General features: G+C 51.8%; 49 protein-coding genes (1 of these 49 only partly in view). 32 read left to right on the forward strand and 17 right to left on the reverse strand.

Annotated elements, in window-relative coordinates; genetic code table 11:
* The first annotated feature begins 131 nt into the window (after window positions 1-131).
* A complete protein-coding gene (locus tag JJD41_RS05120) occupies window positions 132-872 on the forward strand; it encodes a TerC family protein (protein WP_200665001.1) in 741 nt (246 codons plus the stop codon).
* 35 nt (window positions 873-907) lie between these two features.
* Here the strand turns inward: JJD41_RS05120 and ndk are convergent, their stop codons facing one another.
* A complete protein-coding gene (ndk, locus tag JJD41_RS05125) occupies window positions 908-1,357 on the reverse strand; it encodes a nucleoside-diphosphate kinase (RefSeq protein ID WP_200665002.1) in 450 nt (149 codons plus the stop codon).
* 164 nt (window positions 1,358-1,521) lie between these two features.
* On the opposite strand from ndk, the gene speA reads away from it, so the two are divergent.
* A complete protein-coding gene (gene speA, locus JJD41_RS05130) occupies window positions 1,522-3,519 on the forward strand; it encodes a biosynthetic arginine decarboxylase (RefSeq protein WP_200667087.1) in 1,998 nt (665 codons plus the stop codon).
* Between the two features lie 125 nt (window positions 3,520-3,644).
* Here the strand turns inward: speA and JJD41_RS05135 are convergent, their stop codons facing one another.
* Window positions 3,645-5,726: a prolyl oligopeptidase family serine peptidase gene (locus tag JJD41_RS05135; protein WP_200665003.1), complete on the reverse strand. Its 2,082-nt coding sequence runs from the start codon at window positions 5,724-5,726 to the stop codon at window positions 3,645-3,647.
* A gap of 325 nt (window positions 5,727-6,051) precedes the next feature.
* On the opposite strand from JJD41_RS05135, the gene ccsB reads away from it, so the two are divergent.
* From ccsB to tilS, 3 genes are all read left to right on the forward strand, one after another.
* Window positions 6,052-7,140 carry a c-type cytochrome biogenesis protein CcsB gene (gene ccsB / locus JJD41_RS05140; RefSeq protein ID WP_200665004.1) on the forward strand — a complete coding sequence of 363 codons (1,089 nt, stop codon included), beginning with the start codon at window positions 6,052-6,054 and terminating at the stop codon, window positions 7,138-7,140.
* 119 nt (window positions 7,141-7,259) lie between these two features.
* Window positions 7,260-7,550, forward strand: a complete 291-nt coding sequence (locus tag JJD41_RS05145) for a KGK domain-containing protein (RefSeq protein ID WP_168569080.1) — start codon at window positions 7,260-7,262, stop codon at window positions 7,548-7,550.
* Window positions 7,551-7,694: 144 nt separating this feature from the next.
* Window positions 7,695-8,702, forward strand: a complete 1,008-nt coding sequence (gene tilS / locus JJD41_RS05150; protein ID WP_200665005.1) for a tRNA lysidine(34) synthetase TilS — start codon at window positions 7,695-7,697, stop codon at window positions 8,700-8,702.
* On the opposite strand, the gene hmpF is transcribed toward tilS, so the two are convergent.
* Window positions 8,699-10,459 (reverse strand): pilus motility taxis protein HmpF, encoded by a 1,761-nt coding sequence (gene hmpF, locus JJD41_RS05155; protein WP_200665006.1) that lies wholly within the window; start codon window positions 10,457-10,459, stop codon window positions 8,699-8,701. The genes tilS and hmpF overlap by 4 nt on opposite strands.
* 205 nt (window positions 10,460-10,664) lie before the next feature.
* Here hmpF and JJD41_RS05160 point away from each other — a divergent pair, with 205 nt between their 5' ends.
* Window positions 10,665-10,973: a hypothetical protein gene (locus tag JJD41_RS05160; protein ID WP_200665007.1), complete on the forward strand. Its 309-nt coding sequence runs from the start codon at window positions 10,665-10,667 to the stop codon at window positions 10,971-10,973.
* 124 nt (window positions 10,974-11,097) lie between these two features.
* Complete coding sequence (locus JJD41_RS05165; protein ID WP_200665008.1) at window positions 11,098-12,363, forward strand: response regulator; 1,266 nt, start codon at window positions 11,098-11,100, stop codon at window positions 12,361-12,363.
* Here the strand turns inward: JJD41_RS05165 and JJD41_RS05170 are convergent.
* The gene (locus JJD41_RS05170; RefSeq protein WP_200665009.1) at window positions 12,334-12,669 is read right to left on the reverse strand and encodes a hypothetical protein; all 336 of its coding nucleotides are present in this window, start codon (window positions 12,667-12,669) and stop codon (window positions 12,334-12,336) included. The genes JJD41_RS05165 and JJD41_RS05170 overlap by 30 nt on opposite strands.
* Before the next feature lie 222 nt (window positions 12,670-12,891).
* Here JJD41_RS05170 and JJD41_RS05175 point away from each other — a divergent pair, with 222 nt between their 5' ends.
* From JJD41_RS05175 to JJD41_RS05195, 4 genes are all read left to right on the forward strand, one after another.
* Complete coding sequence (locus JJD41_RS05175; RefSeq protein WP_168569086.1) at window positions 12,892-13,257, forward strand: response regulator transcription factor; 366 nt, start codon at window positions 12,892-12,894, stop codon at window positions 13,255-13,257.
* Window positions 13,258-13,270: 13 nt separating this feature from the next.
* Complete coding sequence (locus tag JJD41_RS05180) at window positions 13,271-13,801, forward strand: chemotaxis protein CheW (RefSeq protein WP_168569087.1); 531 nt, start codon at window positions 13,271-13,273, stop codon at window positions 13,799-13,801.
* A gap of 146 nt (window positions 13,802-13,947) precedes the next feature.
* A complete protein-coding gene (locus JJD41_RS05185) occupies window positions 13,948-16,968 on the forward strand; it encodes a methyl-accepting chemotaxis protein (RefSeq protein ID WP_200665010.1) in 3,021 nt (1,006 codons plus the stop codon).
* Between the two features lie 382 nt (window positions 16,969-17,350).
* Window positions 17,351-22,237, forward strand: coding sequence for a response regulator (locus tag JJD41_RS05195; protein ID WP_200665012.1), 4,887 nt, complete (start codon window positions 17,351-17,353; stop codon window positions 22,235-22,237).
* 9 nt (window positions 22,238-22,246) lie between these two features.
* Here the strand turns inward: JJD41_RS05195 and JJD41_RS05200 are convergent, their stop codons facing one another.
* Window positions 22,247-23,410, reverse strand: a complete 1,164-nt coding sequence (locus JJD41_RS05200; protein ID WP_234488517.1) for an ATP-binding protein — start codon at window positions 23,408-23,410, stop codon at window positions 22,247-22,249.
* A gap of 171 nt (window positions 23,411-23,581) precedes the next feature.
* On the opposite strand from JJD41_RS05200, the gene JJD41_RS05205 reads away from it, so the two are divergent.
* The 7 genes from JJD41_RS05205 to JJD41_RS05235 are packed head-to-tail and all read left to right on the forward strand — an operon-like array spanning window position 23,582 to window position 27,504.
* Window positions 23,582-23,917 (forward strand): cation:proton antiporter subunit C, encoded by a 336-nt coding sequence (locus JJD41_RS05205; RefSeq protein WP_200665013.1) that lies wholly within the window; start codon window positions 23,582-23,584, stop codon window positions 23,915-23,917.
* Window positions 23,914-25,344, forward strand: a complete 1,431-nt coding sequence (locus JJD41_RS05210; RefSeq protein ID WP_200665014.1) for a cation:proton antiporter — start codon at window positions 23,914-23,916, stop codon at window positions 25,342-25,344. The genes JJD41_RS05205 and JJD41_RS05210 overlap by 4 nt, the downstream gene beginning before the upstream one ends.
* Window positions 25,341-25,721 carry a Na+/H+ antiporter subunit E gene (locus JJD41_RS05215; RefSeq protein ID WP_200665015.1) on the forward strand — a complete coding sequence of 127 codons (381 nt, stop codon included), beginning with the start codon at window positions 25,341-25,343 and terminating at the stop codon, window positions 25,719-25,721. Before JJD41_RS05210 ends, JJD41_RS05215 begins: the two co-directional genes overlap by 4 nt.
* Before the next feature lie 5 nt (window positions 25,722-25,726).
* A complete protein-coding gene (locus JJD41_RS05220; protein ID WP_168569093.1) occupies window positions 25,727-26,002 on the forward strand; it encodes a hypothetical protein in 276 nt (91 codons plus the stop codon).
* Window positions 25,995-26,270: a monovalent cation/H(+) antiporter subunit G gene (locus tag JJD41_RS05225; RefSeq protein ID WP_200665016.1), complete on the forward strand. Its 276-nt coding sequence runs from the start codon at window positions 25,995-25,997 to the stop codon at window positions 26,268-26,270. The genes JJD41_RS05220 and JJD41_RS05225 overlap by 8 nt, the downstream gene beginning before the upstream one ends.
* Window positions 26,267-26,842: a DUF4040 domain-containing protein gene (locus tag JJD41_RS05230; protein WP_200665017.1), complete on the forward strand. Its 576-nt coding sequence runs from the start codon at window positions 26,267-26,269 to the stop codon at window positions 26,840-26,842. Before JJD41_RS05225 ends, JJD41_RS05230 begins: the two co-directional genes overlap by 4 nt.
* Window positions 26,842-27,504 (forward strand): Na(+)/H(+) antiporter subunit B, encoded by a 663-nt coding sequence (locus tag JJD41_RS05235; RefSeq protein WP_168569096.1) that lies wholly within the window; start codon window positions 26,842-26,844, stop codon window positions 27,502-27,504. The genes JJD41_RS05230 and JJD41_RS05235 overlap by 1 nt, the downstream gene beginning before the upstream one ends.
* A 137-nt stretch (window positions 27,505-27,641) precedes the next feature.
* Here the strand turns inward: JJD41_RS05235 and JJD41_RS05240 are convergent, their stop codons facing one another.
* Window positions 27,642-28,217 (reverse strand): sporulation/spore germination protein, encoded by a 576-nt coding sequence (locus JJD41_RS05240; protein ID WP_200665018.1) that lies wholly within the window; start codon window positions 28,215-28,217, stop codon window positions 27,642-27,644.
* On the opposite strand from JJD41_RS05240, the gene JJD41_RS05245 reads away from it, so the two are divergent.
* The 7 genes from JJD41_RS05245 (at window position 28,216) to JJD41_RS05275 (ending at window position 36,915) form a co-directional block, all read left to right on the forward strand.
* The gene (locus JJD41_RS05245; RefSeq protein WP_200665019.1) at window positions 28,216-29,208 is read left to right on the forward strand and encodes an aspartate carbamoyltransferase catalytic subunit; all 993 of its coding nucleotides are present in this window, start codon (window positions 28,216-28,218) and stop codon (window positions 29,206-29,208) included. The two genes, JJD41_RS05240 and JJD41_RS05245, sit on opposite strands and share 2 nt — an antisense overlap.
* A gap of 149 nt (window positions 29,209-29,357) precedes the next feature.
* Window positions 29,358-30,413 (forward strand): sulfotransferase family protein, encoded by a 1,056-nt coding sequence (locus tag JJD41_RS05250; protein WP_200665020.1) that lies wholly within the window; start codon window positions 29,358-29,360, stop codon window positions 30,411-30,413.
* Window positions 30,410-31,795, forward strand: a complete 1,386-nt coding sequence (locus JJD41_RS05255; protein WP_370583735.1) for a glycosyltransferase family 2 protein — start codon at window positions 30,410-30,412, stop codon at window positions 31,793-31,795. Before JJD41_RS05250 ends, JJD41_RS05255 begins: the two co-directional genes overlap by 4 nt.
* A 98-nt stretch (window positions 31,796-31,893) precedes the next feature.
* Window positions 31,894-33,771 carry a glycosyltransferase family 2 protein gene (locus tag JJD41_RS05260; protein ID WP_200665021.1) on the forward strand — a complete coding sequence of 626 codons (1,878 nt, stop codon included), beginning with the start codon at window positions 31,894-31,896 and terminating at the stop codon, window positions 33,769-33,771.
* An 87-nt stretch (window positions 33,772-33,858) separates the two neighbouring features.
* Window positions 33,859-34,605, forward strand: coding sequence for a sulfotransferase domain-containing protein (locus JJD41_RS05265; RefSeq protein WP_200665022.1), 747 nt, complete (start codon window positions 33,859-33,861; stop codon window positions 34,603-34,605).
* A 42-nt stretch (window positions 34,606-34,647) separates the two neighbouring features.
* Complete coding sequence (locus JJD41_RS05270; protein WP_234488518.1) at window positions 34,648-35,508, forward strand: class I SAM-dependent methyltransferase; 861 nt, start codon at window positions 34,648-34,650, stop codon at window positions 35,506-35,508.
* Window positions 35,509-35,670: 162 nt separating this feature from the next.
* Entirely contained in the window at window positions 35,671-36,915 is a 1,245-nt protein-coding gene (locus JJD41_RS05275; protein ID WP_200665024.1) for a glycosyltransferase family 4 protein, read from the forward strand.
* A 156-nt stretch (window positions 36,916-37,071) separates the two neighbouring features.
* On the opposite strand, the gene JJD41_RS05280 is transcribed toward JJD41_RS05275, so the two are convergent.
* Together JJD41_RS05280 and JJD41_RS05285 are read right to left on the reverse strand one after the other, a co-directional pair.
* Entirely contained in the window at window positions 37,072-37,551 is a 480-nt protein-coding gene (locus JJD41_RS05280) for a late competence development ComFB family protein (RefSeq protein ID WP_234488519.1), read from the reverse strand.
* A gap of 417 nt (window positions 37,552-37,968) precedes the next feature.
* The gene (locus tag JJD41_RS05285; RefSeq protein WP_200665026.1) at window positions 37,969-38,115 is read right to left on the reverse strand and encodes a hypothetical protein; all 147 of its coding nucleotides are present in this window, start codon (window positions 38,113-38,115) and stop codon (window positions 37,969-37,971) included.
* Between the two features lie 306 nt (window positions 38,116-38,421).
* Between JJD41_RS05285 and deoC the strand changes: the two genes are divergently transcribed.
* The 4 genes from deoC (at window position 38,422) to JJD41_RS05305 (ending at window position 42,973) form a co-directional block, all read left to right on the forward strand.
* On the forward strand, window positions 38,422-39,099 hold the full coding sequence (deoC, locus tag JJD41_RS05290; protein ID WP_200667093.1) for a deoxyribose-phosphate aldolase: 678 nt from the start codon (window positions 38,422-38,424) through the stop codon (window positions 39,097-39,099).
* Between the two features lie 43 nt (window positions 39,100-39,142).
* Window positions 39,143-40,021, forward strand: a complete 879-nt coding sequence (recO, locus tag JJD41_RS05295) for a DNA repair protein RecO (protein WP_200665027.1) — start codon at window positions 39,143-39,145, stop codon at window positions 40,019-40,021.
* A gap of 85 nt (window positions 40,022-40,106) precedes the next feature.
* The gene (locus tag JJD41_RS05300; protein WP_200665028.1) at window positions 40,107-41,615 is read left to right on the forward strand and encodes an MFS transporter; all 1,509 of its coding nucleotides are present in this window, start codon (window positions 40,107-40,109) and stop codon (window positions 41,613-41,615) included.
* A gap of 143 nt (window positions 41,616-41,758) precedes the next feature.
* The gene (locus JJD41_RS05305) at window positions 41,759-42,973 is read left to right on the forward strand and encodes a glycosyltransferase family 4 protein (RefSeq protein ID WP_200667095.1); all 1,215 of its coding nucleotides are present in this window, start codon (window positions 41,759-41,761) and stop codon (window positions 42,971-42,973) included.
* A 112-nt stretch (window positions 42,974-43,085) separates the two neighbouring features.
* Here JJD41_RS05305 and JJD41_RS05310 read toward each other — a convergent pair whose 3' ends face one another.
* The 6 genes from JJD41_RS05310 to bchH all read right to left on the reverse strand — a co-directional run bounded on the left by JJD41_RS05310 (window position 43,086) and on the right by bchH (window position 50,708).
* Window positions 43,086-44,516, reverse strand: coding sequence for a DUF2157 domain-containing protein (locus JJD41_RS05310; protein WP_200665029.1), 1,431 nt, complete (start codon window positions 44,514-44,516; stop codon window positions 43,086-43,088).
* A gap of 61 nt (window positions 44,517-44,577) precedes the next feature.
* Window positions 44,578-45,258: an ATP synthase F0 subunit B gene (locus tag JJD41_RS05315; protein WP_200665030.1), complete on the reverse strand. Its 681-nt coding sequence runs from the start codon at window positions 45,256-45,258 to the stop codon at window positions 44,578-44,580.
* Window positions 45,168-45,719, reverse strand: a complete 552-nt coding sequence (gene coaD / locus JJD41_RS05320) for a pantetheine-phosphate adenylyltransferase (RefSeq protein ID WP_200665031.1) — start codon at window positions 45,717-45,719, stop codon at window positions 45,168-45,170. The genes JJD41_RS05315 and coaD overlap by 91 nt, the downstream gene beginning before the upstream one ends.
* Before the next feature lie 131 nt (window positions 45,720-45,850).
* Window positions 45,851-46,126, reverse strand: a complete 276-nt coding sequence (sipA, locus tag JJD41_RS05325) for a regulatory protein SipA (protein WP_200665032.1) — start codon at window positions 46,124-46,126, stop codon at window positions 45,851-45,853.
* Window positions 46,127-46,195: 69 nt separating this feature from the next.
* Window positions 46,196-46,708 carry a DUF3172 domain-containing protein gene (locus JJD41_RS05330; protein WP_200665033.1) on the reverse strand — a complete coding sequence of 171 codons (513 nt, stop codon included), beginning with the start codon at window positions 46,706-46,708 and terminating at the stop codon, window positions 46,196-46,198.
* Between the two features lie 241 nt (window positions 46,709-46,949).
* Window positions 46,950-50,708, reverse strand: coding sequence for a magnesium chelatase subunit H (gene bchH, locus JJD41_RS05335; RefSeq protein WP_200665034.1), 3,759 nt, complete (start codon window positions 50,706-50,708; stop codon window positions 46,950-46,952).
* Window positions 50,709-51,029: 321 nt separating this feature from the next.
* On the opposite strand from bchH, the gene darT reads away from it, so the two are divergent.
* Both darT and darG read left to right on the forward strand, forming a co-directional pair.
* Window positions 51,030-51,656: a type II toxin-antitoxin system toxin DNA ADP-ribosyl transferase DarT gene (gene darT, locus JJD41_RS05340; RefSeq protein ID WP_200665035.1), complete on the forward strand. Its 627-nt coding sequence runs from the start codon at window positions 51,030-51,032 to the stop codon at window positions 51,654-51,656.
* Between the two features lie 105 nt (window positions 51,657-51,761).
* Window positions 51,762-52,796 carry a type II toxin-antitoxin system antitoxin DNA ADP-ribosyl glycohydrolase DarG gene (gene darG / locus JJD41_RS05345; protein WP_200665036.1) on the forward strand — a complete coding sequence of 345 codons (1,035 nt, stop codon included), beginning with the start codon at window positions 51,762-51,764 and terminating at the stop codon, window positions 52,794-52,796.
* Between the two features lie 35 nt (window positions 52,797-52,831).
* Here the strand turns inward: darG and cbiD are convergent, their stop codons facing one another.
* Window positions 52,832-53,935 carry a cobalt-precorrin-5B (C(1))-methyltransferase CbiD gene (gene cbiD, locus JJD41_RS05350; protein ID WP_200665037.1) on the reverse strand — a complete coding sequence of 368 codons (1,104 nt, stop codon included), beginning with the start codon at window positions 53,933-53,935 and terminating at the stop codon, window positions 52,832-52,834.
* A gap of 175 nt (window positions 53,936-54,110) precedes the next feature.
* A complete protein-coding gene (locus JJD41_RS05355) occupies window positions 54,111-54,560 on the reverse strand; it encodes a hypothetical protein (RefSeq protein WP_234488520.1) in 450 nt (149 codons plus the stop codon).
* A gap of 653 nt (window positions 54,561-55,213) precedes the next feature.
* On the opposite strand from JJD41_RS05355, the gene JJD41_RS05360 reads away from it, so the two are divergent.
* Window positions 55,214-57,424, forward strand: coding sequence for a mechanosensitive ion channel domain-containing protein (locus JJD41_RS05360; protein WP_200665039.1), 2,211 nt, complete (start codon window positions 55,214-55,216; stop codon window positions 57,422-57,424).
* A gap of 209 nt (window positions 57,425-57,633) precedes the next feature.
* Here the strand turns inward: JJD41_RS05360 and JJD41_RS05365 are convergent, their stop codons facing one another.
* Window positions 57,634-57,671, reverse strand: the final stretch of a protein-coding gene (locus JJD41_RS05365; RefSeq protein WP_200665040.1) for a response regulator. It continues 1,156 nt past the right edge of the window; the window shows 38 of its 1,194 coding nt (coding positions 1,157-1,194); its start codon lies off the right edge, out of view; the stop codon is at window positions 57,634-57,636.

Below are 57,671 nucleotides of genomic sequence, written 5' to 3' on the forward strand. Positions count from 1 at the left end.
AGTTATCCTAGAACAAGGTTAAGCTCGCCGATCCCTCGGGCGTCCTCGGCCTTCGAGCGCCCGCGACAACCCGTTTCGGTTTTGAGGAGCTGCCGCATCGAAGAGCAAAAAATTTTGTCAAAATATCGTTAATGGTCAGCCAATTTTTAGACTTTTACCCCAACGACCTAGGATTTCATACATTTCTCTTATTGGCAATCTTGGTTGCCTTAGAAGGCGTCTTGTCTGCAGATAACGCGATCGCCTTAGCCTCGATCGCCCAAGGATTGCCCGACAGCAAGCGACAACGGCAAGCCCTCGATATCGGCTTGATCGCCGCTTTCGTCCTGCGTATGACCCTGATCGTCATGGCGACGTGGGTGATCCGCTACTGGCAATTCGAGTTAATGGGTGCCTTGTACCTGTTGTGGTTGGTGTTTCAGTATTTCACCTCCGCCGAAGACGAAGAAGGACACCATCACGGTCCGCGCTACACGTCCCTGTGGCAGACCATCCCCCTGATTGCCATGACCGACTTGGCCTTTTCCCTCGATAGCGTCACCGCCGCGATCGCCATTTCCGAGCAAACCTGGATTATTTTAACCGGAGCCACGATCGGGATTATCGCCTTGCGGTTTATGGCAGAATTGTTCATCCAGTGGTTGAAAATTTATACCCATCTCGAAGATGCGGGCTATATTACCGTCGGTTTTATCGGGTTGCGCCTGCTCTTGCGGGTGGTGGACGAGCAGATCGTTCCCCCGGAATGGCTGACTGTCATCGTGGTGATCGCCTTGTTTATTTGGGGCTTTTCCGAACGTCGTCTCGAAGAACCCGAGGCGGACGCGGAAGCGGAGGCGATCGCCGAAAGCGAACGATCCGGAGAGACTTAGAACGCCGGACCGTTCGATCGAAAGCGGTGGTTACCCTACTCGTAGAGCCAACGGTGACTACTTTCTTCCCAAGACACGAGTTCTTCCTCTTTAAACCAAAGGGCGATCTCGCGTTGGGCCGTTTCGACCGCATCGGAACCGTGGATCAAGTTGCGACCGACGCTGATGCCGAAATCGCCCCGGATCGTTCCGGGTTCGGCACTCAGGGGATTGGTGGCGCCGATCAGCTTGCGAGCGGAAGCGACCACCCCTTCACCTTCCCAAACCATGGCCACGACGGGGCTGGAGGTGATGAAGTTCACCAAGCTGGAGAAAAAGGGTTTTTCTCGGTGGACGTCGTAATGCTGTTCGGCGAGTTCGCGGCTGACACTCATGACTTTAAGACCGACGAGTTTAAAGCCTTTGCTTTCAAAGCGACCGACGATCTCGCCGACGAGTCTGCGCTGAACTCCATCGGGTTTGATAGCGATAAAGGTACGTTCCACAACGATCTCCTACAACTGGATCTGAGCATACAGAACCCAGATTATCTCAGAATTTGGCGTTTCGGAGGGGAATCGTCGAGTCCGACTGGGCCGTGGCGCGATCGCCCGAACCAATAAGCTAAACTTTGTACTCGACAGCTTACCAGGGAGGTCAAGGGACGCGCATGGGTTTAGAGCCGATACGAGAAGAGACCGACACCGTGGCCGATCGCCGAGCCACCAACGAATCCGGGGTGGCGCAGGACGATCGCCCGGCGGCGAAAGACGTAGCGCCGTCGTGGACGATCGAGCAGAGCGAAGAACTCTATCGGATTAAAGGATGGGGAGAACCATATTTTTCCATTAATGCGGCGGGACACGCGATCGTTTCGCCGAAAGGGGAACGCGGCGGGTCGTTGGACCTGTACGAGTTGGTGCAGGCCCTCAAGTTGCGCGATCTGGGATTGCCGTTGCTGATTCGCTTTTCCGATATTTTGGAAGACCGGATCGAGCGGCTCAATGCCTGTTTTGCCAAGGCGATCGCCCGCTACAAGTATCCCGGAAGTTATCGCGGGGTGTTTCCGATCAAGTGCAACCAACAGCGACATTTGATCGAGGATTTGGTGCGTTTTGGCGAACCCTATCAATTCGGTCTCGAAGCCGGATCGAAACCGGAGTTGGCGATCGCCTTGGCGACGTTGAAGACCCCGGGAGCGTTGCTGATTTGTAATGGGTATAAAGACCGAGCCTATATCGAAACGGCGATGTTAGCCCGACGCTTGGGCCAAACGGCGATCGTCGTCCTCGAACAGGTGGAAGAGGTGCAGATCGCCATCGACGCGGCGCGATCGCTCGGAATCGATCCGGTCTTGGGAGTGCGCGCCAAACTGACGAGCAAGGGAATCGGACGCTGGGGCGGTTCCTCGGGCGATCGCGCCAAATTCGGGCTGACGATTCCCGAGATCGTACAGGCGATCGAGCAGTTGGAAGCGGCGAACATGCTCCACTGTTTGCAACTGCTGCATTTCCATATCGGTTCTCAGATTTCCTCGATTAGCGTGATTAAAGACGCCATCCGCGAAGCGAGTCAGATTTACGTGTCTTTGGCCCAATCCGGGGCGCAGATGAAATATCTCGATGTCGGCGGCGGTTTGGCGGTGGACTACGACGGGTCGAAAACCAATTTCCACGCCTCGAAAAACTACAACATGCAGAATTATGCCAACGATATCGTGGCCGAGGTGAAAGAAGCCTGTCAAGAGCGCGATCTTCCCGTACCGACGTTGATTAGCGAAAGCGGACGGGCGATCGCCTCCCATCAGTCCGTGTTGGTGTTTGACGTCCTCGGAACGAGCGAAGTCTGCACGGATCTGCCCGAACCGACTCAGGAGAAGGAACACCTGATCTTACGCAATCTTTACGAAACCTATCGGGCGATCGGAGTCGAAAACTATCAGGAAGCCTATCACGATGCCATCCAGTTTAAGGAAGAAGCAATTAGCTTGTTCAATTTCGGCTATTTGAGCTTGCGCGAACGCGCCAGGGCCGAGCAGTTGTATTGGGCCTGTTGTCGTAAAATTCAGGCGATCGTCGGCGAACAGGAATACGTTCCCGACGATTTGGAAGATCTCGAAAAAATTATGGCGTCGATCTATTACGTCAATCTCTCCGTATTCCAATCGGCCCCGGATAGTTGGGCGATCGACCAGCTCTTCCCGATCGTCCCCCTACACCGGCTCGACGAACAACCGACGATCCGCGCGACCCTCGCCGATCTCACTTGCGATAGCGACGGCAAAATCGACCGTTTTATCGACCTGCTCGACGTCAAATCTTTACTGGAGTTACACCCGCTCCACCCCGGCGAACCGTATTATTTGGGGATGTTTCTCGGGGGCGCCTATCAGGAAATTATGGGCAACCTCCATAACTTATTCGGCGATACCAATACGGTGCATATCAAGTTAACCCCGAAGGGGTATCAAATCGAACACGTAGTCAAAGGAGATTCGGTCACCGAAGTCCTCGGTTACGTCCAGTACGACGCCGAAGATTTAGTCGAAAGCATTCGCAAGCAAACAGAACAAGCGTTGCAAGAAGGAACGATTACCTTGCAAGAATCCCAACGGCTATTGCGAAATTACGAACAAAGTCTGAGCGGCTATACCTACTTAAATCCCTGACGAGCCAGTCCCTGGGAACGGAAACTGCTCGATCGGGAAATATAGTTCTCACGAAAGCTATTTTCGACCCGTGCGCTCGATCGCCGATCGAGCGCGCGCTTTGAGAACGATCGCCCGACAAACAGCTAGGCTTTTGCCGTGTTAAAGTCTACAGAAATATCGAGAATTTTGACGAGAAACCCCCATTTATCTGCTATTTCATCGATAATTTTAGCCGTCGGTTTTCCCGCCCCATGTCCCGCTTTTGTTTCGATCCGAATTAAGACCGGATGGGGGCCATCGTGGGCCGCTTGTAACGCAGCAGCAAACTTAAAACTATGGGCGGGAACCACGCGATCGTCCCGATCTGCCGTCGTAATTAAAGTCGCGGGATAAGCGGTGCCGGATTCGAGATTGTGTAAGGGAGAATACGCATATAAAGCTTTAAATTCTTCTGGATTTTCCGGAGAACCAAAATCCGAACACCAGGCCCAACCGATGGTAAATTTATGGAAACGTAACATATCCATCACGCCAACGGCGGGTAAGGCGGCGGCGAATAAATCCGGGCGTTGCGTCATGCAGGCGCCGACTAATAAACCCCCATTACTCCCTCCGGCGATCGCCAATTTTTCAGTCGAAGTATAGCGATTTTCAATTAACCATTCCGCCGCCGCAATGAAGTCGTCAAATACATTTTGTTTGTTTAACTTTGTCCCCGCTTGGTGCCAGTCTTCCCCGTATTCGCCGCCGCCGCGTAAATTAGGAATGGCTAAAATTCCCCCCACTTCCATCCACACTAGCTGACTGACGGAAAAAGTCGGCGTTAGGGAGACATTGAATCCGCCATAACCGTATAAATACGTCGGATTGTTGCTGTTGCGATCGACCCCTTTTTTGTGGGTGACAAACATCGGAATGCGAGTGCCATCTTTACTGTGGTAAAAGACTTGCTCGATCGCGTAATCTTCGGGATTAAAATCGACGGTAGGCTGACGATAAATCGTACTTTCACCCGCGACCATATCGTAGCGATAAATCGTCGTCGGTGTCGTGAAGCTGGTGAAGCTGTAAAAGGTTTCCGTATCGCTACGTTTGCCGCCAAAACCCCCTACAGAACCGACGCCGGGTAATTCGACTTCGCGCACGAAAGTTCCGTCGAGATTAAAGATTTTAATTTGACTGCGGGCATCTTTCAGATATTCGGTGACGAAACAGTGATTGAGAACCCCAGTTCCTTCTAGGGTTTCTTCCGCTTCGGCAATAATTTGCGATCGCGTTCCCGTATCGATATCGATCGCGATAATCCGTCCTCGGGGGGCGTCGAGATCGGTTTGAAACCAGAAGCGGCGATCGTCATTATCAATAAAGCTATAACTGGCTTCAAAGTTTTGAATTAATTCGACCACTTGAGCATCTGGGTCGGTCAAGTCTTTATAAAAGACTAAATTTTTCGGATCGGTTCCTTTCCAGACACTAATAATTAAATACTTTCCATCCTCGGTGACGCCTCCACTAAATCCCCACTCTTTCTCGTCGGGGCGTTCGTAGATGAGAACGTCTTCGGATTGGGGAGTACCCAAGCGATGGTAGTAGAGTTTTTGGTAGTAGTTGACACTTTCAAATTGAGTTTTTTCGTCGGGTTCGTCGTAGCGACTGTAGAAAAACCCTAGATGGTCGTGAGTCCAGGACGCGCCGGAAAATTTAATCCATTTTAAACGATCCGAGAGATCTTCGCCGCGATCGATCTCCAAAACGCGCCATTCTTGCCAATCCGAACCGGAACTAGATAATCCGTAGGCCATATAACGGGCATTTTCGCTAATGGCAATTCCCGAAAGGGCGACAGTTCCATCTTCGGAAAGGGTATTTGGATCGAGCAGAACGCGCGGTTCGCCGTCGAGAGATTCGAGGACGTAGAGAACGCTTTGATTTTGGAGTCCGTCGTTTTTAAAATAAAAATATCGGTGGGCTTTTTTGAAGGGAGTTCCGTATTTTTCGTAGTTCCACAGTTGGGTGAGACGGTCTTTAATGCGCTGGGTTTCGGGGATAGATTCGAGATAGGAAAATGTAACTTTATTTTGGGCTTCTACCCAAGCTTTTGTTTCGTCGGACTCGGGATCTTCGAGCCAACGGTAGGGGTCGGGGACGACGGTTCCGTGGTAGTTATCGACAATATCGCTTTGGCGGGTTTGGGGATAGTTGAGACGGTTTTGCGGGTCGGACATTTTTGAAAGTTTCTCACAGCATTTCTCAGTGTATCTTATTTTTTTGAGGGGATTGGGGATCGCCTTTGCCGATCCGGGGAGGCGGCGGGGATGACGATTCTCCTGATTGTTTTGGAGTTGGTTTTGGAGTCGCTAAGCGCAAGGCGCGATCGCCGGGGCCAACCGGGGTCATCGGCGGCTTTGATGTGCGATCGCGCTTTTGATTTTGATAGCAGCACGCCGAACGCCCCAAGAATCGGTACGATGGATATGATTGGGAGAGAAAAATTTATTCTGAGCTTTCTCTCGTTTTTGAAAACTCCAAAATGTTGGGGAGAAACATTTCATGGATCTGGTTGTACTCCAGAATTGGTTAGATAATGCTTCTTTTGCCGTCCTCTTTTTAACCATGCTCGTGTATTGGGTTGGGGCGGCATTTCCGGGAATTCCAGCGCTATCCGTGTTGGGAACGAGTGGGATGGCGATCGCCAATTTATCGATGGCGGCGTTACTTGCGGCCCGATGGCTGGAAGCGGGTTATTTCCCGTTGAGCAATCTTTACGAATCCCTCTTTTTCTTGGCGTGGGGGATAACGACGATGCACTTAATTGCCGAACAAATGAGCCGTTCGCGGTTGGTCGGCGTGGTGACGTCCCCGGTGGCGATGGCGATTACCGCGTTTGCGGCGTTGTCTTTACCGGACAAAATGCAGGTGTCGGAACCGTTAGTCCCGGCCCTCAAATCGAATTGGTTGATGATGCACGTCAGTGTGATGATGATTTCTTACGCGACGTTGATGGTCGGTTCGCTGTTGGCGATCGCCTTTTTGGTGGTCACTCGCGGTCAAAATGTCGAATTGCGTGGCAGTTCGATCGGCAACGGCGCCTATCGCAGCGATCGCTACCGACTGCAACGCAACGGCGAAACGGCGGCGGTGACGGCGGCTGAGTCGTCGAATTCCCCCCAGAATGGGGCGAGTCCGATCTTCGGCGATCGCAACGGTCAAGCTACGGGCGCCAATGTCGCCGTTCTCGATTATGTCGGAGTCGAAACCGCGCGATCGTTAAGTCCCCAAGTCAAGACCACCGCCGCCGACCCCTTATCCCCCCAACGTCTCAGCCTCGCCGATACCCTCGATAACATCAGCTATCGGATTATTGGATTGGGCTTTCCCCTGCTCACCATCGGCATTATTGCCGGGGCCGTTTGGGCGAACGAAGCTTGGGGGTCGTATTGGAGTTGGGACCCGAAAGAAACCTGGGCTTTGATTACGTGGTTGGTTTTCGCCGCTTACTTGCACGCGCGCATCACCCGAGGGTGGCAAGGACGGAAACCCGCGATTTTAGCGGCTACGGGTTTTGTCGTGGTCTGGATCTGCTATCTTGGGGTCAATCTTTTGGGTAAAGGGCTGCATTCTTACGGTTGGTTCTTTTAAGGCGTAAAATGACGGGCGGCGATACGCCGGAGGCGTCGCTTCGCGCAAGGCGCGATCGCCGAGCCAATTTCAAACGTTCCTACTCAACAGTTAAAACATTAAGAACGGGGAGAGAAAGGATGCAAAATGGATTTGAGTCCCTCGGTTACGATGACGTCATCTCTACCAGTGCAAGTAATTTAATGTTTCAATGCACGTTTAAGGTCAGCGAATTTATGGCGCTTCTGCAAACCAAATTAGAAGAAGAAAATTTATTTTCCGAAGGTTTGGACTGCGAAGTGCTCAGTCCCGGTCAAAAATGGCGTCGCGGTAAGGTGATGTTGCGTCTGGAATTCTATCCAGAAGGGACGGAAATGACGACGACCCAACCCTCTGAGATGCCGGAATACTCCCCGTCGGATACGGAGTAAGGTGGTTGTGGGGCGAGGTTGATTCGCCCCTTTTTTTTGGGAAGTGGGGAGTTGGAATCTCTGTGGGGGGCAGATGAGTGCCACCTTCTCCCCATTCCCGATTTCTAAAATCTAAAATCTAAAATCTAAAATCTAAAATCCCCCATGTCCCCTTGGACGCCCCTACACGCCCAAATCCATACAACGTTACGATCGCGGCGGCTGGTCGGACGCAACGATCGCCTGTTGATTGCAGTATCTGGCGGTCAGGATTCTTTGTGTTTGCTGCGACTGTTGCGCGATTTACAGCCGAAATGGAATTGGGATCTCGCGATCGCCCATTGCGATCACCGATGGCGCCCGGATTCGGCTGAGAATGCGGTTCACGTGGGACGACTCGCCGCACGGATGGATCTTCCGTTTTATCTGGAAACGGCCCGAGCGCCTGTGGAGACGGAAGCGGCGGCTCGGAGTTGGCGCTATCGCGTGTTAGAACGGATCGCCTGTCAGTATGGGTTTGGGGCGATCGCTACGGGACATACGGCGAGCGATCGCGCGGAAACTTTACTATTTAACCTGTTACGCGGCACGGGAGCGGATGGCTTGCAAGCGCTGGCCTGGAAACGCCCTTTATCTCCAGAAATTGCCCTCGTTCGCCCGCTTTTGGCGGTGACGCGATCGCAAACGGCTGACTTTTGCGATCGGTTCGCGCTTCCCATTTGGACAGACGCGACCAATCACGACTTAAAATATACTCGCAATCGCATCCGTCACGAACTGCTGCCCTATTTGGCCTCTCACTTCAACCCGCAAGTCGAACGCCATTGCGCGCAAACTGCCGAACTCCTGCGCGCCGAGGTCGAATATCTCGAAGCCGTCGCGGCGCAATGGTTGCAACGTTGCGTATCACAAGATTTAGAAAAAGTCAAGTCTCTTTCGGTAAAAGCGGCGCTCAATCGGGAAAAGTTGCGCGATTGTCCGTTAGCCTTGCAACGGCGGGTGATGCGGCAGTGGTGGGAGCAATGGGCCGAGCGATCGCCCAACTTCGAGCGGATCGAGGCTGCGATCGCCCTGATCGACGCCCCCAACGGCACCTGTAGCGATCCCTTTCCGGGAGGGGCGATCGCCCGAGTATCGGGAGAGTGGATCGAAATCCACCACCCTCCGACCTAGGAAGCAGCTAATTCCCCTTGAGACTCGCCACCGATCAAACCGCTCAAAGCTTCGCGCATTTGGGCGATCGCCTGTTCTTGGTGACTTTCCCCTTCTTGGAGTTGACCGAGGGAACCGGAAAGCTCTTCCAGTTTGGTTTTGAGAGTATTGAGTCGATCTTGACTCGGTTGCAAGACCTCCTCCAAGATATTGACCCGGCCCCACATCTGGGCCACCTGCTGGCGGCGTTCGAGCAACCCCTGTTGAGACGAGCGAATCTCCTCCTGCTGGCGGTTGAGTTCCTGATTTTTGCCGTCGATCTCCCCGCGAGTTTGGCCGATCTCGTCTTGTAACTGAGAAATTTCGCGATCGAGGGCGTTGAGTTGTTGGCGAAGTTGCTCTTGTTGCTCTTCCATCTGTCCCAAAATCGGACCGAGGGCCAACTTTTGGCCGGGATTGGAACCGTCGGCGTGACCCAAACGGCGGGCCAACACCCCTTGATGTTGGCTCAGAATTTCCTGACGTTCCCGCAGATTGCGGCGCTGACCGACGAGAGTTTCGTTGAGCATTTGATAGGCTTCTTGCTCGTCGGCGAGTTCGCTTTCGAGGGTCGAGCGATCGCCCCCGCTTTGATTTAATTTTTGTTGAAGTTCGTCAATGGTATCTTGTTGGAGGCGCAACTCCTCTTCCTGTCCGTTGACGAACTGAAAAATCTTGTCGAGGTCTTGCTGGAGATTTTGGACCACCCCTTGCAATTCCTCCAAGGGCATTTTTTCCAAAGCTTCCACATCGACCTTATCGCCGATACTCACCTGTTCCGACGTATCGGCCATTTGAAACAACTGCTGGTGCAACTGCTGCTGGCGTTCGAGGTTCGAGCGCATCGAATCGGCATATTCTTGCTTGAGACTCAACGCGCGTTCGCGAGCTTGAAGATCCGCGATCGTTTGTTGTAACTGCTTTTGCGCCTCGTGCCAGTCGCGATCGCGATGTTCCACTTCCCCCGCCTGGCGGTCGATATCCTCCTGCAACTGCTGGGCCTGCGATCGTTGTTGCTCCACGTGCTGCCAGTGTTCGTCAAACGCCGACTGCCACGCCGAAATCGTTTCAAACGAAACATTGACCTGTTCTTGGAGCGCTTCGGTCGATATACCCGTTTGCGAGAGGTAATCGAGCAGTTCGCGAATGTGATTGGCCTGCTCGTCATCGAGTTTGACCGCTTGCGAGAGGTCTTGTTGCTGGGCCTCCAAGCCTTCTTTTTCCGAGCGCAGTTGTTCCCACGCCGCATCGAGTTCTTGTTGTTTTTGAGCGATTTCCTCGCGCAGGCGATCGGCCTCTTCGCGGGCGCTGTTGATTTCATCCCGTCGAGATTCGAGACCTTCCGCCTCCTGTTGCAGTTGCGTCAGTTCCTCCTCGCGCGTTTGCATTTCCATTTCGCGGCGATTGAGTTCCTGACTTTGGAACGTCAGCGACTGCATCCACTGCTCGATTTCTTCTTCTTTAGTCTTATATTTTTCTTGCTGGCGGGAGAAGTTTTGCAAGATCGTCACCAATTGACGGCCCGCCTCTTGGACGCGCTGGACCTGCTTGCTCGCCGTCAGCTCGGCTAAAACTAGGACGCCAGCATTGAAATTGCTGGCTTCATCGGCGGGGACGATGTCTTCCCCGGGGATGGCAGACCAACTCTGCTCGCCTCGCTGACAAGCTAGGAGTTTGAGTTCGGCCTTACCCCCACCAAAAACTCCGCTCTTTTTTTGTACTTCCGCTAGATACAGCACACCGATCTTCCTCTTGAGTGTCTATGCCCAACTGTGAACGTCAGTTATCCCCGTCGTTAAGTCCATCATAAATTAAACCTAATTCAGGGAAACACTGCGATGAGTTTGCTTTTATTTTGCATTGGCGATCGATGGAAATCTGATTGGCGACAACCCCCAGTTGAACGCCGGGGGGGAATCCCGAGTGAGGTTGCGGCGCTATCGGATGTCATCGCTCGCTTACTTTTGCTGCTTGGGGGGCGATCGCGCCTTGACCGAGGAACGGACCGCGACGGCGATCGCCACCCCGGCCAAAGTCGAGGGCGCCAGTGGGGCGGGTTCCAGTCAGAAAGCCACGGGCTTGAGAACTCGAACCGACGTCCAAATTATTTTATCAGTCCCCCACCGTGCCAGTCGCCCTACCGAAACCGCCGACGAAGCGCCGAGGAATTTGCGGCAACTCATACCAATTTTGCGGGCCAGAGCTTTGAATAGGAATATAGAGTTAGATCGTCATCGGCTTGCGCGTCGGTGACCGTTGCGAGGCGATCGCCGAAGAAGCGAGTGCTGACCCTCGAACCGCTCCTAAGTCAAGGCTGACAGGTAGCTGCTCTCGTCCGGTCAGATGGAAATGGTTTTAAGGAGAAAATGTTAGCGGCATGCAGGGAAATTTAAATGAAATCGATATTCGCAGCATCCTGCAACTGATTGAACTCGGACAGCGAACCGGAGAACTCTTTGTCGAAGCCTACGCCAGTCCTGCGGGTGGGGGAGATCCTCGTTTTGCCCATCCCGGGGGCGATCGCCCTCGCTATCCCGAGCGATCGCGCCCCCCCGAACAATCCTGGTTCGTCTTTTTTAGCAACGGTCAAATGATCTACGCCGCCGATAGCGACATCAGCTTAGCCCGTTTGCGCGACTACTTGCGTCGCTACAACCTCGAAAACGCCTTAGATACGACCCAAGCCCCTTATATTTCTTCAACCAACGCCCTCGAATACGGCTACTTGTGGGCCTTACTCGAAAATCACGTCCTCACCCCGGCCCAAGGCCGCAGTATCATCCAGGGCATGGTTCGCGAAACCCTCTTCGACCTGTTGAGCCTCCATCACGGTTCCTTTATCTTCGAGATGGGTCCGGCCCTGGCCCCCCAACTGACGACCTTAGAAATCGGCTCGTTAGTCACCAAAATCATGAAACAGGTGCAAGAGTGGAAGCAATTTCACCCCCACATCCAATCTCCCAGTCAATGCCCCGCCATTTCCGATCCGGTGCAAATGCGAGAAGCGTTACCGGAAAATACCTTTAACAACCTCAGCCGATGGGCCGACGGCAAAACGAACCTGCGTCAGATGTCGCGCTACTTGAATCGGGATATTTTGACCGTCGCCCGCGCGATTTATCCCTTCGTCCAACTCGGTTTGGTGCAATTGTTTTATCCCGAATCCGACGTGGCGACGCCGCCCAAACGCGAACTGGAACTACCCGCCGTCGCCAAAGTTCCTCGGGTCGTTTGCATCGACGACGACCTCACCGTCGGCAAAACCGTAGAGTACATGCTGCACGAACACGGCTACGAAGTCACGGCGATCGTCAATCCGCTCAAAGCCTTGAGTTTGGTGTTTCAGCTCAAACCGGATTTAATTTTGTGCGATATTACCATGCCCGAACTCGACGGCTATGAAATCTGCGCCATGTTGCGCCGTTCTTCCGCCTTCCGCCAAACGCCGATCGTCATGCTCACCGGAAAAGATGGCTTTATCGATCGCGTCAAAGCCCGCATGATCGGTTCGACCGACTACCTGACCAAACCCTTTGGCGAAAGCGAACTGCTCATGCTCGTCGAAAAATATATCGGCCCGGGAGATCCGGAACATCCCGAACCGGAAAGTTTGTTAGCCGACGCCCTCGAAGGGGAACTGTGACCCTCGCCGCGCGCCGAGGGCGATCGCCCCCAAATTCCCGAGCCGACGCGGTAGACTAAAGTTAGCTGAATATCGAGCCACACCCGCCGCGATCGGACAAGGGAGTGAGGGCGCCGGACGCGGGTTCGAGCCGAGTCGGGTCTGGGGGAGTGGCTGGGGAAATGGGAACGGCCATTCGAGGCGATCGCCTCCGCCGTCAGTACCGTCCCGGTCGGGGTCGTGGTGGCACCCCGTCAAAGCATACCGCAGTAAACGACGCCCCGGTTTCACCGGAAAATCACGACTTCCTTCGCGATAGGGGGTCAAATCTGCTATCTTCAGCGTTAGACAGTACCCATATAATAGGGATTATTTCTAGTTCTACTGTCAAAACTAGCCGTCGAGCAATCGGTTTAGCCCCCCCTAGAATTTTGCTCTCTTTTCTGGCACCCGACCTCGGGTTTTCCAGCAAGAGCGACCGAGCCGAACCCAGGCGGGGGATAGACTGTCCCAATCACCATTTGAGCCAGCGAAAGCAGGTAGGAAGTTATGAGTACAGTTCTGGTTGTGGAAGACAGCGTCACGCAACGGGAGATGATCTCAAACCTCCTCAAGGGGAGTGGATTAAATGTTAGCGTGGCCACGGATGGCGTCGAAGCATTAGAGCAGATCCAGGATAAATGTCCCGACCTGGTCGTTCTCGATATCGTCATGCCCCGCATGAACGGTTACGAAGTATGCAGGCGTCTCAAAGCCGATCCGAAAACACAAAATGTTCCCGTCGTGATGTGTTCTTCCAAAGGGGAAGAATTCGATCGCTATTGGGGAATGAAACAAGGCGCAGACGCCTATATTGCCAAACCGTTCCAACCCACCGAACTGGTCGGGACGGTCAAACAGCTACTCAGAGGTTGAGGGGTCATCGACTATGGTGGGCAATCCGGATTTTCTCACCGGAATCGGGATGGATCAGGCACCGGAAATCCAAGAACTCGAAAGTCCCGAAGGCGAGTTACACTTGAGATTTTACGTGCCTTCAGGGAACGAGTTTGCCCTTCCGGCAACTGGAATTCACGAAGTGATCGCGTCGTCCCCGGAATGGGTGACCCCCATTCCCAACGTCTCCCCCTTGCTTCTGGGAACCTTAAACGTTCGGGGGCGGGTGATTTGGGTGGCCGACCTCGGTCAGTTTCTCGGAGATCCGTCGTCCCTCAACACCGACCGACCGGAGATTCCCATCATTGCCGTTGAAGATCAAGACACTATACTGGGGTTAGCAGTAGATAAAATTGTCGGCATGGACTGGTTGGATGTCGAGCAAGTGCTGCTTCCCACCAACGTTCCAGACAGTATGGCTCCGTTCCTGCGGGGGGAATGGGTATCCGGCGAAAATGGGGAAAAAGTTTTACGATTGCTCGATAGTAACGCAATTTTGCGATCGGCCCGATGGGCCGCATGAGATCGTGCCGCCAGGTGGACGGCCATCCAGGGATGGGGATCCCCCCGTCATCGCCCTTGCAGATCAACAGTCACGAACCTGTAGGGAAACGGCATTGACAGGGCAAATGCTCTAGGGGTTCTCCCTACATCGGCAGGAGGAGGCAAATGGCATCAGGTACGACGGATTATCAACAAGAATACGAACGGGCATTAAACGCCTACAACAACAATAACTACGAGCAAGCCGCTACCATCGTCAATCAACTCGTCGAAGAATATCCCGAAGATCCGAGCGCCCGCCTGCTTGCCGGACATATTTACGGCTACGGTTTGCAAATGTACGACGTGGCTTTACAGCAGTACGAAGGGGTTCAAACGCTCACCGACGATCCGGCGTATCTCGAACAAGCTTTTCAGGGGATGGACTACATCCGTCAGTACGCCAACGGGGAGCATTACGAAAGCGACGACGAGACCGAAAACCTCCTAGAAGAAGATATCGCCTTCGACGGCGGCGCGACGGAATACCCCCAGGAAGACGAGCAAACTGCCGCTTACGAAGACCTTCCCGGGATCGAGGGAGAAGATCTCGATTTGGCCGAGTCGGACTACGGCGACGCCTTCGATCTCGGCGGTTTGGACTTTGAAGACCTCGATACCGATCTCAACGAAGACCACAGTCCCTCGGACGCCGAAGACTTGGCCGAGAATCCCTTCGGCGATACGGTTGCCCTCGACGAAGACCGAGAGGGAAGGGCGCAGGGTGCCGAAGGGACGGAAATCCCCGATCCGTTTGCCGCCGACGAAGAATTACTCGCCGAAGCCGAACAGGCCAACTGGAACGATCCTCTGGCCTCCGAGCTGCCCGATTTCCTGCCCGAAGAGGGGGAGATGCCCGATTTAATGGGCGATCCGATGGCCAGTCCGAGTTCGTCGCCCTTTGCGGCGTTCGAGAATGCAGAAGACCTCGATTTAGAGGATCTCGACAAGCCGTTTGCGGATTTTGACGATGCTTTTAGCGATCGCACCGAGGCGATCGAGGGGACGGAGGAGGAGGAGTCGTGGAGCACCCCGCAAAGCCAGCCGAGCCTGTCGCAAATGGCCGACGAGAGTCTCGACGTGTTCGACGAGGTCGAAGAGGCATTTCCGCCGGAAGGGACGGCCCCGCCGACGGAAGACGCGACCTTGTTGATGGGCGATCGCCCCGCCAGCTTTCCGGAAATGCACTCCTCCCCGACCTCCGGCGGCCACAGCCCCGGCAGCTTCGCGCCTCCCCCGGCCACGACCCCGGAAGAAGACTACGAAAACTACGAAACTCAAACTTTCGTGTCCGAACCGTCGGGCAACGGCTACCAGGATAGCTTCGATTTCGACGATTTTGACGATGCTTTTAGCAGTGGCGAACCCGGTGGGGGCATGGGAGCCGACTTCGACGAGGAGGAGGCGATCGAGCGCGAGGACCTCAGCGAAGGCAATGGCGGCGCTTTCCTCGACGAATTTGAAGATTTTAACGATTTGGATTTGGGCAATTTGCCCGAGTTTGACTTTTCCGACGATACGAGCGGTTCGACCACCGGAGGTTTTGCGATCGACGACGGCAGTATGGGGATCGGCGATCTCGATCGCGCCTATGCGATGCCGGAAGATACCGACGGCTCGATCATTCGCGACGACGAGATTTTCAGCATTGCCGGGAGCGCGCAACAAGTCCCCGCCTTCGCCCAAACCGAAAGCCCGGCGGAACCGAGCAGTGTCAACACGGATCCGGGAATGCTCGGGTTCTTGGAAACGGCGAACCTGTCGAAAAAACACATGTGGGTCGGCTTGATGACCGGGGCAATTTCGGCGATCGCCGCCGCCTCGATGAGCTACGCTGCCGCTCGCGGTCAGTGGCCGCGCGTCGTCAAAGACCCGGCCATGGTCCTGGCTGCCGGAGTGGCCGGGATCGTCAGCACCTACGCCTTCGGCAATGTCAGCGCCCGTCAGATCCGCCGTTCCACCGACGACCTGCAATCCCAATTCGATGCCGTGTCTCAGGGGAACTTGAGCGCGCGGGCCACGGTGTTTTCCGAAGATGAATTCGGCCAACTGGCGCACAAGTTCAACCAGATGGCACGGGTGATCTACACCACCACCGGGGAAGCCCAACGCAAAGCCGAAGAACAAGAACAAGCCCGGGAAGATTTGCAACGGCAAGTGATCCGCTTGCTCGACGACGTGGAAGGGGCGGCGCGCGGCGACCTCACCGTGCAGGCCGAAGTGACCGCCGACGTCCTCGGCGCCGTGGCGGACTCGTTCAACTTGACGATTCAGAACTTGCGCGAGATTGTCTTGCAGGTGAAGTTAGCGGCCCGACAGGTAACCCGAGGGGCGACGGATAGCGAATCGTTCGCCCGCAGCTTGTCGTCGGACGCCTTGCGCCAAGCAGAAGAACTGGCGGCGACCCTCAATTCCGTCCAGGAAATGACCAAATCGATCCAACGGGTGGCCGACAGCGCCCGGGAGGCGGAAGACGTGGCCCGTTCGGCGTCGGCGACGGCCCTCAAAGGGGGCGAAGCAGTGGAACAAACCGTGGTCGGGATTTTGGAAGTGCGCGAGACAGTAGCAGAAACGACGCGAAAAGTCAAGCGATTGGCGGAATCGTCCCAAGAAATTTCCAAGATCGTCGCCGTGATTTCCTCGATCGCCTCGCGGACGAACTTACTCGCCCTCAACGCCAGTATCGAAGCGGCGCGGGCCGGAGAAGCGGGACGCGGATTCGCGATCGTCGCCGACGAAGTGCGCCAGTTGGCCGACCGCTCCGCCAAAGCCCTCAAAGAAATCGAACAGATCGTCATGCAGATCCAAAGCGAGACCGGGGCGGTGATGATGGCGATGGAAGAAGGCACCCAACAGGTGATCGAAGGGACCAAACGGGCCGAACAAGCCAAGCGCGCCCTGGAAAATATCATTCAGGTGACCAACCGGATCGACGTGTTGGTGCGATCGATTACCGCCGATACCGTCGAGCAGACCGAAACCTCGCGCTCGGTCGCCCAGGTGATGCAGGCGGTGGAATTGACCGCCCAAGAAACCTCCCAGGAAGCCCAACGGGTCTCGGTTTCCCTGCAAAACTTGGTCGGGGTCGCCCGCGACTTGCTCACCTCCGTGGAACGCTTCCGGGTCGAAACCGTCGAACGCCGCTAGAGACGGGAGCGATCGCCGCCGCGAACCGATCGCTCCCGCGCCCCTCTCGTTATAATGCAGGTGGGTTCCGGTCTCGACCCCCGAGTGGCGATCGCCCTCAAGGAGAGACGCAACGATCTTCGGGTTCGAGCGACCCCAGGCTCGGGTTCGGGCTGCCCGCCCGCCGGAACGGTTCTCCGGGCGATCGCCGCGCCCTAAGCCCACTCCCGACCGATCGCGGCCAAACAGCCCGTCGGGCATAACCATGATGAAGCACGACCGCCCGATCCGACCGTCTTTTCCGATGCGCCCGCAACCGAGAACACGAACCACAGGCCGCCGCCCCCGTCCGGTCTGGATGAACTGAGGGAGATCCCGTCCTAAAGCGAAGAGAACGCGAGCTATGCAGCCGGAACAACAAAGAATCATGGGCTATTTCATTGAGGAGGCCAAAGACCACCTCAATACGATCGAACAGGGCTTGCTTCAACTGCCCAAAACGATCGAAGATCCCGAATGGCTCAACGAAGTGTTCCGAGCCGCCCACTCGATCAAAGGCGGCGCCGCCATGCTCGGACTGTCGCCGATCCAGCACGCCAGTCACAAACTCGAAGATTGCTTCAAACAACTCCAAGACGTTCGCATCGACATCGATCGCGATCTGGAGTCGATGTTCTTGCACGTCTTCGACGCCCTCAAAGCCCTCGTCGAATTGGCCGAAGAAGGGATCGAAATGGACGACGATCGCGCCCTCGCCGTGGCCGCACAAGTCGAACCGACGATCGCCGAACTGACCACCCACGTGGGAGAATTAGTCCAAAGCAGCCCCCGTGCGAAGGCCAACCCACGCCGCGCCAGCGCTGCCGCCCCCCGGGTCGAAGAAGAAATCACCGAAACTCAAGATGACATCACCGTTCCCCAAGAAGACAGTGCCAAAGAACTGATCTTCAGGAGCGACGTTCCGGCTCGCTTGCGCGAGATGTTGCACCTGTTCAAACAAGCGGACGAACTGGAAACCCGAGAACACCTGCAAGCCATTTGTCGCAACTTAATCCAAGCCGGAGAACAATTCGACTTACCCGAGTGGTGCCATTTAGTCCAAACCGTCAGTCGGGCGATCGCCAACCCTCAAAAAACCTTTCACGCCTTAGCCACCGTCACGATCAAAGACATCAAACAAGCCCAAGAACTCGTCTTAGCCGGACGGGCCGAGGCGATCGCCGTCAGCCCCAGCTTGCAAGACTTGCTCCCCGACGGACCGAGTGCCGAATCTCCCGTGTTTTCCGCCGAACGCGATCGCGAAGCGACAGCTTGGCCGGATCGCGACCGAGCGTCCCCAGCGAGTCCGATTGCCGCTCCCGATGGCAACCCCCCGATCCCGTCAGAATCCAGGAGGCAAAAAACGATGTCAAATCAGGATGCGTCTTCCCGTAGCGACTCCCACGGCAGCCGCGATCGCGACAACAATCATTCCGGACGCGACCGAACCCACGCCCAAAAACCGACCTTCCAAGACGGCCCGGAAGTCGGCTCCGCCGAACTCAACAGCCTCGCCGATTTATTTGAGGGCGAATCCCCCGAACTCGATGACCGTTGGGAATCCGAAGAAGTCCTCAACGAAGCCGCCACGACCGAACCGAGCGACTCCACGATCCTGCCGTCCGACGACTTGCTCGACAACGACTTTGAAGACTTCGACGACCTCTTATCCGAATTCAAAGGTCATCCCGGCGCCAGCGAATCGAGTCCCTCGGAGGGATTCTCCTCCGCAGACCCTTCGCGATCGCCCGCCGACGCCAGCCCCGACAACGACGACCTCGCCAGCTTATTTGGCGAAAATTTCTTAGACCTCGACGATCGCCACCTGACGGACACGAACGAAGCGCAAGTGGACGATAGCGACGATTTCGATGCCCTCTTCGGCGGCGACGAAAGCAACGGTGACGAAACCCCCTCCCCAGAACCGAACGCCGACAGCCCCACCACCGAACTCAACAATCTCGAAGAACTCTTTGATGATAGCGAAGACGATTGGGAATCCCTCTGGGAGGCATCGAGCGAGCAAACGACCCCCGAAACCCTCGAATCCGAACCCGAACCCAGAGCCCAGAGCGCCCCCGAACCGTCGGTGCCTCCATTACAGGTCGAGGACGAAGAAGAACCTCTCTTTTTCGATAGCGCCGACGCCGACTTCAGCGACTTACTCGAAATTGGGAGCGACAATGACGACGCCTTCGCCAACAGCGTAGAACCCGCCGCCAGCGTTCGCGAGACCCCTGCCGACAGCGAAGACCTAGAATCCCTGTTTGGCGAACCCGGTGCCGAGGCGATCGACTGGAGTCCGCCCTCAGCCACCCCCGAAGCCCCAGCCGCCGAGGAAGACGGCGACTTAGCGGAACTGTTCGGCGAAGGGGGAGCCGCCTTATTCGACGAAGAGACCGGCGACAGCAGCGACAGCAGCGAAGACTGGTTAAACTTTGAAGACGAAGAGGCCACTACCGACGACGCCAGTGGCGCCCCGAGCGAAGGATTTGCCGCCCTCGACGGCTTGTTCGATTCGATTCCCGACGACGATATCCCCGAAGAACTGATTTTCGAGGACACCGCCGAACCGATCGCCGAAGACGCCGCCGCGATCGCCCCTCCCGAAGCCGCGAGCGACGATTTCGACTTTCCCGAACTCGCCAGCGAGGGAGACGACTTCGACGAATTCCTCGATTTCTCCGGTGCCGAATCCGCCGAAGCGAGCTTGGAAGCCGATTTATTTGGCGAAGAGAGCGACGAGGACGCATCGTTCGAGGCACTCCTCGACTTCGGCGAGGAACCCGCCGCCGAAAGCTCGCTCGCCAGCGACGAGGACGACTTTGACGCCTTATTCGGCGACCTCGAACCCCTCGGCGGCGACCTCGACAGCGCCGAAACCGGAACCTCCGTGCTCAGCGATTCCGAATTAGAAGACCTCGAAGCCCTCTTAGCCGACGAAGAACCCAGCGCCCCCGCCGCCACCCAGGCACTGCAGGGCGGCGGGAAGGTAGGAGCTGGGGAGGAGAATCGCCCCTTTGCCGAGTTAGACGTGCTGTTAACCTACGGCCCGCCCGTCGAAAGCTTCGACCAATTAGCCAGCTTACTCGAACCGACCCCCAGAGCCGGGGAAACGGGCGATCGCGACACCGCCGCCGCCCCGGCTCGACCCGCTCAAACCGCTCCGGCAGCCAGCCGCAGTGCCAGCAAAGCCAGCGCCGAAACCGACGATTTCGCCGACCTCGACGAACTGCTCGCGGGATCGGAAGTCATGGGTTCCCATGGGGGCGGTGGCGGCGGGCGACAGTTGACCCCGCGTACCCGCGCCTTCGAGCAGACCATGCGGGTTCCGGTCCGCCAACTCGATAACCTCACCAACCTGGTCGGGGAATTGGTCGTCAACCGCAACAGCCTCGAACAAGACCAAGAACGGATGCGCCAGTTCCTCGATAACATGGTGCATCAGGTGCAACAGCTTTCCGATGTCGGCCAACGGATGCAAGACTTGTACGAGCGATCGCTGCTCGAAATCTCCTTGCTCGCCAGCCGCCAAAGTTACCACTTTGCCGGAGCCAATCACGACAACGACGATCGCGGTTCTGACAATAACTGGAACGCCTTAGAAATGGATCGGTTTACCCCGTTCCATACCCTTTCCCAAGACATCATCGAACTGATCGTCCGGGTTCGCGAATCCGCCTCCGACATCGAATTCCTAGTCGATGAAACCGAACAGGTGACCCGCCAACTGCGACAAGTCACCAACCAACTCCAAGAAGGGCTGACCCGAGCCCGCATGGTGCCGTTCAGCCAGACCGCCGACCGCCTGCCGCGCGGGGTGCGCGACAACGCGATCAAATTTGGCAAACAGGTCGAATTGCAAGTCGAGGGTCGCGAGACTCTGATCGACAAAATGATTCTCGAACAGCTTTACGACCCGATGACCCACTTGGTCAACAACGCCCTCGCCCACGGGATCGAAACCCCCGACGAACGGGAACGGCGCAATAAAACTGCTGTCGGTCGGATTACGATTCGCGCCTTCCACCAAGGGAACCAAACCGTGATTTCCGTTTCCGACGACGGCGCCGGGATCGATCCGGAAAAAGTCAAAGCTAAGGCGTTACAAAGAAAACTGATTACGCCGGATGTGGCGAAAACGATGTCGCGCATCGACGTTTACGACTTGCTGTTCATGCCGGGGTTCACGACTAAAGAGCAAGCCGACGACCTCGCCGGACGGGGGGTCGGGATGGACGTGGTGCGGACTCGCTTGAGCGAAATTCGCGGCGCGGTCAGTATCGACTCGAATCTGGGTAAAGGGACGACGTTTACGATCCGCTTGCCTCTGACGTTGAGTATTTCTAAGGCGCTGTGCTGCATCAGCGATCGCGCCCGGATTGCGTTCCCGATGGATGGGGTCGAAGATATGCTCGACGTCCCGCGCGATCGCATCCAAACCCGGGACAACGATCTAACATTTATCCCCTGGCGCGATACGATGTTACCGTTCCGCCACTTGCGCGAACTCCTCATTTACAACCGTCACCTCAGTCGCGGTAATGTCTACGGCAGTAATGCGGAAGACGATATTATTTCGGTCGTCGTCTTGCGCAGTGCCGGGAATTATCTCGCCCTCCAAGTGGATCAGGTGTTGGGCGAACAGGAAATCGTGATCAAACAGCTCGAAGGTCCGGTTCCCAAACCCGTGGGAGTTGCTGGGGCGACGGTGATGGGGGACGGTCGGATCGTCGCGATCGCGGACGTTCTCGAATTGATCGAATTGTCGGCGGGACGCCTGCGCCGCGAAAGTTCGAGCAGTTTGTGGGATGACACCGAGGCGGAAGGTCAACCGGAATCGGTGGTCGAATCGACGGAACCGACGGTGTTGATCGTCGATGACTCGATTACGGTGCGCGAACTGTTATCGATGACGTTTAATAAGGCCGGATATCGGGTGGAACAAGCCCGGGACGGACAGGAAGCCTGGGAGAAAATGCGTTCCGGTTTGCCCTGCGATATCGTGTTCTGCGATATCGAAATGCCGCGCATGGACGGGTTGGAACTGCTCTCGCGGATGCAGAAAGACCCGCAATTGTCTTCGCTGCCGATCGCCATGCTGACTTCGCGCGGTGCGGACAAACACCGACAAATGGCGGTTTCGATGGGTGCCAGTGGCTACTTTACCAAGCCGTATTTGGAAGAATCCTTGCTCGAAGCGGCGGGACGGATGCTCAAGGGCGAAAAATTGGTGGAAGCGAAGGCGTAACCCGGGGCTTCAAGCCAAGCGCTGCCGGATCCAGAGGGCGAATAAGGGTAAGGCCAGACGGTAGCCGAGATCGGCGCCGTAGATCAGCCCTTTGTGCTGGAGTCCGGCGATCGCCCCTTGCAAGGAACCGCCGCGAGAGAGATGGTGTTTTTGGATGTATTCGCGGCTTTGCGGTTTGTCCGTCGGGTCGAGGGCGAGGGATTCGAGCAGTTGGACTTGGGAGGCGGGCAGTAGGACGAGCAGGGATTCAAAGATATTGGATAAGTCCGCGAGTAGGTCTTGTAAGGTTTCCGCGATCGCCGCTTCGTCCAAGCGCCCCCGTTCCGGTCGCCGTTGGCGCAAGCGGCGCACCACCATCGACGCATCGCCGATGTGACCTTGAACCGCGTTGAGGAATTCTTCCAAAGCGCGCGAAGTCGGATCGAAACTCAAGCCGACTTCGTGCAGGACTTCCTGCGCCCACGCCGCCACCACGTCATCGGCGAGGGGGGTCAGACAGACCGTTTCTAAGTTCTGATGTTCCTCCCGAACGCTGCAACTTTCCGCCAGGGTCGCCACTAACACGTAATTGGCTGCCGTATGACGGGCGTTCGAGCAGCGACGGCTTTGCCCGATCGCCTCCTGCAAACAGCTTTCCCATTTCGCCGTCCGATCCCAGGCGCGAATGTAGGGAAACCCCTGGAAAATCAGAATCGCTTGTCGATCCATCGCCACCGCCAACTGTTGGGGCAGTTGCAATAAAATTTTATACGCCTGCCAGAGTTGCTCCGAAGTGAGAACGGGCTGACGCTTCAGAGAGAACTTACGCGCGAGCTGCGGATGAAACTGAAACCATTGGGATGCCTCGGAGTTCGTCCACGCCTCGATAAAGGCGATCGCCTCCGGACTGTTCGCACCTTGGGAAATCCCCTCACATAGAAGTTGAACGAATCGCTGGCCGTCCGTCGCTCGGATACAATCGACCTCCATCACTTTCGCTCCCACTTCTGCCGCCGCTCGTTTCACTAAAGTTCGGCGACCGCTCCCCGGTACTCCCGCAATCAATAAATCGCGGCGATTCGCCAGGGTGTGCGTAATTTGTTGAAATTGAGCCTGACGCCCAAACAACTCCAAAAAAGACCACTCCGACTGACTCGTCATCAGCCCGGTTTCACGGCTTGTCGGTACTACCATGCTTCAGTTTCCACTACCGCATCAATATTGGCGATTCTACACATCAGCGATCTTTAAGCCTTGCACAATAATTTTTTTATAGTGCCGTATTGTTGTAACACTATAAAATCGTGCTAAATTAATTCTAACACACTAAAATACCCTTTAAGACCTCAGTCACCCATAACAATCGTGTTAGAAGCCTGCGTTTTAGCCACCGTTTTCGTCGGATTTATCGGCATTATTTTTAAACACAACTTGTTAATGAAAATTATTTCAATGGACGTCATGAGTACCGGAGTGATTGCCTACTACACGGTCATCGCCTCCCGTCTGGGATTTGGCACCCCCATTGTCAACCCTGAAAACAACGTCCAATATGCCGACCCCGTCCCTCAAGCCGTCATCCTCACCGCCATTGTCATTGGCTTTTCGATTCAGGCATTAATGCTCGTCAGTGCGATGAAACTCGCTCACGACAATCCCACCTTAGAAACCGATCGCATCGAACAAGACAACACGCCATGACTGTTCTGACCATTGCCTGGATTACCCTCTCTCTCTTCGTCGGCCTAACCATTTACCTACTCCCCAAACTCGATCGCTATCTCGCGTTCGGGATGGTTTTTCTCTCCGGCGGCTACGGGGTGCAAGTCTTGTTAGACCAGACCCTGCGGGAAATCTTACTGTTAGACCACTTCGGGGTCACCCTCCTCCTCGACCAATTAAGTGGCTATTTCATTCTCACCAACGCTTTAGTCACGGCGGCAGTTTTAGGGTACTGCATTTTTCAACAAAAAAGCGCCTTTTTCTACAGTCAGGCCATTATTTTGCACGGTAGCGTCAATGCAGTCTTCATCTGTGCGGACTTCATGAGTTTGTACGTCGCCTTAGAAGTCATTGGCATTGCCGCCTTTTTATTAGTCTCCTATCCCAAAACCAATCGCTCGATCTGGGTGGCCTTGCGCTACCTCTTTATCAGCAACACGGCGATGTTATTTTATCTCGTCGGAGCTGTTTTAGTTTATCAAGCCAATAACTCCTTTGCCTTTACCGGATTAATTAACTCCCCTCCCGAAGCTCTCGCCTTAATCTTTTTAGGATTGTTAACCAAAGGAGGAATTTTTCTATCCGGGTTGTGGTTACCCTTAACCCACTCCGAATCGGAAACCCCCGTTTCCGCCATGTTGTCGGGAGTCGTGGTCAAAACAGGCGTTTTTCCCCTATTACGGTGTGGATTATTAATGGAAGAACTGACGCCAACCTTGCAAATGTTAGGAATGGCCACTGCATTTTTTGGCGTGATTTACGCTCTTTTTGAAAAAGATAGCAAACGCATTTTAGCATCGAGTACCATTTCGCAGTTGGGCTGGCTGATGGTGGCTCCGGTGGCGGCGGGAATGTACGCTTTAGGCCACGGCGTAGTCAAGTCTCTGTTGTTTTTAATGAGCGGTTCTTTACCGAGCCGAAATTTAGACGAACTCCAAGAAAAGCCGATGCATACCTCCCTGTGGGTTCCTCTCATTCTCGGCAGTTTGTCTATGTCGGGCTGTCCGTTGTGGATGGGATTTTCCGCCAAGGCGCTGACCTTAAAAAGCCTCGGATCTTGGCAGGAAATAGTCATGAACGTGGCTTCGGTGGGAACGGCTTTGATTTTTGCAAAATTTATCTTTTTGCCCCACAAACGCCAAGGGGAAGGCATCAAACCGGGATTGAAATGGGTGGCCAGTTTTCTCATTTGCGCTCTACTGCTCGGCAATGTATTCTATTGGCCTGCTTATACCTTACCCAATATGTTAAAAGCGGTGGGGGCGATCGCCGTCGCGTGGTTGGCCTATTTTGTTATGGTCAAACCGCTTAAGTTTCAATTACCGAGAGTGTTGGAGAAATTCGAGCATCTAATTGGGGTGATGAGCGCGATTTTAGTTCTACTGTTTTGGACGGTGTTTGTATGATTGGCTATCTCAACTTAACCTTACGATTGGCGGTTTGGTTTTTACTCACCAGCGATTTGAGTCCGGCCAATATTTCGATCGGGCTTGCGGTCTGCTTTCTGTTACCCGGATTGCATAAAACCCCGAGTGCGTTAACCGATTGGTTGCGGGTATTTTGGGAAATTATCATCGCCGTCCCCCAAGCCTATTGGGAAGCCTTGCAAATGATGGTCAGTCCTCACGTACAAGAGGAAGTGACCTTAGAACGAGTCAAGCCAAGGCGAACCCCCGGGTTGATTTTTCTAGATATTTTCTTAATTACGTTCACCCCTAAAACAATTGTTTTAAAGTACCACGAGGATGGTTGGTACGAAGTTCATAAGATTAAGCGAGGATAGCCCGGATGAATGGCATTTTGTTTCTCGGGATGTTTTTGTGTTTGTTAATCCCTATTTACGAAGCGTGGAAAGCCGATGATATTTGGCAAAAAATGCTAGCTTTTGCGAGCATCCAAACGAAAACATCGATTATGGTTTTGGTGGTTTCCGTTTTCCGCGACGATTGGATGATTGGGGTCGTCGGGGTACTGATTCTCAGTGTAGGAAATGCAGCGTTGATGCTGTTGGCGAATGTGGTCAAACGGTTAAATCAGGTCTCGGAACGGGGGTTTTATGGTTGAGTTTTTGAGTTATTTCTGTATGATCGTCGGCTTGGTGTTCTGGTTTTGGGGAACCTGGCCTTTACTCGGTTCGAGATCGGTGTTATTTAAACTGCACACTCTTTCGGTGGCGGATATTCTCGGCTCGATCGCGATCGTCTTCGGACTGTTATTAAAGATTCCCAAAGAATTGCCGTTATTACTGTTAGCCCTGCTGTCTTTGGCGATTTGGAATACGATTTTAGGTTATGTTTTGGCCTACTGTGCTCGCCGGAGTATCAACCAATGAATGATGCGTATCTTTATCCGATTGTGGGGTTACTCCCGTTGACGGCGCTGATGTTGGTACGATCGCAAAACCCCTATCATGCATTAATCTTGCGCGGGATTTTGGGGTCGGTCGCGGCCCTAGTGTATGCGGCGTTGGGGGCGGCGGACGTGGCCCTGACGGAAGCTTTGGTCGGAACGATGTTGGCGATTACCCTGTATGCGGTGGCGGTGCGATCGTCGTTGGTGCTACGTTTGGGGGTGCAAGCGTCGGCGGTCAAAGGAGAAAGCTGCGATCCCCAGTGGGGGAAACTGTGGACGCAATTAAATAACCTGTTTACGCCCTATCACTTGCGCTTGGAGTTAGTGACCTATAGCGGGTCGGAGGAGTTACACCAAGCTTTATTAAATAAAGAGATTCACGCGATCGCGGAAACGGTCAATTCCCCTGTAGACATCGAGACAGAAGACGCCCCCTTCGTGATGACAACCCGGACGCGAAGACTTTACGAATTGATGCAAAAAGAGCAACTGACGAGTCAAATTCATTTGGTGATTCCGGAAGAATACGGCAATCAAGGAGGGAAACACTAATGAAGTGGGTTTATTTAGGGATTGTCGTCGCCATTTATTTAAAATTTATGGTGATTCCCAATCCAACCTTGGAGTTGCCAGACCCTTCGATTGTCGAGTTGGTGGTTGCCGATAGTGGAGTTCCCAATGCGGTGACCGGGATTATTTTTAGAAACCGCTTGTACGATACGATTTTTGAGGTGGTCGTGTTTACGATCGCCATTATGGGAGCGAAATTTTTACTCGCCAACGAACAACCGTTGAGCGAAATTCACCAATTTAGAGACCAACCCTCGATCGTCCTGGCGCGTTTGGGGGCAATTATTACGGCGTTAGTGAGTATCGAATTGGGAATTCGCGGTCATCTCAGTCCCGGTGGCGGTTTTGCGGCGGGGGTCGCTGGCGGAACGGCGATCGGTTTGGTGGCGATTACGTCGAATTCGGAGTGGATGGAGGGAATTTACCGACGCTGGCGGGCGGCGATCGCGGAAAAACTCTCGGTGTTAGTGTTTATCGTGTTGGCGGCGATCTCGTTAGCGGGTTTTGCCCTCCCCGAAGGCGAAATGGGAACCTTACTCAGTGGTGGAATTATTCCGTTATTGAATATCTTGGTGGCTTTTAAGGTCGCTTTGGGGTCTTGGGCGGCAATTTTATTGTTTATTCGCTATCGAGGATTGTTTTGAGGAGTTTATAAAATTTAGAGTTTAGAATTTAGAGTTTAGCTTGGGGAAGCCTGTTAGAGGCAGGCAACATGCCCCCACCACCGGGGGGGTGGGCGATCGCAATTCTCAATTTCCCCCTCCCGATTTCCTCCTCTTGGCTAAAATTCGATCGCCTTACCTCGATCGGTAAATTCCACCGATTCGATCGCCCAATCTGGATGACTGGTGAGGGTCTTTTTCAAACTGCCAAATAAGGCAAATTGTTCGCAACTGGCTAAAGAAATAAATTGTCGGCGGGACGTGGGGGATAACCGTAGATCCACCGTGGCGACTTTGGTGGTGGGGTCTACGGCGACGCGATAACCGACTAACTCGAAATCTACGGTTCCGGGAGACTCCAAGATTTTACCGACGACTGCTTCCATCGGATTTTGCGCCGCAACTTGCACCGTTTGCGGTTCCAAGGTTTTACAAAACGGATCGGCTTTATAGATGGTCGCGGTCACGGTATTGTTAGAAAGCGACCTCGCCGGGACAGACGGCTGTGTAGACGGATCTGGGCGCTGCGGGGTCGGTTCGGGCCGCGCTGGCATGGTGGAGGTTACCGTCGGCGCCGTCTCGCTTTCTTCGGGAAGTGGCGGCGGGGTGCAACCACTCACGGCGATCGCCAGCAGACCAGCTAGCAGCTTGAAACTCTGGTTTTTAAAGCAACGATTGGATTGAATCACTCGCATGGCTACCCCCTCTTGGACTCGCCGCCACATTATTTCACTGGCGGATTTTACGCCGGACGAATACGATACAGTCCTGCAAACGGCGGCTAGTTTTCGCGAGGTTCTCTCGCGACGGATGAAAAAGGTTCCCACTTTACAAGGTCAGGTAGTGGCGAACTTATTTTTTGAACCTTCGACGCGAACCCGCAGCAGTTTTGAACTCGCCGCCAAACGGCTTTCCGCCGATACGTTAAATTTTGCCGCGAGTAGTTCGTCGCTGACCAAAGGCGAAACGATTTTAGACACTGCTAAAACCTATTTGGCGATGGGAACGGATTTGATGGTGATCCGTCATCGAGACGCGGGAGTTCCCCAAGCGATTGCCGACGAGATGGACCGTCTGGCGTCGAATGTCGGGGTTCTCAATGCGGGGGACGGACAACACGAACATCCTTCCCAAGCCTTACTCGATTTATTTACGATCTGTTCGTTGCTCGACCCGGAGCGTCCCCGTCTAGAATTATTAAAAGGGAAAAAGATCGCGATCGTCGGGGATATTTTACATTCTCGCGTGGCCCGTTCTAATATTTGGAGTTTGACGGCGATCGCCGGAATGGAATTACATTTGGCGAGTTCCCCGACGCTGTTACCGCAGGAATTCGCCGATTTTGGCGTGGGGCGATCGGGACAATTGCAGTTACATTGGCAGGTCGAACCCGCGTTAGAAAATGCCGATTTCGTGATGACGTTGCGCTTGCAAAAAGAGCGAATGAGTCAGCATTTACTCCCGAGTTTGCGCGAATATCACCAGCGTTACGGGATTACCCGCGATCGCCTCCAAGCCTGCAATCGTGGGGTTAAGGTTCTCCATCCCGGTCCGGCGAATCGCGGCGTTGAAATTAGTTCGGATTTGATGGACGATCCGGAATTTAGCTTAATTTCCCAGCAGGTTACCAGTGGCGTCGCCGTTCGCATGGCTTTACTCTATCTCATGGGTGGCGGTAAAGCATGAGGCGATCGCCCTCAACCCGTCCGCCAATCCCCGCAGCCCACCCACGTACAAACGCCGTCCGTGATATTGTAAAGGAACGTTAACTCCAACTCGGCTCGATCCGTTCTCGAACTGGGTTGCTCTCCCGTTTATTGTTGCGTTAATTGCCTATGTCGCTGCCGACGATCGTCACTGGAATGCACCGTTCGGGGACTTCCCTAACGGCATCTTTTATTAAAGCGATTGGGGTCGATTTCGGAGACAATCTCCTCGAAGGCGATCGCTTCAATCAAAAAGGGTATTTTGAAGATGTAGACTTTCTGGAATTCCAGCGATCGGTCTTGCAAAAAAGCTGCGATCGCACCGATCCGGGATGGCACGATTGGGGTTGGACGCAACAAGAAACCCTCGATCGCCGCCAATTTAACCAGTACGAACCAGAGGCGCGATCGCTCATTGAAAACCGTCCGAAAAATGGCGTTTGGGGATGGAAAGATCCGCGCACGACTTTAATGCTCGACTTTTGGCATCAACTGTTACCAGAAGCGCGCTATCTGTTCGTCTATCGCCAACCTTGGGATGTCGCCGATTCCATTTTACGCCTCAATAGCGCCATTTTTTCAAAACATCCCGACTACGCCCTCAAAGCTTGGGCATATTACAACCGCCACTTACTTCAATTTTATCAAGAACACCGCGATCGCTGCATTTTATTTAATATCAATTCTGTTTTGCAACAGCCGGAACGCTTAGTCGAGTTGTTAGAAGATAAGCTCAATTTTAAGCTGGAACGGCGCGATCGTCAGCGTATTTTTCAACAGGTATTTCACCCCGACTTATTCAAACAACTCGATCCGGGTCATCCTTTCGTCCAACTCCTACGAACCCAACTCCCGGAATACGAGCAATTGTTGCAAGAGTTAGACCGAAACGCCGATATTCCCAGCCCCTTTTTCCCCGTTGCAGTTCCGACAGAAACCCCCTTAGAAAAATCGGCGATGCTGCTTCACTATCGCACCTTACAAGCGCAAATGCACCAGCAAGCGATCGCCCACCAGTGGGAACAAGAGAAACAGCAATTACACGTACATATTGCCCAGAGAGAGGCGGAATTAGCCGCCGTCAAAGGGTCGCGAACCTGGAGAGCAAAAGAAAAAGTTTTTCAATTCAAAGAGGCGATCGCCAGTAAATTATCCGTGAATTTATTCGCGAACGGTAAAGCGTGAAAGGGAAGAAAATCACCGTGGTTGAGGAACGCCAAGATCTCGAAATTAAAGTTTCGGTTATTATTCCTTGTTTCAATCAAGGGGAATATCTTTTAGAGGCGATCGCCAGCGTCGAAAGCTGTCAGGACTCCGTCTGGGAAATCGTTATCGTCAACGACGGTTCTACCGACGAAAAAACCCAAAAGGTCTTGAGTTATTTAAAACAACAAGGCTATCGAATTATTGACAGCGACAATCGAGGATTAGCCGCCGCCCGCAATTTGGCGATCGAACAGGCGAACGGGGACTATATTTTACCCTTAGATTCGGATAATCGGATTAAAGCCGAATATATCCCGCGATCGCTCGAAATTCTCGAAGACTCTCCCGAAATTGGTATTGTTTACAGTTGGGCGGAAATCTTCGGCGAAGAAAACGGAATTCGCGAAGTTCCTCCCTTCGATATCAATCGCTTGATGCGAGGGAATTATATCGATGCTTGCGCCGTTTTCCGCAAAGCCGTTTGGCAAGATTGCGGCGGTTTTGACTCGCAGATTCCCGAAAAATTGGGTTATGAAGATTGGGATTTCTGGTTGGGGGCGGCGGAAAAAGGCTGGCAGTTTGCTTGCATTGAAGAAGCTTTATTCGAGTATCGCTTTCGTCCGGACTCGATGGTGAGTCGCTGCAATATTCCCGAAAATCGCAAACAACTGTTTCGCTATATTTGTGCCAAACATATTGGCTTATATGCGAGCAACTTTGCCAATGTTTTTGCAGAAATAGAATGCGAAAAGCTCAAAGAAGAAGAGAAAGTTGAAGATCTCGAAGAACGATTAGCAGAAACCCAGGTAAAATTAGAGTTCTGCGAGTCTTTACTGATAGAATCCGAGGCTAAATTAAGGGCGATCGCCAGTCACGAGAACAGTGTAGACCGACAAGATCGGCAGTTAGAGAGTCAACTCAAACAAGAACGAGAACAAAACGATCGCTTAAGTTTAGAACTGGAACAATTGCGCGATCGCCTGCGGGTAACTCAAAGTAATTTAGCGGCGGAAACCCAAAGCCTAGGAAGATTACGGCGATCGCACCAAGAAGAATGCGATCGCCTCAAACACAGCCACGAACAAGCCCAAAATGAGTTAGAACGGCAACTCGAAGACCTGCGGCGATCGCACCAACAACTCGAAGAAACAAAAAATGATTTCAAAATTCAAATTGATAGCCAAGCGAAGAATTTTGAACGAATTCAAACAGACTTAACCGCCCACATCCATCAACTTCAATTTCAAGTCGAACACGCCCATCTTGAAATTGAGGCAATGAAAACGAGTAAGTTTTGGAAACTGAGAACCCAGTGGTTTAAAGTAAAAAAAAAGTTGGGTTGGGCGAAAGAGGACCTCTAAATCAAGAACATCTCCTTTTAGAAACTCCTCCTTCGCCCATTTCCCCCGGTTCCGACTCCTCCACCTCTGACGGTCCCTCTCACCTTAACGAACCTCTAATGCTGCGAAATTCTTTTGCGCGATCGCCCGAACAACTCATCCGCCTCCAGCGATTGTCCAAACGGTTTTACGAGTCTTGGAAAACCAAAGGAACCCGCTACGCTTTAGCCCGAGTTTTTAAAAAAATTTACTACAAATTAGACGAAACCCCCCTACCGAGTCAGGGCGCCCCCGAAGTCGCCCATCCCCTCCAAGACTATCACTATTGGTTAAGTCAAAACTCCGCCCGGGCAGCCGATTTACGGCAAAAAGCACAAACGTTGAAAGTTTTTCCCTACCAGCCCTTAATTAGCATTTTAATGCCCGTTTACAATCCCCCAGAACGATTCTTGAGAACGGCTTTAGATTCAGTTTTGGATCAAGTTTATCCAAACTGGGAATTGTGCATCGCCGATGACGCTTCTAGCGAAGCATATATTAAAACCGTTCTCGAAGAATATGCCGAAAAAGATTCCCGAATTAAAGTCACCTTCCGGGAGAAAAACGGTCATATTTCCGCCGCTTCTAACACCGCTTTAGAAATGGCGACTGGGGAATATGTCGCCTTGTTAGACCACGACGACATGCTCAATGCAGACGCCCTGTATGAAGTCGCGTTAATGCTCAATCTTCATCCGGAAGCCGATATGATTTATTCCGATGAAGATAAAGTTGACGACAACAATCAATTACGCGATCCGTTCTTTAAACCCGATTGGTGTCCCGATTCATTTTTATCGAGAATGTACACCTGTCATTTGGGAACTTATCGGCGATCGCTCGTCAATGAAATTGGTGGGTTCCGCGTCGGATTTGAAGGATCTCAAGATTACGATTTAGTCTTGAGATTAACCGAAAAAACTGATAAGATTTACCATATTCCTAAAATTTTATATCACTGGCGCATTCACTCCCAATCCACCGCCAGCGAGTTAGAAAATAAGAGTTACGCCACCGATGCTGCATTTCGGGCGATCGCCGAAGCCTTAGAAAGACGGGGCGAACCGGGACGGGTGGAAGCGACCGAAGGCGGACACGCGATCGTTCGTTATCATATTCAAGATTATCGCTTGGTTACGGTCATTATTCCTACCCGAAATTATGGCAGTACCCTCAATACTTGTCTGACCTCTATATTTGAAAAAACGACCTATCCCAATTACGAAGTTCTGGTCATCGACAACGGCAGTACGGAACCGGAAACGTTAGAAGTTTTCAACAAATGGAAGGCGAAAGAACCCGATCGCTTCCGTTGCGAACCACTCGATATTCCCTTCAATTTTTCCAAGATTAACAACTACGCCGTCACCCAAGCAAAGGGCGACTATCTCCTCTTTTTAAATAACGATACGGAGGCGATCTATCCCGACTGGATGACCGCGATGGTCGAACAAGTGCAACGCCCTTCCATTGGGGCCGTGGGCGCCTTATTATTGTATCCCGATTCGACGATTCAACACGCCGGGGTCGTGATCGGTTTGGGTGGGGTCGCCGGACACAGCCACAAGAATTTTCCCTCTGGGGTTCCGGGCTATTATTTCCAACTGAAAACGGTCAATAATTACTCGGCAGTCACCGCAGCTTGTTTGATGTGTCGGCGGGAAGTTTTTGAGGAAATTGGCGGGTTTGAAGAAGAAAACCTTAAAATTGCTTTTAACGATGTTGATTTATGTTTAAAAATGGTAGAAAAAGGGTATCGAAACCTGTATTTACCCCACGTGGTTCTCTACCATTACGAGTCAAAAAGTCGCGGTTTTGAAGATACTCCAGAAAAAATTGCGCGGTTTTCTCAAGAAATTGATTATATGCGCGAAAAGTGGAAAACCATTATCGATCGCGATCCGTGTTACAGTCCTAATTTAACCAGGGATCGCGAAGATTACAGTATTAATTTGTAACTTAAATTATTGCCTCAGTTCGTTATCCGTTCGTTATCCGTCGATCGCGGGTAGGATGACTGTCCTACCCCTGAATTCTCCAAAAATATGCCTGATTTTCTCATTATTGGCGCCCAAAAATGCGGGACAACTTCTCTGTATCACTATCTGGTACAACATCCGAAAATTATTCCGGCGAGACAGAAAGAAGTTCATTTTTTCGACCTCAATTTTGACCGAGGTTTAGAGTGGTATGCAGCGCAGTTTTTTCCGGAAAGTTATGAGGATGGAAGGCTGACGGGAGAGGCGAGTCCTTATTATGTTTTTCATCCTTTAGTGGCGAAGCGAGTTTATGAGAGTTTTCCTAAGATTAAACTGATTTTATTATTAAGAAATCCGATCGATCGCGCCTGGTCTCATTACCATCACGAGGTTCGTTGGGGATTTGAATCGTTATCTTTTGAAGAGGCGATCGCCTCCGAACCAAAAAGATTGGCAGGCGAAGAAGAAAAGATGCGCGAGGATCCGAGTTATTACAGTTACAATCACCAACATTATACTTATTTAGCGCGGGGAATTTATGCCGAACAAATCGCCGAATGGTTGCAGTATTTCGATCGCGATCGCCTCCTGATTCTCAAAAGTGAAGAATTATCGACCCATCCCGACGAAATGATGGCAGAAACTTGCGCATTTTTAGGGGTAGAGGCGATCGCCGTCGATGCGTCCACCAAATATAACTCCGGGGAATATTCCCAAATCCCCGAAAAATATAGACAAGAATTAGCAAAATATTTCCACCCCCATAACCGACGCTTAAAACAAGAATTCGGAATTGATTTTTATTCAGATTAAAACAGAATTTAATGATGAAATAGGGGGAAATTACGATAAAATTTGAGATTGGGGGAATGGGGCGATCGCTTGGGGGCGATCGCGAAAAAGGGACAAACGATTGCTAAAATTAGGCCAGACTCGCGATCGAAACGTTACTTGTTGCACTCAATCCGTAAGGTGATGGAACATTCTCAAGAAGGGTATAAAGAAGGCATCGATTACGAAGGAACCTGGGATGCTTATGCGAAAGCGTGGCAAAACTTGCACCCAGACTTGAAACATATTGGCGATGAATGGATCGGTCAAGGGGCCGGGGCAGCCCAATCTTTGGCCGAATACGAAGCATTGATCGAACAGAAATTTATTGCTTCTTATATTAAGCCAAATGAGAAAGTTTTAGAAATAGGAATTGGCGGAGGAAAAACAAGCGCTTTACTGCTCAAACATTGCCAGGAATTGGTTTGTGCGGATATCTCGCGAGAAATGCTCGACGCGACGCGATCGCGTTTGGGGGAAGATCGCATCAGCTACGTCAAACTCGACGGAATCAGCCTCGATCCGATTCCCGATGCTTCCGTCGATGTCTGTTTTTGTTACGATACCATGGTGCATTTAGAACCGCGAGATATTTTTAATTATTTAACCCACATCCCCCGAAAATTACGAGGCGATCGCCGTCTTTGTGTCTTCCACCATACCAATATTCTCAGCGAATTGGGCTGGAAAAAATTCGCTAGCGAATGGCAAGTCAACTTAATGGGAAAACGACACGGTTCTTCATTTTCCGTGATGACCGATAACATCATGGAACAATTTTTAACCCGACTCGACTATCAAATTATTCTCAAAGATCATCAATCGGTTCCTCGCGATTGTGTCTGGATTTGTCAAGCCCCTAAAACGGTCACTTTACCCGAATAAAAGACTGAATTGAGACCGACGAAAATCCTTGTCCCTCCGACAAGGATCGCCAGTCCCGAGGACAACGTGCATTGGGGCGATCGTCGGAAAATTATCTAGACTCGACCGACTTCTTTTATTCTAAAATTTAACCTCTAAAATCTAAACTCTACTTCTGTCACAATGCGCGTTCTCTTTCTGCATCCGAATTTTCCAGCTCAATATCGTCACGTCGCCACGGTTCTCGGTCACGATCCTAAAAATCAAGTCGTTTTCGGGACGAAAAACGAACGTCCCGAGTGGAAAATTCCGGGGGTCAAAAAAGCATTATTCAATCCCAGTCGCGACCCCCACCCGGGAACGCATCATTACGTCCGTCCTCTCGAAAGTGCGGTGTTGTACGGACAAGCTGTCTTTAGAATGGCGGACCAACTCAAAGAACAAGACTTCGTCCCCGATGTCATTTGCGGTCACTCGGGATGGGGACCGACATTGTTCGTTAAAGATGCCTTTCCCGGCGTTCCTTTATTGTGTTATTTCGAGTGGTTTTATCACGCCTACGGTTCCGATGCCAATTTCGATCCGTCGGACCCGCTTTCGATTGACGACGTGGCCCGAATTCGGATTAAAAATGCACCGATTTTAGTGGATTTATACTCTTGCGATTGGGGATTGTCGCCGACGTACTGGCAGCGATCGCAATTTCCGCCGGAATTTCAAAGTAAAATTTCAGTCATGCACGATGGGGTCGATACGGACTATTTCAAACCCAATCCCGGGGCAAAATTAGTATTACCCAATCTCGATTTATCCCACGTGGATGAATTGGTCACCTATGTGGCCCGTGGAATGGAACCCTATCGCGGTTTTCCCGAGTTTATCGAATCGGTGGCTTACATTCAAGAACGGCGTCCGAATTGTCATGTAGTGGTTGTCGGTTCCGATCGCGTTTGCTATGGAAAATCCCTACCGGATGGCAAATCTTATAAAGAACACATGCTCGAAAAAGTGCCGTTAGATTTATCGCGAGTTCACTTTGTCGGCGCCCTACCTTACGGTCAATATCTGAAAGTGATCCAAGCGTCCCAAGCGCATATTTATTTAACCCGTCCCTTCGTTTTATCTTGGTCGATGATCGAGTCTTTATCGACGGGATGTTTGGTGATTGGTTCGGATACCCAACCCGTCCGCGAGGTCATCGAACACGGTAAAAATGGGTTGTTAGCCGATTTCTTTTCGCCGAAAGAAATTGCCGATCGCGTCGATGAAGTCATGGACCATCCCGACCGCATGGCCGAGTTACGTAAAAATGCACGCGAAACGGTACTGGAACGCTATGCGCTCAAGGATTTGGTGTTTCGCCACGTTCAGTTGATTGAAGATGTGGCAAATGGGGTTTTAAGTAGCCAAGAATTTAAAGTCAGTTAACCGTTAGATCCAGTCAAACCCGATTGAAACTCGGTGAATTTTTTCAATCGGGTTTGACGGAAAATAAGGTTCGATGGCAATGCCTGGAGTAATGGAATAAAATCTTTCTGTACCGCCGAATACTCTCTAAAATGATTGAAGGGACTTGCTCAAGGTTCAAGCGGAAGACCGACGGTCTAAGGAACAAGAGGCGTATTGATTGCCAATTTGGAGGCGGAAGTGTTGGGCGTAAGTGACCGACTCATCCCATGTATTGAGTTCGAGTTGCACGGCGGGATACTCGGGTTGCCGGGGCGAGTCTCGTTCGCTGTTATACTCGTTAAAGAAATGATTGAATTCGCGAGGGGGATATTGCATGATTCTGGGGACGATCGCTTGCAGTCCTTCGTGAATTAAGGATTCTATTTTGAGCATTTCCGTGCGAGAGGCTCTCAGTTCCATTTTAGCCGGGGACTGTTCGTCGGTAACGACGTAAAGATTAGAAATCCGACTGAGAACGTAGGCGACGAGTTCGAGGGATAATTGAGAATCCTCCGAAGCGGTTCGATAAAGATTGTAAGGGGAACTCGATAGGATTTTTTCGACTTCCTGGCAAACAATCGGGAAGGTTAAATTAACAATTTTTTCAGCCATCATTAGAACTACTTAAGTGCGTGGATTCAGATTTTAAAACGCCAGAAAACTGACCCGTTGAATTGTAATCCAAGAGTCGAAAAACAAGAAATAGGCGGTTCGGTAAGGTTGCCGATTTTCTGAAATTTGGAAAGGGCGCCGATGGGGGAGGCTTATCAAGCCAGTCTCGGTCAGTTTAGATACCGATGGGGTGGGTTCCCATGTTGAGGGAAACAAGGGGTTGCGCGAGAGTACCTCATCATCTGGAGAAATGCAATAAAGTCCGACGATCGCCTAAGTTCGCCCTACAGTTATCCACTTTAAATTTTATCAAAGCTTTTCCAAGAAAAAACCGATTTTTTTATTAACATTTGGCTCCCTCGACGCTAGCTTTTTAATAATTCGAGTTAGAGGTTAAAGTTTTTCAAAACTTCGTGATGTTTATTGATACAGTCGGCTTCCGTGACGGTAAGGGGCGATCGCGCATAAGTTCGGGACGATCGCGCAATAACATCCCCAGTCAAAGATTAATATTTTCTTTAAATTCTGCGGGAAGGATCGCAGTGATAAAAGATGGATAGACAGCATCGAGGTTCGGCTTTTGAGAGCTGGGCGATCGCCCAAAGATAGCCGAGTGCGAGGGAAAACTCTCGGCTGTAGGATCGAGAAACTAATGACAAAGTCACGTCAAAATCGAGTAAATTTTGCATCGTCTTAGAGATCGCTGGATTTTGAAGTTGGCGACTTCCAGAAGGGGCGTCTGACCTCCACTTAACGAGGATCGGCACAAATGACTAGGAGAATTATCCGGCGATCGCCCGCACTTGCGAGAAGAGTTTAAGTTTTATTAAAATTTCCGTAAAAACCCAGACTTAATTAAACCCCAAACCAGTGATCACTGAATCTTCAAGGGATATCGACCTCGCCTCCTTTATCGATCACGCCTTGCTCAACCCCACCGCGACCCCGGCGCAAGTGGAACAGTGGTGCGAGGAAGCGGATCGCTTCAATTTCGCCTCGGTGTGCGTTTACCCGTCTTACGTGCGTCAGGCGACCAATTTGCTGCACGGGAAACGGCCCAAAGTCTGTACGGTGATTGGCTTTCCTTCGGGGGCAACCACTTCGGCGACGAAGCTTTACGAAGCCCAAGAAGCGGTAGAAAATGGGGCGATGGAACTGGATGTGGTCATCAACCTCGGTTGGTTGAAAGCGGGACAAACCAATGAGGTGTATCGAGATCTGGCCCAAATTTGCGACGAAACGGGGCAGTTAGTCAAAGCCATTTTAGAAATGAGCTTGCTCGACGAGGAAGAAAAGCGCCTCGCCGCTCAAATTTGCCTGGATGCGGGGGTCGCTTATTTAAAAACGAGTACGGGCTTTTATGGGGGGGCGACGGTGGAAGACGTGCGCTTGCTCAAAGAGATTTCCCGGGGTCAAGTAGGGATTAAAGCCTCTGGGGGGATTCGGACCGCCCAGCAGGCGCTGGATTTGTTGATGGCGGGGGCGACGCGCTTGGGAACGTCGCGAGGGGTGGAGATCGTGCGCCAGCAGCAAGAACCGCCGGAAAGTTAAGTACCGCCGCCGCGCGATCGCCCGATGTTGCCCCTAGGAGTTTATGAAAACATACAAAGCCACTGGAATTAACCTCAAGAGTATTCCCTTCGGAGAGTCCGATCGCCTGGTGACCATTTTGACCCGGGAGTTCGGTTTGGTGCGCGCCGTAGCGCCGGGAGTGCGCCAACCGAAATCGAGATTGGGGGCGCGTTGTGGCTTGTTCGTGGTCAATGACTTGCTGCTGTACGAAGGGCGATCGCTCGATAAGATCGTGCAGGCGGAGACCCGGAATTCTTATGCGGGCTTATCGCAAAATTTGGGAAAGTTGACCGCCGCCCAGTATTTGGCCGAAATCGTCCTCTGTCAAGCCCTCGATCGCCAGCCGCAAGAAGAATTATTTGTTTTATTTGAGGAGCATTTGCAACGGATCGAGCAGATCCCGGGGGCGATCGCCCGGGACTGCCCCGCTCGGGTGGTGGCACACTTGGCCCAAGGGGTCTACCACCTGCTCGCCTTAGCCGGGGTCGCGCCACAAGTGCATTACTGCTGTACGACCCGAACGGCGATCGCCCCGAACTTCAGCCATCCGCAATGGCAAGTCGGCTTCAGCCATCGAGCGGGGGGACTGGTGAGTTTGTCCGCGATCGCCCCCCGACAGCCGTTAGATCCCTACAAATCGGCCAAAATTGACGGTTACCTCGACGCGATCGCTCTGGTCGCCTTCCAACACCTGAGCGCCCCCGAGTTGTCCGCATGGGACTCGTGGGGGGAAAAATACCGCCAATCCAATCCGAACGGGCCAACTCTTGATACAGTTTGGGTATCGGTAGAACAGCTTTTGCGAAATTACGCCCAATATCATTTGGGAATTTCGATTCGTTCTGCCGCTCTGATGGATACTTATATCAATTCAGCCGTATTCAATACCTCCTCTCGATAGCCTCGCAACCGAGCGAGCGCCACTCGGGGCGATCGCGCGATCGCGCTGCGTGCCGAGTGCAAGCCGATTCAGAATAAAAGCCAGAATGCCGTTATCTAACTCGGATCTAAAAACTCAAATTACCTATTGGCATCCCGACGATCGCGACTCGCGCCGATCTAGGGATCGAACCGCCTCCCCTCAAAACGTGGCTTACCCTCCCCAAACCGACGGGGCCAACGGCAACCCAGGGCCCCCCAACTCCAACCCCCCCATCGACGACGACCGCAACGGCGATCGCCCCCGGGATCCCGAAACTCCCGAGACTCCCGACAGCGAACGAGGATTCCTCCCCGTTTTAAAAAACCGCAACTTTCTCGCCTTGTGGAGCGGCCAAGTTTTTTCCCAACTGGCCGATAAAGTGTACCTAGTTTTGGCGATCGCCATTATCACCAGTCACTTTCAAACCCCCGGACAGACGATTAGCGGTTGGGTCTCGGCGATCATGATTGCCTTTACCATTCCCGCCGTCCTCCTCGGCTCGATCGCGGGGGCCTTAGTCGATCGCTGGTCGAAGAAAAACGTCCTGGTCGCCACCAACTTACTGCGCGGCGGCTTAGTCCTGGCGATTCCCATCCTGCTCGACCTGTCCGACGGTGTGAACTTGTCCGCCGTTCCCTTGGGATTCGCCTTTTTACTGGCGGTGACCTTCTTAGTGTCCACCCTCACCCAATTTTTCGCCCCGGCGGAACAAACCGCCATTCCCCTGATCGTCGAAAAACGATTGTTGCTTCCGGCCAACTCTTTATATACCACGACGATGATGGCCTCGGTGATCGTCGGCTTTGCCGTCGGCGAACCCTTACTGGCGATCGCGGACAAGGCGATCGGACAGTGGGGCGATACCCTCGGCATCGGCAAAGAACTGCTCGTCGGCGGCAGTTACTGCATCGCCGGACTGCTGCTGTTGGTGATGAAAACTGGAGAAAAACCGGACCATCCCAACCGGGAATATCCCCACGTGTTTGAAGATATTCGCGACGGCTTGCGCTACTTGAGCAATCACCGCCGCGTTCGCAACGCTTTAATTCAACTGGTGATTCTGTTTTCCATTTTCGCCGCCCTCGCCGTGCTCGCCGTGCGTCTCGCCGAAGTGATTCCGAGCATGAGTACGGAACAATTTGGCTTTCTGCTCGCCGCCGGAGGCATCGGCATGGGGCTCGGAGCCGCCGGATTGGGGCATTTCGGCCAACGCTTCTCCAACCGCCAGTTGAGTACGATCGGATCGGTAGGGATGAGTGTTTCCCTGTGCGTCTTATCTCTGGTGACCGATCGCCTCTGGCCCGATTTATGCTCGATCGCGATTTTAGGCATGTTTGCGGCGATGGTCGGCGTTCCCATGCAAACCACCATTCAAGCCGAAACCCCCGAAGAAATACGCGGCAAAGTGTTCGGGTTGCAGAATAACGCCATTAATATCGCCCTGACCCTCCCCTTAGCGCTGGCCGGCTTGGCCGAATCATTTTTCGGCTTACAAGTCGTGTTCTTGAGCTTGGCGGCGATCGCCATGGCAGGCGGCGGCTTAACCTGGTATATTTCCCGTACAGAGCCTTAAAAGTGCGATCGGGCTGACTCCTGACCTGTAAAGCCGGGGATTGAAGCTACGGTCAACCTGTTTTAGCCCCGCACTGGCCGCGAGGCGATCGTCGCGCGATCGCTCGGTCTTTTCTTTAAAACTTAAAACCAAAAAATTGCATGTTGCACATCGCCTGGTTAGGAAAAAAATCGCCGTTTTGTGGGAACGTTACTTACTCTCGCGAAGTAACTAATGCCTTGTTAGACCGGGGCTATCAGGTCAGCTTCCTCCATTTTGCCCAAGAAAGCAGCGACGGACACAACTCGATCGTCTCTTGGGACGCCGACGCCTCAGTCACTCGACCCAACGGTTGGCCCGATTGCCCGGAAGTTTCCCTTCCTTGCCTTTATAAATCCACCATTTACACGATCCCCACCCTCAAATCGAGCAAAGTTTTAAGTCAAGCCCTGCGCCAACTTCAGCCCGATCTGGTTCACGCTTCCCTCACCCTGTCGCCCCTCGATTTCGTCCTGCCAGAAATTTGCGAAGAACTCGATTTACCCCTCGTTTCCACCTTTCATCCCCCCTTCGCCCCCCAAAATCGCCTTAAATCCGGTCGGCAACACTTACAACACCTGACCTACCAACTTTACGCCCCCTTCCTTCCCCACTACGATCGCACGATCGTTTTTTCGCAACTGCAGCGCAACTTACTCGCCAAACTCAACGTTCCCGAAGAACGGATCGCGGTCATTCCCAACGGCGTAGACGTTCAAAAATACTGCCCCGGCCCGTCTTCTATCAAGGCCGAATTCGATGCCGATCGCCTGTTTGTCTACCAAGGGCGCATCGCCATGGAAAAAAATGTCGAGGCCCTGCTCAAAGCCTGGAAACAAGCCGACCTCGGCCCCAAATGCAAATTGCTGATCGTCGGTGACGGCCCACTCGCTCCGTCTTTCCAAGCCGCTTACAACGACGAACATCATATTATTTGGCTCGGCTATATCGCCGACGAGCGCCGCCGCATCGACATCCTGCGCGGTGCCGACGTTTTCATTCTGCCCTCCCTCGTCGAAGGCTTATCCCTGTCGTTGCTCGAAGCAATGGCCTGCGGGACCGCCTGTATCGCCACCGATGTCGGTGCCGATGGAGAAGTCCTCAACGACGGCGCGGGGGTCGTCTTAAGCCCGCAAGGGGTTACTACGCAGTTAAAAACGTTACTGCCTCTGTTCCGCGATCAACCGGAGTTGCTGCAACTGATGGGACAAAAAGCTCGCCAGCGCGTTTTGGAACGCTACACCCTCAGCAGCAATATCACCCAAGTTGAAGCGCTCTATGCGGAAGTGCGGGCCACGCAACCGTTACGACAACGGCACCAGGTCAGTCGCTGGGCCTAATTTTGGGGAGTGACACGCTCCTAGGGCGAGCCTCCTCGGAGATCCCTCCGGAAGCCTTGCCCGCCTCTCGAACTCCCCCAGGTAAACATCGAAAATCGAAAATCGAAACTCCCTACTCCCCTAGGGTTTGGACGTGACGCTCGAACCAGAGTCCGACCAAGACGATTCCGACTCCACATAACAAGAAGACGAAGGCTTTAAAGACTAATCCCGTATCGTATTCGATAACCCGAGAAAAAATATCGAGACTGAGTAACACCATGCCTTGCCAAAAACTAGAGCGCCGACCTCGGGCGAGCCCGTGGCGGATGGCGGCGTAGGCGATGAGAAAGAGAATGACGTTAAAAATAAAGGTGCCGAAAATGGGCAGGGGCGCGATGCCAAAATGCCAGAATAGGGTGAGGGCGGCGATCGCCACCCCCGCCCCGAAGGCGCTGTCAGTCACGGATTTGGGAGATAGCCGGGGGCGCGATCGCCCGTCTCCTTGCCATGCGAACAGCAACCACGCCGCCACGACGAGAGCGACATCGAGCAGGTAGAGTAAGCCTTGGATTCCGGTGTCTTCGATGTTGCCGGAGGACCAATCGAAATCGCCGACGGCAGAGGACCAGAACCAGTGAAACGAGAGGAAGTAGGCGGAAATGGCGAACAGCCAGACGGCGATCGTCCGCGCTAAGGGACGGAATGAGGGGAAATCGGGCCAACGCTGCCGCCAGGACTCCTTGGCGTCGGGATAACCGTACAACAGGATCGGTGGCAGGGCGTAAACGAGAGCGACGATCCAATATCCGGGGGCGCCTAATGCACTCAAGCCGATCGCCAGGTTAACTTGTAACGATTGCAGGGTCGTGGCGATCGCCAGGAGGAAAATCAGGCGAGAACGGCACCAATAGGCCAACGGTAGCACGCCAAAGGCGGCGATCGCCCCGAGATGTTCGATGACGAATCGCAGCCAGTAGCTGCCTTCATTCACATAAGATTCCCCCAATCCGGGCCAATAACTGTACCCGATCAGGCCGACGGCCAAAATTCCTAACGAGGTCAGACGCAAGCTGTAAGCCATCAACAGCACGCCAAACCCCCAGGCGACGAGCAATCCGGCCACCGAACCGCCAATGTGGAACATTTGGCCCATTAAGGCCATGTTCGCGCCCAAACTCAAGGCTCCGAGCAGGAGCAAGCCATTGCCCAACCGTTGCTGCCAGCCGAGGGAAAACCGACCGAGGGGCAGGGGCGATCGCTGGCGCCACAAATAGAAGCCCCCGGTATTGATCCCGACAAATAAGGCAAACAGTAAAGAAGTTTTCACTGTTCGGGACCATACTTGCCAGTTGGCGGCGACCAGGGTAATCGCGCCGATGCCCAGGAGAAGGCCGCCCAAGCCGATTAAAATGGCGACGAAGCGATCGCGCGCCCCGGTGTCTAACGTGTCGAATTGATACCGCCGGGCAAGGGCGGCGTATTGGTCCTCGGAAATGAGCCCTTCGGCTTGCCATTGGCGCGCTTGTTCGCGCAGTTGGCGACAGAACTTTTCTGAAACCATTGTAGGGTTTTAGAGGGCAAGAGTGGAACGGCGATCGCCGTCTAAGGTTAAATATTTACCATTAATAATCGCCACGAGCCGGAGGCGGGAGGGGAGACGGCGACGGAGAACCCGCATCTTCGTGCAGTTGGGAACGACCATTGCGAATGACGCGCAACATGTCGCTCAATTGTCCTTCGATATTGCCCAAGACGCGATCGGCGTACTCGTCGGCTCCCTTTTCGATCGCCTCGCACTCGGCGATCGCATTGCGGCGCATGTCCTCGATCTCCTGTTGCGCTTGACGACGCAGGTGGTCGATTTCGCTGAGGGTCTGTTCTCTGGCCCGTTCGCAGTCTTGCTGCACTTGCTGTCTGAGGCGATCGGCTTCCAGCTTCGCTTGGCGCACGATCCCCATCTCGTCGAGAATTTCCGACGCTCTTTGTTCGGCAGCTTCCAAAATTTCCTGGGCGTATTGTTCCGCTTGCAAGAGAATCTCTTCTTTTTGGCGGATAATCTCCTCCACCTGATTGAAAGCCGCAGGCAAATTCAAGCGCACCACATCGAGTTGGTCGAGCAACTGCTCTTCGTCGATCAACGTGCGTCGCGAGAAAGGAATGCGCGGACTATCGAGAATCATTTCTTCCAGACGGTTGAGTTCCCGTTGGATATCTACGGTTCCCGATCCGGCTTCGGTAGATTCATCCCGATCGTTGGATCCTTCGTGTTCGGGGTCGATCCTGGGTGTGTCTTGGCGTAACATCGGTAGATATCGAGCGCAACGTGTTGGGGAACTAGGTGGTCGATCGATCCGCCAAATCTAGCAATTTCTTTAACCACGCTACTACTTAAAAAGCTGTGGTGGTTGGAAGTGGCTAGAAAAACCGTCTCAATCTCGGCAGCAAGGGTTTTATTGGTATGGGCCATCTGCAGTTCGTGCTCGAAGTCCGAGAGAACTCGCAACCCGCGCAAGAGAACCGTGGCGTTGTGCTTCCGGGCGTAGTTGACCGTCAGCCCGTCAAAGCGCTCGACTTCTGAATTGCTCAGGTGTTGAGTCGCGCGACGGATTTGCTCCAAACGGTGTTCGACGTCAAACAGAGGCGTTTTATTGGGATTGATCGATACGGCGACAATCACCCGGTCGAAAAGCTTGCAGCCTCGCTCAATTATATCGAGGTGACCCAAGGTAATGGGATCGAAGCTACCCGGATAGATGGCAATCACAAGGGTTCAGGAATTTTGATGGGTTAGGGAAAGCTTACGCCCTTAAAGTACCGTTAAAGTTATCAATCTGCAAACGGATCGCGGTTCGGGGGTCTTCGAGCGATCGCCCCCGCCGCGTTCGCCCGTTCGTTTCAGGACAGTTCGTCGCTGCTGGGGTTCGATCGCGCGGGATCGTCGCCTGTCGGCTGCTCTACTGCGCGATCGATATATTTATTTTCGATTAAATAGGCTCCTTTTTCAAAGCGCACGCTCCAATAATCGCCGGGTTGGCGATCGAGGATCGTTCCTTCTTCTCCGAGGCGAACGACGTTCGGCGGACGTAACATCGGCGTCGGTTCTGCCGTTTTAAAATAAGGAGGAACCGCCGTCAAGCGCACGCGATCGCCAATTTCAAAGGCTTTAGACATCGGTAAATCACATTGAAGACGTTACAAAACTTTGCGGGCGATCGCCCCAATTTTAACTGGAAACCGAACTTAAAAGCGTTCCGTTTCCGCAGGCAACCCCCCACCTCGATCTTTTAAGAACAGATTGCCCATGCGATCGTTTTGATAGACGCAATCGATCTGCGGCGACTCGCCCAAATCTCCCGTAAATCCAAAGGTATTCATCCGGTTTTTACAATCGCGCACTTCTTCGGGATCGACCAACTTGCGCTGTTCTAAAATCGACCAGGTATTCGTCCGCAACACGCAACCCGGTTGCATTCTCGGTTGCGAGACAAACACGTTAAACGGGTTGAGGGTCAGAAAAATTCGCAAGTCCGCCGCGATCGCACTGGCCCCATATTGAATGCACAACTCCGGATTCGGGGCGCTGCGATCGATGACTTCGCGAGACGCCACGTTTTGCGGACTGAAATTCGCCGTCGAACTAAACGCAATCCCGATCCCAATTCCCAACACGAACACCCCCGCCAAAATCGCGAGGGACGTATAGTTAAACGGAGATGAAGGAGGAGGAGATGACGATCTATATCTGCGTGCCATAATGATTTACGAATTTGCACAGACGGCATGAGAATCGGCTCCACACCATCTTTTCCTAGTATGCCGAATTTACGAAACCGATCGCAGCACCCTTCTCGGTGAAGTTAACGGGCCGATATTCCCTCGAAACACCCCAAAATAGGGCGATCGATCTTCTCAAACCATTTTTAAACCCACGGCGCGATCGCCCGCAACAATCGCCGATTTTAGCGCAAATGCGCCCACTTCTAACCCCGATCTCCTATTCCATCGGCTTCACCCCTTCGATTTCATCTTCCGTTTGCGCGTACAGATGGCGTAATTTCTCCAATTTCTCCTCCGACGTCTGCCAAAAACCGCGCCCGTGGGCCTCCAACATCCGCCCCACAATATTGCGGAACGCTTCCGGATTCGCCGCCCGTAACTTCGCCGCCATCTCCGGGTCCAACGCATACCGTTCCGACGCCTGGTCGTAAACCCAATCCTCCTGAAAGTCCACCGTCCCTCCCCATCCGACTAACGCCGTCATCCGTTGCGAAATCTCGTAAGCCCCACCGGACCCTTGATTCGCCATCGCTTGCGCCCATTTCGGATTGAGCAACTTCGTTCGATATTCCAATCTCAATAAATCATTGAGTCGGCGCGGCGTCGTATCTTTCGAGAAACTTTCAATAAAACTCGCCTCTACCTTTTTACCGCTTTTCCCTTCCGCCGCCCGCTTCAACCCCCCCGTATTCGCATAATATTCCTGAATATCCGTCAAACCGTATTCTACCGAGTCAATTTCCTGGACCACGCGATCGCTCGTTTTTAACAACTGCGCCATCACCTCCGGACGCGCCCGACCGCGATCTTTACGCCCGTAACTAAACATATTCCGGCTTTCCCACGTCTTCGCCAACTCCTCACCATTCTCCCAATTCCCATCGACCACTTGGTCGTTCACCAAGGAACCAAAATCTCCCGCCGGATTGGAAAATAACCGCGCCGAAACATTCTCAACCCCTTGCGCTTGTAACGCCAAAGCGTGCTTTTTAATATAATTCTCCTCCTCCGATTCCTCCGCTTGCGCCGCCCGCACGAATAAATCGTCGAGCAGTTCGATAATATTGACAAACGTATCGCGGAAAATCCCCGATAAATTCGCCAACACATCAATACGCGGATGACCGACTTCAGCTAACGGCTTGAGTTCGTAACGGACGATGCGCCCGGTTCCTTCTTTAATCGGTTGTGCCCCGACTAATTCTAATAAAATCCCCAACGATTCCCCGCGCGTTTTAATCGCATCCAATCCCCACAACATCACCGCCACCGTTTCCGGATAATTGCCCTTTTCTTGCAGATGTTGCTCGATAATTTTACGGGCAATTTCTCGCCCGCGTTCGCAAGCCCCCGGGGAGGGCATTCGGTACGGGTCTAAAGCGTGAATGTTGCGCCCCGTGGGCAATACCCCCGGACCGTCGCGCAAGAGATCGCCCCCGGGGGCTGGTGGAATGTATTCCCCATTTAAACCGCGTAAAAGATTGGTCAGTTCTTCGGGAGTTTGCATCAGTAAATCCCGAATTTGGAGAATCTCGTCGGAATTTTCGCCAATGCGATCGAGCGGAGCTTTGCCATTTCCCGAGGCGATCGCCTCGATAACCTCTCCCGGAAAGTCGCGATCGAAATAGGCATCTAAATAAGACTTTAACGCCTCGCTATTGGGACGTTCGCCCAGGATATGCAACCCCGAAGAAAAGAGGCGCTGTTCGACCACTTGCAAATAATCGTAAATGCGAATGAAATAGCGATAGAGAGATTCCACGCTAAACATGCGCGCATTTTCAACAGTAAATTCAATTCCCAATTTCTGCGCTTCTTCAAAGCGACAATCTGAAGATAAACCCGCATCGACAATCTTCTGACAAATCGCCTCTTGCAATGCCGAATTTTTCTGCGGATCTTCCCGATATTCCGCAATTAAATCCCGCAACGCCATCAATTCTTTATACAGTCCCGCCCGTCCGTAAGGGGGGACATTATGGGAAATTAAAACCCCATATCCCCGCCGCTTGGCAAGAATTGATTCTGAGGGATTGTTCGCCGCATAAATATAGAGATTGGGTAAATTTCCTAAGAGAATATCTGGCCAAGAATAGCCCGTATTTCCCAAAGGAGAACCGGGCAACCATTCGACGGTTCCGTGCATTCCAAAGTGAACGATCGCGTGAGGTTTAAATTGATATTGCAGCCATTTATAGAAAGCGGCATATTGCGGGTGCGGCGTCATATCTCGTTCAAACATCAACCGCATCGGATCCCCGGAAATGCCCAGGGGCGGCTGCACGCCAATCCAGATATTGCCAAACTGAACGCCGCCTATTTGTAGATCGTCACCGTAAGTTTTGATGCCGCTTTCATTGAGACTTTTCCACTGTTTCTCGATCCGATGGGTCAGCAGGTAGCCGAGCCATTTTTCTAGGGTTTTGACATTCACAAAAGCGCTCGATCGACGACTGGCTACGCTTTCTTTTTCCAAGGTAGATTTGCGATCGCTCGTGGTAATCGCTTCGTCAGCTTTTTTCACTAAAGCGATAATTTCTTCTCCAGTTTCCGGTAAATCTTCAAGAGTGTATCCTTCTTGTTTGAGCTGAGTTAATAAATTAACGAGCGATCGCGCCACATTCAATAAAGCGGCGGTTCCAGTCGCGCCATATCCCGGCGGGAAGCCATATAAAATAATAGCAATGCGACGATCGCCCGCCGGAGTTCGCCTCAGTTCGATCCAATTTTTAATCCGTCCCGTCAGTCGTTTCACTCGTTCGGGAATTAAGTAAATCTCTTTGCCAACCAAACCACCGAGGGGAACTGTATCGATCGCCCCGTCTAATTCCGGCAAAGCATATAAAACGACGCTCTGCAAGCCACCAATTCCCTGCCGCGTCCAAGAATGAATATCTTGAATTAACAACGGGGCGGCGACAAAATAAGGCACATTTTTTGCCGTTAAAATCCGCTTGGCGACTTCAACTTGACGCCCCGCTTCCATCGATCCGGCAGGTCCGCCGACTAAGGGAAAGCCAATCGTAGAAACGATCGCCTCCACCGCCACCGATTCTGGAGAAAGGGATGGCGTTTCGATATTTCCTCGCGCTCGTTCGGCTATTTCATGGGTCGAACTCATCCAATCGCGCACGGCAACATGACCTTCAACGCCATTAATAAAAATGGGTAAAGGGGTCAAGCCTGCTTTTTCAAAAGAGCGGATCAGTTGTCCGATATACGGTTGTTTGGTAATGACATGTTTGCGATACAGTAAGAGGCCGACGACGGGATGATTTTGCTCTAGTTCGACCCTCGATTTTCGTTGGTGATACCATTGCAAATAGGCACGGGGGGATTCAAAATAACCGTCGGCGTCGGGATGTAATAATCCCATATTGGGTGTTTCGATCGGTGGGGGAATTTCGCCGACTGATAAGCCTAAATATTTTTCTGCGATCGTCCAACACATCGCGGCGAAGTTGTCGCTACCTCCCGCATTCCAATAGCCATAAATAATGAGCCAGTTTCGTAAATCTTGGACTTTTTGAACGGGAACGAATTTGAGCAGTTTCGGTCCGGTTTTCAGGAAGCTAATATATCCGGCGAGTTTGTCTTCTTCCCGTCCGCTAGAAAATTTGCTGAGGATAAATTGGACGGGTTTGGGCATCCCTTTGGGTCGGTCGCCGATCGCAAATTGACCCAATTGGGTTAAACTCATCAATTCGAGGGCGGACTCGAACACGAGGCGAATGGGGATGTGCTGTACTCTGGCGCGCAACCACTGCACTTGGTCGTAGTCAAACAAGAGGCTGGCAAAAAAAACATCGGCGCCGTCGAGGGCGCGGGCGATCGCCTCTGGATGCGTGGCGAGGTCGCGATCGCTGAAAATCTCGATTTCAAGTTCTCCACAGTGAGAAATGGCTAATTGTGCGGCTTTTTGGTATAAGTCGGCGTTAAATGATTCAAATCCGGTGATTAAAACGATGCGTTTCATTTTCCCAACCCCGACAAGTCCATCTATCTCGATCTTAAGGGGAATCACGCAGAAAAACAGCATCTGTCATTGACTTCTGTCAGGAACTCCAACAGGAAAGTAATTGACACGGAATTCAGCAATTTCTGAGAAAATTGAGTGATTCAAAATACCTTTCACGATCGATATAAATTTGGGTCTGGCGATCCCTATAAACTTTAGCGGTACAATCTCATTTGCACTCGGAATCGATCGATCTTCTATTGAAGCCGTTTCAATATCGAATGAGAATAGAGTCCGTGCAATTCTCATATATTTCGTATATCTTCTGTTTACAGTTCTTTGTCACCTAATATCTACCACATTAGCCATATTGGCAATTTAGCCTCGATCCTCCGACATGGTGGAATTTTAGCTTATAACGAACTCCAACGAAATTCCCTAAAGTATACTGATGTCGCTCATGATTTTATTCAAGATCGTCGTGCTTCTCTTACCGTTCCTTGCGCTGAAGGAGGGACATTACACGATTACGTCCCCTTCTATTTTGCACCGCGTTCCCCAATGCTATATACCCTTCACCGAGGAAATGTGGAGGGATACAGTGAAGGACAAACCCCGATACTTCACTTTGTCGTTGATGTACAAAAGATCGTCTCCAGGGAAATTTCTTTCACGTTTACAGACGGTCATGCGATCGTGCGTTATTCATGTTTCTATGACAAATGCGAAGATTTAGAGGCTATTGACTGGGACATTATGAAGGCACGTTATTGGGCAGATACAAATGAAGATGGAGATCGAAAACGGCGCCGACAAGCTGAGTTTCTAATTTACAAGTGTTGTCCTTGGGATTTCATCTCATCCATTGGCGTAATTAATAAAAAGGTTCAAAAGCAAGTTGAACTCATCTTGCAAGAGCTTCCAAACCCGCCGCAAGTTAGGATCCAAACGAGCTGGTACTATTAAACTAGAGTAAAAACTTAAATAAAATTAAAAGGAATAAAAATAAATAGACAATAGAGCTAAAATAGATTGTAGAATAAATTCTATTAATCCGTCAAAAATATTTTTATGATTGAATTTAAACAAGGAAACTTACTGAAGGAAAATACCGAAGCTCTCGTCAATACCGTTAATTGTGTCGGCGTGATGGGCAAAGGTATTGCTTTGCAATTTAAACGGGCTTTTCCTGAGAATTTTCACATTTATAAAAAAGCATGTGAAATTGGAGAAGTTCAGATCGGTAAAATGCTAGTTTTTTCAACTGGAAATCTGTTCTATCCTCGTTATATTATTAATTTTCCGACTAAGCGACATTGGCGAAATAAATCAAAAATCTCCGATATCAAATTGGGGCTAGAATCACTGGTTTTAGAAGTTCGACGTTATCAGATTCAATCTATTGCTATTCCCCCTTTAGGTTGTGGAAATGGAGGCTTGGATTGGTCGCAAATTAAACCGATAATTGTTGATACTTTAGCCGAACTAACAGATGTAAATATTAGTATTTTTGAGCCTGTTGGTGCTCCTGTCCCAGACCAAATGTTACTCGGTACCTCTGAACCTAAAATGACTCGCGCCCGAGCTTTATTTATCCGTTTAATCGAGCTCTACGGCATTCCCGGGTATCGTCTGACTAAGCTAGAAATTCAAAAACTAGCCTACTTTTTACAAGTTGCAGGGGAACCGTTACAACTCAAATATAAAAAACATCGGTTTGGCCCCTACGCCCATAATCTCAATCACGTTTTACGTAAGATTGACGGACATTTTATCAATGGGTATGGAGACGGAACACAAAATAGTGAAATGTATGTTTTAAAAAAAGGAAGGGATGCTGCCAATAAATTTTTAGAAAATCATCCCGAAACCAACGAACGATTGGAAAGGGTAAGTCAATTGATCTCGGGATTTGAAACGCCTTATGGACTAGAAATGCTGGCAACTCTTCATTGGATCGCAATAGAAACGCCTGAGGCTACGGTAGATTGCGATCGCGCGATCGCACAAGTTCGAGCTTGGAGCGATCGCAAAGGACGCCTTTTTAAGGTTCCACATCTACGTAAAGCTTGGGAACATCTTAAGGCACAAAATTGGTTAATGTAGTTAAACCAATATCGATCGCCCCTCCGTCGCAAACCCTAAACTTCTCTCACGACCTGAGTTTGTTGCAAGAGATTCACTAAGTTCTCAAAGGCGGAATCGCTGGCGATAATATGACCTTTGCGATCGAAAAGAATCACGCCAATTTCTAAACTCGCATCGGCATATTTTTTGACATATTCGATCGCCTTCGTGCGAATTTGTCCGGCGAGCTGCTCGAATACGGGTTTTGCTAAACCCAACCGGACGAGTTCGTGATAGGCACTATCGGCAGTTTTTGCCCCTAAAACCGCTTCGGCTGCCGCGCGATCGCCCCCCGCCCGAATGGTTGCCGAAGCTAGAATTTCTAATTTGCCATCGGCGACGTGACTGGACGTATTAAAAATCCCTCCGGCTAATTTAATCAGTTTCCCTTGATAGCCGATTAACAATACCGATCGCGCCCCTCGCAATCCCGCTTCTACTAACAAGGCACCGAGCCAATTTCCAGTTTGTACCAGGGCGCTTTCGTCGATGTTCAAGCGTCGCGCCACTTGCTGGCCGTTACTGCCCAAACAAAAGACTAAATTTGGATGCGTTTTAACTTTTTCTTGTAACGTTTGCCGGAAATCTTCGAGGCGATCGGCGGCGGAAAGCGGCTGAGAAATGCCGCTCGTTCCCAAGAGTGCCAATCCTTCTAAAATTCCAAAGGCTTCGTTAGAAGTGCGTTTGGCAAGTTGCCGTCCTTCGGGTAAAATAATACGAACGTGGGCGCTTTTATCTGCGGGAATTAACGGAGATAAATTATTATCAAATAACTGACGGGCATATTTATAAATGGCGGCTTTTCCCGTTGCCGTTTTGCCCAAGCCTTCGCCCCCTTGTAAAATTAACGGTCGTTTGAGCCGATCGGTTAATTTGACCCAAGCCCAAATGGGTGTATTGCGCGTTAAATCGAGGTTGTCCCCCGGATCGCTTAAGGTAATGGCTAAAGCAGACTGGGGATCGAGACGGGCGAGTTCTCGCACGGGAATTTCTGCGGTTTCGGGCATTAAATCGATCGCGATCGCCCCTTGAGACATGCGATCTTCGAGTAGATAAACTAATGCCGCTTTGGCGGCGGCAACGGCAAAGACAGGTAAAGTATAGCCAGTTTGAGCCATTGAAGGATTGTTATAAATTGAGTTGAATTTGAACTCGATCGCCCTCGGATCGAGCCGTCAGTGGAAGTCGCGCAATTGTAGCAGAAAGACCGCCATTTTTTAAGTCGCCCCCCATCCCTTAAGCCGGGTGGAGGGGGGCAATCTAGTGGGAACGATCGCCAAAGGATCGTGATATTTATGACAGCCAACCCCAGGGGTTTGTACTCGTCGTTCCTGGACGATCGCCACGGTCAAATAAGTGGATGGAAGAGAGATTAGTTCGTTGTTGATTGTAGTGATTTTCCCGCAGTTCAAAGAACATTTCTTTAATTTTGGCAGCGTTCGGATCGGTTTTCAGATGTGCGGAAAGGGCTTTGACCGCGCGATCGACGATCGCCTCGGCTTCGCGATCGGTTTGAGCGCTCGATAAGTCCGCGTACAGCGCATTCAATTGGGTGGCGATCGGGTCGAATTCCGGCTCGTTCGGGAGTTGATTGAGGACGGTGGCGATCGCCGCTTGGGTTTCGCGCGCAAAAATCGAGGGAGTGGCTTGATTGTAGGTGGAAATCGGAATGCTGTTGGGTTCGATCTCCTGACTCGAAGCGGGAGAGACAATCATTAAGGTGGAGAGAAACAAACAACCCACACACATCTTTTTTTCCTCCAATCACAATCACTTTAAAGGGTTTCGGCTCCTTCTACGGGCGATCGCCCCTTCAAGCCGGACTGGTCAGGTTATAGCATTTTTTTCGCCCAGGCGGGATCGATCGCCCCAGGAGGAGGGGCGGCGATCGCCAATCGGCGATGTCAAATCCGATCTTTGCGATCTTGTCGATCGCGAAGACCTATTAAAATACAATCCTCTAAACCGACTTCGAGAACGATCGTACCGTAGGACAGCAGTTCTGGAAAATTAGCAGAATATTTAATCGCACTTAACCCCAGCAAAGCCGATCGATATATCCGTCCAATACATATTCTATGAGGATCGAGGGCTTGGAAATGGCGATCGACAAACTTAAAGGTTCGACATTAACCTGTTCGATCTTGAAACTGCGTTAGTAGAACTCATCAGTTCATTCAAACCTCGATGAAAGAAAGTTTAATGATATTGCCAACATATATTTTAAAAGTAAAGTAATTTAACTTAATGTTACATGTCATGAATATTTGCTATTTTAACAATAAAATAGTTGTAGCCTTGACACACTTTGAGTTTAAACCCAGGTTTCCCTATCTACAGTCATTGGTAGCATCTGTTACTTTTTGTGTTCCTCGATTTTCAGAGCAAGTGGAAAGATGTTTGACTTAAAACTCAATCCGAGCAAAAGATTGACCCAAAGATACCGTTTTCAGGCTGTTGTTTTAAGTGCGTTTGTTTGTGCTACTGTAGTTTGGTACTCTCCTGCACGATCCCAAGAAAGTGACACCCCTTTGGAAGATGGCCTAACCGAGCAAGTTGAAGTACCGCCAGCCTTCAATGAGGTTGACCCTAAAGCTGCGGTCACCACCAAAAATATTGATATTCCCATAGATCAACTCGAACTATTAGTTCAACCTTTAACCATTCAAGAACTCGAACAAGAAGCCGCCGCTTGGATGGGTATCTTGAAAGCCAAAGTTAAAGAGATTAGCACTGCTGAAATTGCCATTAAACGTCAAAATGCAGCAATTAACAAGCAACAAGAAAGTGCAGAACAACTAGAAAAGGCCAAACAAGCTCTCGAAGAAGCGCAAGCACTACAAGCCAGTGCCATTCCCAATTCCCCGGAATATGAAGAGGCAGCGAAAGCAGTCGAACAAGCAAAAGAAAATCTAGCCGCCGCTCAAGATGCTCTTGAGGAAGCAAAAGAGATTAAAGAACTAAGCTCGCAAGAAGGCGAAGAATCTGCTACCGTTCTCGAAAGAGCGAAAAAAGCGGGAGAACTCCAAACAGCCGAAGAAGTTCTCGATCGGGCAAAACAAGAACGGGAACAAATGATTGTTGGCTCTTTAGCCTATGAATACCAAACCGAAAAAATTGATGCTTTAACTGAGGCCATCAAAGCGGTTGAGAACGCTGAAGAAGACCGCCAAGCAGAGATTCCCGATACTCCCGAGTACGAAGCGGCAACCCAACAACTCGAAGCCGCCCGCACTACGCTCAAACAAGCGATAGAAGCCCTTGACGAAACGGCGCTCCCTCAAGAAGAACAACAGTCCCCCGAACAACTCGATGAGTTGTCCTCGACCCTAGAAAATACCGAGGTGACTGACGGTGAGGAAAAAGTGGCCGGATCGCCAGAAATCGTGGCGTCCCAACAAGATTTAGAACGCCAAGGACAAGAGCTTCAAGACGCAGCAGAGCAACTGAAAGAAGGATCTGAAGAAGAGACAGAAGCCAAAAATCAGCTGGTTGTTGCTGTCACCGAACTACAAGAAGAACGCACCGCAATTATCGATCGCTTTCGCGTGATTCTCAACGAACTCGATAAAAAAGGCGGGGACACGACTTTTTATCGCCAATACATTGAAGCTGTAAGTACCGTAGAACTTGACATCCAAGACACCGAAGGCTTAGGAGTCAGATTGATTGGTTGGATGAAGTCGGAAGAAGGCGGCTTACGCTGGACTCAAAATACAGCCACCTTTTTTGGGGTGTTTATTGTATCTGTCATCGCCGCTCAGATTATCGGCATTGGAACTAATGTAGCCCTAGCTCGTATAAGCGGCGTTTCCCAATTATTCCGTCAATTCTTGGTCATGTTCATCAAGCGAGGCGGGGTTCTGGTCGCCTTTTTACTAGCTCTGACTGCTCTAGAAGTGAGTCTCGGTCCGATCTTGGCCCTGTTAGGGGGGGTTAGTTTTGTCTTAGCTTTCGCCTTACAAAGCAACCTGGGCAATTTGGCGAGTGGTTTGATGATTATGGTATATAAGCCCTTTGACGTTGGAGATGAAGTCAAAGTTAACAATCTATGGGGGTATATCCATAGCATTACGTTGGCAAATACCCAAATCAAAGGCTTCGACCACCAAATTATTACTGTTCCCAACAATACAATTTGGGGAAGCATTATTGAAAATCTGACCACCCAAGATATTCGTCGCGGAGGCGTTCCCGTCTCCGTGTCTTTTGATTGCGATCTGCGCCGAGTCAAACAGCTGTTGATCGAGATTGGCAACTCTCATCCCAAAACGATTAAAAAGCCTAGTTGTTCTGCCTTTATTTATAAAGGTTCAGATTATCACGTGAGTACGGCGTTGAAATTTTGGGCAACAGCCGATGATTACTGGACGGTTTATGAAGATTTGACATTTATGATTCAAGAGCGTTTTCGTGAAGAGGGAATCTCGATTGCGATTCCCCAACAAGATGTACGGCTACACTATGCCACGAATGGCAATGACAAACAGGCTTTGAATTCAAGCCAGACTTATTCTCTACCTCGTACACACACCGAGGATAAGGACGAAAGACCGATGACTGAATTCTCAGGCGAGCTCGAATCAATGGGTGTTGAGATGGATTGAGTTCGTTGACTGATTGATGCCGTTCCCCACTCAATCTCCAATTGGGTGGGGAATTTCAACCTGTACAAACTGTACGACTGGGTTGAAAATTAATTAATAAAATGAAAGGTTTAAAGCCATAGGAGGGACTCTAGCCATCATCAAGCTGTTAAGATTGATGATTTTGATTGAGCAATGGCAAAAACAAAAGCTAAAAGCTAAAATCCCCTTCAGGCGATCGCGGGCGAACTCCCGGAAAATCCCGGAA

This window comes from Oxynema mangrovii CENA135 (assembly GCF_016632315.1).
GTDB lineage: Bacteria > Cyanobacteriota > Cyanobacteriia > Cyanobacteriales > Laspinemataceae > Oxynema > Oxynema aestuarii.

Excerpts from the sequence above, each read along its gene's own strand:
- JJD41_RS05120 (WP_200665001.1), top strand. The coding sequence starts at position 132 with ATGGTCAGCCAATTTTTAGACTTTTACCCCAACGACCTAGGATTTCAT.
- speA (WP_200667087.1), top strand. The coding sequence starts at position 1,522 with ATGGGTTTAGAGCCGATACGAGAAGAGACCGACACCGTGGCCGATCGC.
- JJD41_RS05135 (WP_200665003.1), bottom strand. The coding sequence starts at position 5,726 with ATGTCCGACCCGCAAAACCGTCTCAACTATCCCCAAACCCGCCAAAGC.
- ccsB (WP_200665004.1), top strand. The coding sequence starts at position 6,052 with ATGGATCTGGTTGTACTCCAGAATTGGTTAGATAATGCTTCTTTTGCC.
- JJD41_RS05145 (WP_168569080.1), top strand. The coding sequence starts at position 7,260 with ATGCAAAATGGATTTGAGTCCCTCGGTTACGATGACGTCATCTCTACC.
- tilS (WP_200665005.1), top strand. The coding sequence starts at position 7,695 with ATGTCCCCTTGGACGCCCCTACACGCCCAAATCCATACAACGTTACGA.
- JJD41_RS05160 (WP_200665007.1), top strand. The coding sequence starts at position 10,665 with ATGTCATCGCTCGCTTACTTTTGCTGCTTGGGGGGCGATCGCGCCTTG.
- JJD41_RS05165 (WP_200665008.1), top strand. The coding sequence starts at position 11,098 with ATGCAGGGAAATTTAAATGAAATCGATATTCGCAGCATCCTGCAACTG.
- JJD41_RS05175 (WP_168569086.1), top strand. The coding sequence starts at position 12,892 with ATGAGTACAGTTCTGGTTGTGGAAGACAGCGTCACGCAACGGGAGATG.
- JJD41_RS05180 (WP_168569087.1), top strand. The coding sequence starts at position 13,271 with ATGGTGGGCAATCCGGATTTTCTCACCGGAATCGGGATGGATCAGGCA.
- JJD41_RS05185 (WP_200665010.1), top strand. The coding sequence starts at position 13,948 with ATGGCATCAGGTACGACGGATTATCAACAAGAATACGAACGGGCATTA.
- JJD41_RS05195 (WP_200665012.1), top strand. The coding sequence starts at position 17,351 with ATGCAGCCGGAACAACAAAGAATCATGGGCTATTTCATTGAGGAGGCC.
- JJD41_RS05200 (WP_234488517.1), bottom strand. The coding sequence starts at position 23,410 with ATGGTAGTACCGACAAGCCGTGAAACCGGGCTGATGACGAGTCAGTCG.
- JJD41_RS05210 (WP_200665014.1), top strand. The coding sequence starts at position 23,914 with ATGACTGTTCTGACCATTGCCTGGATTACCCTCTCTCTCTTCGTCGGC.
- JJD41_RS05215 (WP_200665015.1), top strand. The coding sequence starts at position 25,341 with ATGATTGGCTATCTCAACTTAACCTTACGATTGGCGGTTTGGTTTTTA.
- JJD41_RS05220 (WP_168569093.1), top strand. The coding sequence starts at position 25,727 with ATGAATGGCATTTTGTTTCTCGGGATGTTTTTGTGTTTGTTAATCCCT.
- JJD41_RS05225 (WP_200665016.1), top strand. The coding sequence starts at position 25,995 with ATGGTTGAGTTTTTGAGTTATTTCTGTATGATCGTCGGCTTGGTGTTC.
- JJD41_RS05230 (WP_200665017.1), top strand. The coding sequence starts at position 26,267 with ATGAATGATGCGTATCTTTATCCGATTGTGGGGTTACTCCCGTTGACG.
- JJD41_RS05235 (WP_168569096.1), top strand. The coding sequence starts at position 26,842 with ATGAAGTGGGTTTATTTAGGGATTGTCGTCGCCATTTATTTAAAATTT.
- JJD41_RS05245 (WP_200665019.1), top strand. The coding sequence starts at position 28,216 with ATGGCTACCCCCTCTTGGACTCGCCGCCACATTATTTCACTGGCGGAT.
- JJD41_RS05240 (WP_200665018.1), bottom strand. The coding sequence starts at position 28,217 with ATGCGAGTGATTCAATCCAATCGTTGCTTTAAAAACCAGAGTTTCAAG.
- JJD41_RS05250 (WP_200665020.1), top strand. The coding sequence starts at position 29,358 with ATGTCGCTGCCGACGATCGTCACTGGAATGCACCGTTCGGGGACTTCC.
- JJD41_RS05260 (WP_200665021.1), top strand. The coding sequence starts at position 31,894 with ATGCTGCGAAATTCTTTTGCGCGATCGCCCGAACAACTCATCCGCCTC.
- JJD41_RS05265 (WP_200665022.1), top strand. The coding sequence starts at position 33,859 with ATGCCTGATTTTCTCATTATTGGCGCCCAAAAATGCGGGACAACTTCT.
- JJD41_RS05275 (WP_200665024.1), top strand. The coding sequence starts at position 35,671 with ATGCGCGTTCTCTTTCTGCATCCGAATTTTCCAGCTCAATATCGTCAC.
- JJD41_RS05280 (WP_234488519.1), bottom strand. The coding sequence starts at position 37,551 with ATGATGGCTGAAAAAATTGTTAATTTAACCTTCCCGATTGTTTGCCAG.
- JJD41_RS05285 (WP_200665026.1), bottom strand. The coding sequence starts at position 38,115 with ATGCTGTCTATCCATCTTTTATCACTGCGATCCTTCCCGCAGAATTTA.
- recO (WP_200665027.1), top strand. The coding sequence starts at position 39,143 with ATGAAAACATACAAAGCCACTGGAATTAACCTCAAGAGTATTCCCTTC.
- JJD41_RS05300 (WP_200665028.1), top strand. The coding sequence starts at position 40,107 with ATGCCGTTATCTAACTCGGATCTAAAAACTCAAATTACCTATTGGCAT.
- JJD41_RS05310 (WP_200665029.1), bottom strand. The coding sequence starts at position 44,516 with ATGGTTTCAGAAAAGTTCTGTCGCCAACTGCGCGAACAAGCGCGCCAA.
- JJD41_RS05315 (WP_200665030.1), bottom strand. The coding sequence starts at position 45,258 with ATGTTACGCCAAGACACACCCAGGATCGACCCCGAACACGAAGGATCC.
- sipA (WP_200665032.1), bottom strand. The coding sequence starts at position 46,126 with ATGTCTAAAGCCTTTGAAATTGGCGATCGCGTGCGCTTGACGGCGGTT.
- JJD41_RS05330 (WP_200665033.1), bottom strand. The coding sequence starts at position 46,708 with ATGGCACGCAGATATAGATCGTCATCTCCTCCTCCTTCATCTCCGTTT.
- bchH (WP_200665034.1), bottom strand. The coding sequence starts at position 50,708 with ATGAAACGCATCGTTTTAATCACCGGATTTGAATCATTTAACGCCGAC.
- darG (WP_200665036.1), top strand. The coding sequence starts at position 51,762 with ATGATTGAATTTAAACAAGGAAACTTACTGAAGGAAAATACCGAAGCT.
- cbiD (WP_200665037.1), bottom strand. The coding sequence starts at position 53,935 with ATGGCTCAAACTGGCTATACTTTACCTGTCTTTGCCGTTGCCGCCGCC.
- JJD41_RS05360 (WP_200665039.1), top strand. The coding sequence starts at position 55,214 with ATGTTTGACTTAAAACTCAATCCGAGCAAAAGATTGACCCAAAGATAC.